Genomic DNA, 45,048 nt, shown 5'->3' with positions numbered 1-45,048 from the left:
GGCCTCACGTTGTCAAGCCCTTTTTTGAGCGGGATTTTCGTCCCGTCATCATTGCGGCTTGCCATCCCTCACACCGGGCACGTTCCTGCTTGAGAGCGTTGTACTCTTCCGCCCGATCATCACTGTCACATGACAGCAACGACCGTTCGTCGAAAACAACACGCGGGAATCATGAACCCGTGGAGAGCCACCTTACCGTGGCGCGAGAGCTGCATGCGCTTCTTGTTTGGCCGCCACTGGGACCTTCAAGAGCGAACCTGCGTTCGAGGCGTCGTTAGTATGCCACATCGACACGTCCTTGTCAAGTCCCTTTTCTGCCCCGTCATCTCGGGCTGTGGGCCTTGCCAGCCGTATTCCCTGCGGCGAAGCGTATTCTCGCACATCCCCTCGCTCTTGTCAAGAGGGAATTTCCAACAAACAAAAAACAGAGGGGAAGCCAGGCACAGCAGTTCCCCCCTATCACTCAGGCATTTGCCGTTGCGGGTCGCTGAATACGCTCTAGCAGCAGTTCTAAAAAGCGCTTCCCACCGCTTCTGAGGAGTCGTGGATTACGGGCAATCATTCCCATAAATAACCCGGCACTATAATCACAGTGCAGTGCCTGAGCTACCTGCGCGGGGGTCAGGCGTTTCAACATATCAAGCGCTCCATTCCACTGCTCATCGCTAAATGCCGCAATATGCTTATTCACCAGATATGAGATCTCCATATCACGACCAAAGCGGGCTCGCCACTGTCTATCAAAGCGGCTAAGGAACTCAGCTGAGTTATCACCGGCCTTGATAGCATCTCCAGCGACAGCGCCAGCCATCTGCCCAGAGTACATCGCGAAACGAATTCCTTCTCCAACCAGAGTTGACCCATGAGAGCCAGCATCACCAGCAAGCAAGAGCCCCGAACGCGAGAAACGCTCTACAGGTCGTTCAGCAGGGAACAGTCCCGTATGATACTCAATCGGACTGGCTCCCTTCAACTTCTCCTTCAGTTGTGGCATATTCCAGACATTGTTCAAATAAGGACGAGCATCCTCATCACTATCAGGATGAATCACACCAACGCCAAGCCGAACTCTTCCATTTCCTCTGGGGAAAGCCCATGCATAGCCCTGAGGGGCATAGATACTTCCCATAATTAAGTACACAGTGTCCTGAGGATAAGCCGGAGCGTACAAATCATACTCCGCACCAAAGCCATAGCGATGGAAGGCCGAGCCCATCTCGGTACGTACGCCAACATGACGCGAAAATCCACTTGCATCAATAACAACATCAGCATATAAGCTGCTTCGCGCGCTGACATGATTTTTATACGTAACGCCAACGATACGCTCGCCCTCGCTCAATACCTGATCCACTGTGTGACGTACCCGAATTTCGGCACCTGCTGCTATCGCTCTTGCCGCCAGATACTGGTATAATCCGCGGATATCAACCACACAGGCAAGCGCAGTATCATAATGGAAACTGACTTCACGGTCAGGAGAAACAAACACAACGTTGTGAATAGGGTGATAAAGATGCTCGGGAACAGAAAGCGCTTTCATGTCACTTATCCAGCTACCTCCGCTGGTATGAATGGGGTACCCTATTTCATTCTGACGCTCAAGGACAACAACTCGCGCCCCTTTAGATGCAGCGGCTTCTGCCGCAGTAAGGCCCGCTGGCCCTCCTCCAACGATCAACACGTTATACGCTTCAGACATGGAATTCCTTCTACTTTGAGAGTATGGAGAATGCAAATTTGCAAAACAAATAAAGAAACCGACCGGCCGGTGTCGGGAAAGAACAGGATCACAGATTTGGTTATTGAGCAACAATCATTACTCTATAACACCAACCATTCTGTTTGACATAGTATACACGGTGCAGTATTCCAGCGACAATATCAGAAAGCAAGGCCAAAATACCTTATCAACCGCCTGGTATCAGGAGATCATCCAGGATACGCAACTTTTTTCCTCCCTGACTCGTGTATTTCCAGAGGGATACAACATTTGAACCGAAGATGGACATTAGAATAGTTTCAAAAGAGAACATTCTTATTCGCTCTAGCCTGTGAGCAGCACAATTTTATACCAGGCTGAAAGGAGGGCTAGTATGTATACTCGCACTACAGTCGTTGGCGTGTTTACCGACCATACTCAGGCTGATTATGCTATTGAACAGCTTCAGAATGCAGGTTTCACCAACGAGCAGATAGGTTTCATCGCACGCAATCCAGAGACAGGAGATACAGTCACAGAGTCAGGAGCTGAGGCAAAGGCAACAGCAACAGCCGCAGGTGCAGTCGGCGGCGGCGTGGTCGGTGGCGTTGTTGGAGCAGGCATTGCCTTGCTTATCCCGGGAATTGGTCCGGCTATTGCAGGTGGTGTGCTGGCTGCAACACTTGGCGGTGTCGCAGTTGGAGCCGTGGCCGGTGGGCTAATCGGAGCTCTTACTAACATGGGCATCCCGGCGGATGAAGCCAGATACTACCAAGAAGAGATTGAAGCCGGTCGAACCCTTGTGACTGTAAAAGCCGGCGACCGCTATCAGGATGCGCTTACTATTCTGCGCCAGAACGGGGCCTATGTACGCACAGATAATGAGGTACAGCAAACCGATCAGAACGATGTCCAGTATACATCTGAAAATCAGGTACCGCCTTATCAGCGCCCAATGGATACCACTTCTACAGAACCAGGCCCGGTTGCTTATCCTGGCGGAACACCACTCGGCAGCCCCGGCTACACGCAGTATAATGAGCCAGCCCCAGAGAAGATGCAACCTGCTCATTACGAAGGTTATACACCCGAGAAGCAGGCACAAACAACCAACTATGAAGGCCACACACCTTCAGAAAAACAGGGACCAGCCGAAACCTATTCACACGATATTCCCCCGGTAACCGAGCGAAAAGAACACGAAATCAGTAAGCGTGATCTCACCGAGGAAGAACAATGGAGACGCTCTACAGAATCACCTTATGATCGACGCTAACAGCAAACAGGTGAGGAGTTACAAAAACTCCTCACCTCTCTTTTTTCTCTAACCCTCTATACATACTCAATCAATATCTTTCTATCATTCATCAAAGAATCACCCACTTTGAGCTTACGCAATAATCGCAGAAACGGTTCTCCAAACACTCATAACGCACCCTATTCGTTCGGCTTCTAGCGCCTCCATTTCCGAATTTCGATGCAAGAAAAAGAAGAGTAGAGTAGAGGATGCAAGAGAAAAGAGGCGCAATACACTATGGCAGCCTCTGAGAATAGAAATTTTGACGATAGAAGAAATTTATGCTATAATTAGAACACGATTTCAATATATCTCTCCGTACACTAACGTATTTTGACCTTCTTATTTCACCGTAATTCGTACGCTTTTTTAGTGAGTGCCACTACACAAGAGGTTAGTGTACAACATATGAGCATATTCCAGCTTACCCAAACAATTCAAATCGTCCCATCCCTGCCCGCACGCTCTGGGAAACGTCCATCACAGCCGGTCTTGCCAGGCATGGAGCCGGAGGCTGAGGTCTCACCTAAGGTGAGCAACCGTCAGATAGCTGAAGTGCTCTCAGGGATCGCAGACCTGCTTGAGAGTCAGGCAGGCAATCCTTATCGTATTCAGGCATATCGTAATGCGGCGCGAGGCATCCTGGACCTGGCAGAACCCGCAGCAGATATTCTGGCTCGTGGAGAGGCGCTTCCTATACCCGGACTTGGCGACCGCCTGCGTACCCGCATTCGGGAACTGGTGGAGAAAGGTGTGATGACCTTTCATAATGGCCTCTGTCTGCCTGCTTTGCCAACCGGTGTACGGGCCTTACTCAATGTCGAACATGTCGGCCCTTATACTGCCATCAGGTTGTATGAAGAACTGGGAATTGACTCTGTAGAGAAACTATGGTGGGCAGCGCAACAGCAGCGCATCCGCCAGCTCTCGGGCTTTGGCGCACGTAGCGAAGCTCGCCTGAAGGAAGCCGCACAGAAAGCATTAGGCGGTCCAAAAAAACAACAGTCCCTGAATGAGATCGCCTGAACATCACCTCTTACTCCCTCAGCCTGCTACAGTCAATTGTAGCAGGCTTCCTATTTGCTCTCTGAGAACCGAGAGTGTCTGCTTATGAGCGCATCACCAGACACGTTGTCGTTGCATGCGCATACAGTTTACCTGCAGCGTCTATTAGTTTTCCTTCAGCAGTCGCGATACGACCGCCAACATGAATCACCTTTCCCTCGGCATAGACTGTTCCGGTCTCGGCAGTCAAAGGGCGTAGATAGTTTATCTTCAATTCAATCGTCGTATACCAGACACCCAGGGGCAACTTCGAGTGAACGGCACACCCAACTGCCGAATCAAGCAGCGTCGCCGCCACTCCCCCATGAACTGTCCCAAGCGGGTTATAATGATATTCAGCAGGACGGCCGGTGAAAACAACGCGCCCCTCCTCCACTTCCACCAGTTCCATTCCAATCAAGCACGCAATGGGGGGTGGCGGCAAAGTCCCATGCTGAATCGCTTTCAAATACTCGAAGCCGCTCATGGCTTTTCCCTGCTCCATCAGCCGCATTGGATCTTCCCAGGCAAATGTACGTGTTCTTTCTATCCGCGTCTCTTTCTCCATTACGACAGACATTCCTTCTGCTGTTTCTCTTAAAAATCGCCTCGCTGAACCATATCAATAAATCGTTGTTCCAGCTCATATGTACGCTTTCCGGCTTTGCCAGAACCGATGACGAGATCATCAATCTGTACAACAGGCGTGATCTCTTTTGATGAGGATGATAGAAATGCCTCATCAATTTCGGGTAGTTCCGAAACGAGAATCGGTCGTTCTTCAATTGCGAAGCGTCCCTGAGCTAACTTCAATACAGTATCTCGTGTGATCCCAGATAATACCCCCTCACGAGGCGTAATCAGGGCATCTCCGCGAAAGATAAAAAAATTGCTGCGTGTTCCCTCCAGCACCTCGCCTTCTGCATTGACATATAGAGCGTCGGCCGCATTCTGGCGTGCAGCCGCTTTCAAAGCTCGTATTGCCTGCACATAATTTGACGTTTTCGCCTCCGGTAGCTCACGCCCTATCCGTGCTGTAATGACTTTGATTCCACGCTCAAAGCGCTCCATATCTCGCTCAGGCAATGGAGTTATTAACACAGCTAGAACTGGTTTCCCTGTCGGCAACACACCATCCTCGCTCTCACCGCCGGTTACAAGCACACGAATCGAGGCATGAGTATACGTGTTGCGCTCGATCACCTCATGAATGATAGCCGCAATCTCAGTCAGGGTATACGGTACTTCCAGATCAATCAAGGACGCCGAGTGAAACAGGCGCATCAGATGATCGTGTAGATGAAATGGGCGGCGGTTATAGGTTCTTAACCCTTCAAACACGCAATAGCTCCGCAATACAGCAACATCATTAATTGAAAGAGTTGCCTCATTGGGATGCACCCATTTTCCGCCAACATACCAAATAGCAGATGTATCCAGCATCTCGCAAGCACTCCTTCCAGGCGGTAATTAGAGCGTCTGGCCCTGTTGCAACCATGCGATAAACTCTTCCGGTACAGGCATGGTTGATAGACGACTCTGCCGCACCAGACTCCAATCATCAAAAAGATGCGACTCCTTGATTTCCCGCAAGGGAATCGGGCGAGTCAAATGACGAACAAAGCCAAGCTCAACCACCCAGCTTTTCGTATCGTTCGGGTCAGGGCGAGGCTCTGAAAGCACTTTTGCTACACCGACAATAGCCTCCTCCTTACCGCTATGATAGATCAGTACCTCATCACCTAGCTGCATAGCGCGAATCGCCTTTACTGCCTGCGGATTGCGCACGCCATCCCACGTCGTTCGCTTTTCTCGTTCCAGATCTAAAATAGAATACTCAGCTGGTTCCGTTTTTGCAAGGTAAAAAGCCATCCCACACCTCCTTCTACACGCAAAGTTACCAATCAGAGGATAAAAAAAATAGCAAATCCTCGTTAAATTTTTCAACTTTTTCCCCTCTGTTACCGTATATAAGATGTAGCCGTGAAGAAAATAGCATGGCTACACATTCAGCATACAACACTGGCGAGCGATCCGTAAACAAATCAGCTCACACCAGTAATCAGCCGAACGCTTTCTGCGCAGAGTAAGCAAACGGTCGTTTCCTATTGAGCATTCCGTATACGTCGAAATAGAAGTAAGGAGAGCTAACCATGACTCAGACAAACCCGAATTCCGACCCCAATATTGAGCAGAAGACCTATGGTGTTGAGGAATTACAGGTCGTTGGTGAGCAGCTTGTCACAAAAATCAAGGAACTTCTTCACGAAGGAAATGTCCGTCGCGTCATTATCAAGCAGGACGGTCACACACTGCTTGAGATCCCGCTGACTATCGGCGTTGCAGGCGTTCTGCTGGCACCGCAGCTTGCAGCTATCGGCGTTCTGGGCGCACTGCTGACTCGCTGTTCCATCGAGGTTATTCGCTCAGGCGAGAAAACCCCGGAGGAGCGTCGGATTGAAGAAATTCGTCAGGATGAGGTTCCTCCTACCCCTTAAAAAGCATACATGCGAAAAGAAAAGCGCTCTCGGAGAATATCGAGAGCGCTTTTCCTCGGTTCTGTTACAATTTGACGACGCTCAGGACGCGTCCATTTGCTACCTGCATCCCCCCCTGCATACGGGGCGCCGGCTCCAGATCCGCAATGCGTAAAGCGGTTACTTGATTACTACGGGCATTCTCCTCCCATGCCAGAAGCACATGATCCTGCTCATGTACCAGCATTGTTGAGAAAACGCGATCAGTCTCAAGCAACTCAGTGGTAACGACGCCAGCCGTCGCGCGTCCCCGTTGCGGGTACTCGCTGAGCGGCACCTTTTTGACAGTTCCCTGTACGGTGACAACCAGTATACTGAACTGATCTGGCTGTGCTTCTGCCTGGTCGGCATCCAGATGCGATGCACTGATCACAGTGCCGCCTTTCGCCAGCGAGATCGCAGCCACGCCCTGACCCACACGACCTTGTGAGCGGAAGGTGTCATCGCTGAAGCGCAACGTCTGCCCATAATCGGTTGAGACAAAATACTCACCACGTCCGCTTGAGAGCAACGCAGCTACGACTTTATCTCCCTCCGCGAGCTTCATATCCTGTACACCGTCCACATCTGCCGTCTTATACTCGCTCAGAGGTGACTTCTTAACCTTGCCATATTCGCTGAAGGTAACAAGATAGCGCTCCTCCTCATACGAACTGATCGGCAGAATGCTGACAATCTCCTCCCCCTCTTCCAACTCAAGCAGATTGGCGATTGGCTCACCTTTGCCCGAACGAGTCGAGGAAGGGATCAGATGGGACGCAAGCTGAAACACGCGTCCACTTGATGCGATGCAGAGCAGATATTCACCGGTTGCCGTCGCGATTACCTGCTGTAACTGCTCATCACTCCGAACTGGAGTATATACAGCAGGCTCACCTGGCTGCTTACTCTTTGGAGTATAGGTATCCGCCGGAAGCGCCTTCAGCAGGCCGCCACGAGTGTACACAACGGTCAGCGGCTCACGCTCATGCAGGCTTGGTACCCGGGTAATCGGCGTGTGAATTGTGGCTTCAGCATCAATGACCGTGCGACGCTCATCCCCAAAACGCTTGATCAACTGCTGCATCTCACGTTTTAACAACGAGAGCAAAGCCCGACGATCTGAAAGCAGGCGTTCACGCTCACGAATACGCTGCTGAAGCTCTTCCTGCTCTTTGAGATACTTACCGGTGTCGAGACGCGTAACCTGTGAAAGCGTCATCGAGGCGATCACATCCGATTGTCTGGGAGTCAACTGATACCGCTCCTCGATTGTCCGCCGCGCCGCGGCTCGATCCTCCGATTGCTGAAAGATGCGCACGATTTCTTCCGCATGGGTAGCACCAATCATCAGACCTTCAACCACATGCAAGCGCTCCTGAGCTTTGCGCAGCTCGAACTGTGTGCGCCGCGTCAGAACATCAATCTGATGCTCGTTCCAGTAGTTCAGCAGTTCCAGCATGCCAACTTGTTTTGGTTGACGAGCCTGCTGCATTGGAGTACCGAAGAGAAAGACCATCTGAAATGAAAGCGCTACCTGCAAATCGGTTTCACGATAAAGCTGAGTAAGCACCTGCGCCGGGTCTGCATCTTTGCGCAGTTCCAGCACAATACGCGTACCTTTCTCGGTATCGCTTTCGTCGCGCAAATCAGCCATCAGCCCTTCAAGCTTATGCGCATTGAACGCCTTGATAATCGAGGCTTTCACCTTATCGCGTCCAATCGGCGGGATCTGTGTCACTACCAGTGAGCGGCTGCGCGGTGTCTCCTCAAGCCGCACATCGGCCCGTACAATAATACGCCCCTTGCCGGTAGTAAAGTAATCCTTAATCCCCTGGATACCAATAATCTGGCCTCCCTGCGGGAAATCCGGGCCCTGAATATATGTCATCAGCTCTTCAACCGTCATCTCAGGTTTATCGAGCAGAGCAATACAGGCCCGCAACACCTCGGTCAGGTTATGGGGAGGAATATTGGTCGAGAGGCCAACCGCGATCCCACTCGACGGATTCACAATAGGTGGAATGCGCCCGGGCAAATAGTCCGGCTCCAGTACCTTCGGGTCCTGCTTATAGGTCGGATGCAGCGGGACCGTTTCACATTCCATATCGGCCATCAGCGCTTCAGCCAGAGGAGAAAGGCGCATCTCGGTATAGCGGTAGGCAGCAGCTGCGTCGCCGTCCTCACTCCCCATATTGCCCTGTCCCTCAATCAAGGGATAGCGCATCGAGAATGGCTGCGACATACGCACAGCAGCATCATACACAGAAGTATCACCATGAGGATGATAGTTACCAAGAATCAACCCAACTACCTCGGCACTCTTCACCGTTGAGCGATTTGAGAGATAGCCAGCCTCCCGCATCCCGCTGAGAATACGGCGATGAACGGGCTTAAGACCGTCACGAGCGTCGGGTAGCGCTCGATCGGTGACTACAGAGAGACCATATGTCGCAAAGGCATGCGACATAATGACCGAAAAATCTTCTTGAACAATCCCCGGTTCAATTGTGTTATCCGAGACACTAGCCATACACTACACATCCAGTTCTTTCACTTTACGAGAATGTTCGGCCAGGAAGACGCGTCTCCGCTCAGCATTTCGATCTTCCATCAACTCTGCGACCAGCTTGGAAGCCAGCACGCCATCTTCCATCGTCACGCGTTTCAACACCCGGCGAGCAGGATCAAACATTGTCTCACGTAGCTCTTTGGCGTTCATCTCGCCAAGTCCTTTAAAGCGCTTGAACTCCATATTCCGTGCGTCGGGATGCGTGCGCAAAAACTCCTCACGACTCTCATCGTTCAGCAGCCAGATGACTTTGCCTCTGTACTTGACCGAGTAGAGCGGAGGGCAAGCAATATAGACATGGCCGCGTTCGATCAGATCACTAAACTCCTGGTGAAACAGAGTTAACAACAGACATTGAATATGCAGGCCATCAACATCCGCATCGGTTGCAATAATCACGCGGTTAAACTTCAAGCGTGTGATATCAAATGTGTCACGCGTCCCAGTTCCCAGGACATTGATAATCGTGCGAATCTCATCATTTTCTACGATACTCTTCAGGTCGGCTTTCGCGACGTTCAGCGGCTTCCCCTTCAGCTTCAACACAGCCTGGAAGTCAGAAAAACGACCCTGACCGGCACTACCACCCGCCGAGTCACCTTCAACGATAAAGAGTTCGGCTCGTGATGGATCATTGGTATTACAGCGTAAAAACTTCTTGGACAGCGAGGTATCCATCATCTCGCCATTTTTCTTATTGCCAGCCCGCGCCAATTCTTCTACCAACAGCGCTTCATTGCGAGCCTTCTGCATCTGCTGTATCTTCTTGAGCCACTCTTTGCCCGGTCCCTGATGATGTTCAAACCACTCTTTCAACCCCTCGTCAACGACTGAACGAACGATACCTTCAACCGGCGCATTATTCAGACGATCTTTTGTCTGCCCCTGGAACTGAGGGTTGACCAGCTTCACCGAAATGACCGCGTTCAATCCTTGCTGGATCACTTCTGGCCTGAAACCGTCTTTTTCACGATTTTTGATGACACCAAACTTCAAGGCGTAATCATTGACCACTTTGGTTAAGGCCGCCTTAAAGCCCGTCTCATGTACACCGCCATCGCGGGTACGCACCGCATTCGCATAGCTGTAGAGCGCGATCTTATATCCAGATGTGGGCTGAAGCGCTACTTCGACCGAAACATCATCCTTCTCTTTTGCAATGCCGATAACATATTTAAACAGTGGATCGCTGGTTCCCTCCGACAGATCACGCACATAATCAGGCAGGCCCTCTCGTGAGTAGAAGACCTGTTGGACCTGCTCACCCGAAGCCTCATCCCAGGCATCCAGATGGAACGACACACCACGGTTCAAATATGCTGACGCCTTCAGACGACTGATAATCGCTTCCAGTGAATAGTAGGCATCTGGGTCAAAGACGGAACGATCGTACAGCCAGCGGAACTGTGTTCCGTGCAGCGATGGATCACAGGGCCCGATATGATGCGGCAACGCGGTACCTCGGCTAAAGGTCTGGGTAAACTGCTGCCCTTCTTGCCAGATTGTCAACTCCAGACGCTCCGAAAGGGCATTAATTACCGTTGTGCCAACACCATGCAGACCACCTGCTGTCTTGTACACGCCTTCAGAGAATTTCCCTCCAGAATGCGGTACAGTCAGGATCACCGTCGCAGCAGGAAGATATTCACCTTGATAAAGCATAGGATCGAACGGCAAGCCACGTCCCTCGTCTCGCACTGTCACCCAGCCATCACGATCGAGAGAAAGCCAGATATGTTTTCCATACCCGGCCACAGCCTCATCTACAGCGTTATCAAGGGCCTCCCAGATCAGGTGCAACAGCCCCGAAGTAGAGGTCGAGCCAATATACATACCCGGGCGATGGCGAATAGCCGCGATGCCCTCAAGTACCTGAATATCGGCAGACGTATAATTCGATCCTTTCTTCTCAGATCGGGAAGCTTTTGCCGTTTCAGATGAGGCTTCCCCATTCTGTTCGGTAGGACTTTGTGCCACTAAAAATGAAAACTGCTCCTGAGTCGCGCCTACCTCGTCTTGAGCAGGAGGGAGTGCTTTTGGGGAACGAGACATCAAACCCTATACCTCTCTTTATCATGCTTTTTGCCTAATCAGGATAACGTCTAATATCTGGAAAGTCAAGATAACCCGGCTTCTTTTTGGGTCATAAGTTCTATGCATTCCTTCTTCCCTGCCAGCGCAAAAATGGAATCTCAGTACTTTTCCTCGGCAAGTACAGACATGGTAGAAGGCCAAACGATAAAAAATGATGCTCCAGCAACACCATTGCTCTAACCGATAAAGATACCACTTATGATAAAGGATTGATACATAGAAACTCAATAGGCCTGCTAGACTGATGATCTATGTAAACCTCGTTTTCGCTCGGTATTGTATTTTTCTTTTTTCTCGATTATAATTATCCTGAATTGTTCTATACTTACTCATTTACCTATTCTTAACCTTACATCAGGGAGGATGGCAAAGGCTTATGCCTCGTCCGTCTAAGCACGTATCACCAGATACGCTAGGGGGTCGCATAAGAGCTGCGAGGGAACAATTGCAGCTATCTTTAGCAGAGGTCGCTGGCAATCAGTACAGTCCCAGTCTGATCTCACAAATCGAGCGAAACAGAATCGAGCCTTCAGTGGACAGCCTGCGGTATCTGGCCGAACGGTTACATCTCCCCCTTGAAGATCTACAATATCTTGCACAACAGAATAAAGAAACCGAGGATCAAGGCTCTCAACCTGACCAGCTCTTTGAAGAGACCCGAGCAAGGGCCGCGCTCCATCTGCAAAAGAAAGAAATCGCAGCCGCGATTCAATTATTAGAGCATCTCTACTTACCAGAGATCCCACCCCGGCAACGTTGGCGGCTCGCCGCGTTACGGGGGCAATGTTTCTTTGAACAGCGCAAATTTTTGCGGGCACAACAGGATTTTATCTACGCGCTCAGCATTTGTCCACCTGAACCAAAATTCCTACCTCAGGAGCAACGGCAGGATCTCATGCTACTCCACTTGCATCTCGCTGGCACCTGTCGCGAGCTTCAGCAACCTGAGGATGCCCTTGAACACTATCAGACCGCACTGCATATCATGGATCGTTCAACGCCTTCTGGCTATGTGGCTGAGGCCCATTGGGGAATGGCGCTCCTCGCTTCCTCGCAGGCTTTCCGTCTCCCTCGCACAGCAAGCGAAAGACACCAGAGCAAAGAGGCCTCCCTTCAGACCGCACTCAAACACGCAGAACAGGCCCGCTCTCTCTATTGCGCTATCAATGATCAACTCTCCGCGGCGGCTGTCACTCATCAGATCGCCCAGCTCGAATATGCACTTGGGCAGCATGAACATGCTCAAGCTCACCTTCAGGAGATCCTGCATACCTGGCTCTATACGCTAAAACAGCCTCCTGCCAGCACACGAGAGGGACAGCGACGCCAGAAAGAAGAGGCAAGCGTTGTCTCTGGCGCGGCCTGCTTGCTCGCAGATATCGCGCTGGAAGAAAAGCGCTTTGATGAGGCCCGCAAGTATGCAAATCTCGCGCTAGAAGCCGGACAACGCAGCTATAAACGGCGGCGTGCTGATGCCTACACGATACGAGGCCGCATTCTGGAGGCCATTGATCCCCATATGCCTGAAGTAGAAGAGGCATTTCGCAATGCTACCCGCGAGCTGGCAGACACTCAACGTATTTCCGCTCGCATTAGCGCCCATGTTCGCCTGGCCAGGCACTATCTGAAAATTGGCAAGATTCAGGAGAGTGAACACGAGCTAGAGCAGGCTCGCCTGCTTTCTGACCTTGTGAGCCACAGCGGAGATGATATCACAACCGATGAACTCTCTTCTGCGTAGTTTGTAGTGAAGTTGGAGTGAGATGGAGTACTCATTTTTGCTCTACCACCACAGGCGAGGAAACGTCATAAGGGGTAACACCAGATGAAACCAATCACAGGACAATACGAGTGCGAGCATCGTTCGGGTGTGGGACTGGACTACTTCACGTCACGCATCGATCGGTTAACCCTCTACCCGAACGGGCGCTTTCTGCTCACTGTTCAGGATCGCAGCCGCATCGCAAATGCCGCGCAATCATTCCTTCAGGGACAGCAGATCTCACATAGCGTACCAGAAACCAGATACGAAGGAAGCTATACACAGCAGGAAAAGCTTGTCTCGATGCAATTCGACAATGGACGCCAGGAACAGGCTCAACTTTCATGGAACGGGGAAGGGCTTCAGATCGGCAAAAACTACTTTCAGAAGGTCTCCGACTCAACCATGCTGCCGCCCACCCATCGTGTGCAGAAAGATATGAACGACATTGCCAAAGGCCTGAAAATCGCTGGCACGGTCGGCAGCTTCGCGCTGAAAGCGGCCAAAACGATTCAGAAGACGGTGCAAACCGTGCAGGAGAATCCAGTGCCACAGCAGCCCAATCAGCCGCCATCTCCGGCGCCAAACACATCACCCCAGACGCCACCGCCGACGCCACAAGCCAGGCCACAGGGTGCCATCTTTTGCGAGATGTGTGGGGCGCGTTGCCGCCCGGGCAAACGCTTCTGTAACCAATGCGGGGCTATGCTCTATTAGAGTGAGGGGATAACTCCTTCATCAAGATATTGTACGCCTCTATCACCCTTTGCATCTGACGAGGATCACCGCCTCGATCGGGATGATAGCGCATTGCCAGTTGTCGATATCGACGCTTAATCTGTTGCGGGGTCGCGTTCAGCGGCAGCCCGAGGACGCTAAGCGCCTGCTGTTTCAGGAGAAACGAGCGGGCGGGGTTGGCCTTACTCTGCCAGAACGAACGCACCCCGACTCGCACCACATCCCAGAGCAGGGATGCAAGCGAGGGCGAAGAACGTGCTCTCATACTATTATGCCTCGTCAGTGCGTTTTTTCTCCGATAGACAGAGACGATTGTATCCTTCAATTCCTCTGTTCTCTCCAATAATAATATATGTCTCTTTTTTATGCAATGAAACTGCATGAGAACCAGAGGCCGTGAAAGAAATAACCAATATATCTCTGCTCAGTACAATTGTATAGATACTCTCAAACAGGAAGAGCGACTGAGACAGAAACAATGCTCATCCATAGAGGGTTGCGGTTGTGACTCTTGCACCACCATGCACAGCGGATCGAAAGGAGAAAGAAGGGATGCAGAACGATGGGATCCAGAAACGAGAACACAAACAGGCCGACGCAAAAATTGTCAAACAAACTGAGAAAAAAACTCATGTCATCCAGGAATTTATTACCAAGTTTAACAATGACTGGTCGATGAATCTGGCAGGCCTACTGGCCTATAACCTGCTTATGTCAATGGTGCCCATCGCGATCGCGCTGCTGGCAATTCTGGGCTTTACGCTTGGCTCATTTACCAACCCCGCTGATATGCTCAAGCCAATCGAAACCATTTTCCCGGGCCTGGCAGGCAACCAGAACGCAATGACTATCGCGTTTCAGCAGGTCGAGCACCTGAGAAAAAGTGCATGGACGATAGCCATAATCGCTGTCATTCTGGCTATATGGAGTGGCTCGCGCCTCTTTGTGACCATCGAGGGCTGTTTGAATATCATCTATCGTTTGCGCCCACGCCCTTTTCTACAACAGAATCTGGTTTCTATCGCCATGCTTCTGCTTTTTATCGTGCTGGTTCCCATCATGATTATCGCTGCCAGCGCCCCAACGCTGATTCTCGGCCTGGTTGGCTCCAATCCAGCCTTACAGATGGTTCCCTTCCTGGGAGCAGTAGTCCATAACCCGCTCATTTCCTATCTGAGTAGCGTTCTAGGCGGTATTCTGGTTGGCTGTATCCTTTTCGGCGCCATCTACACGATTATGCCCAATCAGAAAATCAGCTTTCGGACCAGTTGGTGTGGGACGCTTGTTGCAGCCGTTGCACTCGAACTCTTCCTGCTGCTCTTCCCGCTCTACATTCAGCATTCAATGGGCAGCTACACAGGACAGGTAGGCTTTGCCGTTATTCTTCTGCTCTTCTTCTACTATTTCGCCATCATCTTAATAGTCGGCGCAGAGGTAAACGCTTTCTTCTTCGAGAAGCTCCGTCCGCTTCCAAACGATGTGGTTACGTTTATCAGTGCAATGGGCGGCATGCTCCACCTGAATACAACGCAACGCGAGCCCCATTATGTCGATAGTACTCCAACAGAACAGGCTCATACAGCATCTGTTGCGCAACAGCCGAACAAAGCAGAGCACCAGCCAGAGCAGCGTAAACAGAAACCCTCCAGAAAAACCGCTATCAATCCAACCCTGTTAGAAGTCATCATGGGAACCGCGCTGGCCTTTTTGCTCCAATGGCTCAACCTGCGACGCGAACAGAAAAAGAAACCCGCCAGATAGAGTACAGCCTGCAGCGCCTCTAGAGCTTTCTGGAGGCGCTTTTTGCAAGACAGGAAGGCCGCATCAGCGCGTGCGCAGGAAGATTGTATCAGGAAAAAGCGCTCATTACCTGTACCGGCATATTCCTTGACGTGCGTCATGAGGATCTGTTACACTTTCACTCAAACCAGTGAGATTCTCAAAAACCCCGAAACACAGCCATACAAGGGCAAAAGCTTTGCAATACCATTTCAACAGCGCTCTGTACCGGTTGTATCTCCAGACGAGGTCAGAATATGCCTGATAAGCGTCCTTTATCGACGAGTGGAGAGGAACACCATCAACTCCTCAATGCCCTGCGTGAAAGCGAACTGTTGAGAGAATTATCTGAACTGCTTGCCTCATCGCTGGACCCAACCCGAATCCTTCAGGTTCTGGTAAAACGGACGACGGAAGTATGTGAGGTGGAACGGTGCGCCGTCTGGCTCCTTGACGAAGCGCAGGGAGTCTTTCTTCCTTCAGCCTACCATTTCGCTACGCCTCAATTAAGAGGCAAAAAGCTACAAATAGCTGATTATATCTGGCACCGGAGCCGCCTTCCCTACAATGACCCCGTCGTACATCAGCTCTTCCACCAGGAGCACAAACACCTCTCGATTATTGACCTACGCAAAGCATCAAGCCAATTTATGCGTACCATCGCGGAGAAATTCTTTGTACACTCTGTATTGTTGGTAGCACTAATCCGTGAGGACCGTCCCGTTGGCGTCATGTCACTGGATAATCCCGGCAAAACGGTCACATTTTCTCCCGAACAGCAACAACTGGCTCAGGCCATCGGTCATCAGGCAGCCATTGCGATTCACAATGCCCGCCTCTATCAGGAAGCCCAGACCGAACGTATGCGAGCCGAACGACTGATCCAACGCGCTCAATCTATTTATAAAGTCGCCGCAGCCGTCAATTCAGGAGAAGCACTTGCAACGATTCTGGATATCGCGTCAGAGCAACTGGTGCAGGGTATGGGAGCAGAAAGTACCGTGATTGCGCTGCTGCATGCAGATCACCTTATCGTTACAGGAACCGGCGGCTCGATCGCACGGGCCTCGGATTTTCCCCTTTCCCCCGCACTTTCCCTGCTCCCAACCTGTGAACAGGCGGCAATAGAAGGCTCTCCGCGCTTCATCAGGACACACCAGGCCGAAGCAGAAGAGCGTGCTTGGTTTCAACTGCTTGGTTCGAGCGCTTGTATGATTGTGCCTCTGGTGGGAGAGAAACAGCAATCGGGACAGCAAAAAGACACCACCACTCACTGTCTGGGTATAGCCTTTATCAATTATCCCCGCGAAGCCCGTACTCCGACTTCTGGCTACTATGCCTTCGCGCTGGATATTGCAGCCCAGTGTGCCCTTGCAATCGAGAAAGCACGGATTCTGGCAGAGGCCCATCAGGCCGCCACCCTGGCAACCGAACGCGCCAACACCTTGAAAGCAACATTTGATGCGATGAGCGAAGGCATCCTTGTGCTTGACATGGATGGATTTGGCATTATGCACAATAGTATGGCCCGTCGCCTGCTCACGCTTCCACATAAGAAACCGATTCAAGCCGCTGAGATCACCCGGCTACAACGCGCCTATACTCTGCAAGGACAACCCATTCCGGCTGAAGATTTTCCGCTCTTGCGCGCCTTGCGAGGCGAACATATCCGGGGAGAGCGCTATATCAGCCGCCAGATGGACGACATAGACCGTATTATTGAAGTCAATGTTGCCCCGGTCTATGCGGATACGGCGACGCAAATGGGGATCGTCTGCGCCTTTCGTGATGTCACCGAGCAGGTTTATGCTGAACGGCGCGTGCGGCGTGCCCTGGATACGATCCTCCATGCCGCCGAGGCTATTTCCGGTCAGACCGACATTGAAGAGCTCCTTCATAGCTTGCTTGCCCGCACATTGATAGCGTTAAATTGCAATCGGGGCATGGTGCTGCGTTACAATGAGGACCAACAGGACTTTGTGCCCTTTATCGCCATCGGCTTTGAGGATGAACGAGGACTTTCCTGGCTGGAAGAACAAGCAAGTTGGCTCTATCCAGAGGGCGACCAGTACGCCGGCTTCCGCCAGCGCATTCTGGCCGGGAACGTGACTCTGATCAGCGGTGATCAATGCCCGGAACATCCCAACCCCTACTACGAAACCATGATCCTCGCCGCGCCCATCAAGCATAACAGCACGCTTCAAGGGCTTATTTTGCTTGATCGCTCCCTGCTCCTGCAAAAAGAGCAAGAGGGACAGTCAGGCTCAACGCGTCCACTCTCCAACCCGCTCTTCTCTTCCTGGGACCTCACGGTTGTGGAAGGGATTGCCCAGTTTGCCGGCCTTATTGTGGAACAGGCCCGCCTGCAACAGGAGGCCGAAACGGCGCGTCTGAACGAGGCCATTATGCGACAGGCAAACGAGCTCAAAGACGAGTTTCTCAGCATCACAGCCCATGAATTCCGCACGCCGCTGACCATTATTGTCGCCCATGTGCAGATGATGGCCCGCAACCTGAACAAACATCCCGATCTTAACAACACACTCAGTGCCAAGCTCCATGATAGTATTTCCATCGTTGATGATCAGGCCCATCAATTAACCAACATTGTGAATACCTTCCTCGAAGTCACTCGCCTGAATAAGGGTCAGATTATCATCAAAGAAGAAGAGATCAACCTGCCAGATATCATTCATCGGGCCGTCGAAGATCATGCGACAACCTCTCCCATCCATCAACTTCACTTTAACATGAAGGAAGGGGAATACCGCGTGAAAGGTGATAGCGCACGCCTCTCGCAGATTTTTGCCAACCTGCTCCAAAATGCGATAAAATATAGCCCGCAAGGGGGGCCGATTACAGTTACCCTCCAAAAGAGGCTGCATAATGGCAAACTAGTCGCAGAGGTACATGTGGAGGATAAGGGCGTTGGCATCCCTGTTGAGGCTCAATCTCGCCTTTTTGAGCGTTTTTACCGCGCCCCCAACATCTCACACAGCCAATCACGGGGCGTCGGCCTGGGCCTCTATCTGGTCGCGCAATTCCTCCATCTGCATGGGGGCACGATCCGCGTAGAAAGTAGTGGCATACCAGGTGAGGGAAGCTGCTTTATCATCACATTACCCCTGTTAGAAGGAACCTCATAAATATGTCTTCTTTACGTAGCTGGATTCTGGAGCGAGCTCGAAAAGCGCTTGAACAGGAGGAATGCCAGGATGCGTCACATGACTTTGACCATATAACGCGTGTACTGGCGCTGGCAGAAACAATTCAACAGCAAGAGGGGGGCAATCTGCCCATTATCTGGGCAGCCGTCGCTTTTCACGATATTGGGCAGGAGCGCGAACGCCGTCACGGAGGTGATCACGCCCTGATTGGTGCCGAGATGGCAGGCGATCTGCTCACACAGACACCGTTCCCACAGGATTCAATCCCGGCGGTACAACAGGCTATTCGCGAACATCGCATGACAGGCGGCAAGGTTCCCACACAGCTAGAGGGGCGTATTCTCTACGACGCGGATAAAATAGACTGTCTTGGCGCGATCGGTATCGGGCGGCTGTTTTGTATTACCGGGCGCTACAATCAGAAAGTCTACTCCGAGCTCCCCGCCGAGATCGAGACGCCAGTGGCACCACAAACGATCCGGCAACTGCGTCGCCGTCCTGACTACTCACCAAGCATCGAATTTGAGCTCCTCTTCGGGAATCTGCCGGAACGAATGACGACCAGCACGGGGAAATACCTGGCAAAGGAGCGCTATACCTACATGAAAGCCTTCTTCAAGAGATTGCGTGCAGAGGTGGTAGGTGAACTCTGATGAGTTCGCCTACCAGACGACGAAATTGAACGCTGTCCGCTTCGTTGTTGGAGCAGTAAGGTGAACCGTGAAGCCAACTTCTGGCTGAAGAGAGACATACTGCACAACAACCGGGCCGGGATCAGAGAGCAACGTTACCCACACGACGCTACTGCTTGTGACGGCTTGCAGATGAATCGAAACATCACGTTGCCCTTGTTCAAAGACACCCGAGCCATGTACGGGCTGCCGCTTCAGCTCCTCTTGCTTTTCCCGCAGCCTGATTGCTGGCAGGATTCGACTTTTATAGCGCTCAATCACCGGGATATGGGCGCTTGTGGCTTTCTTAGGCCCGGTCGAGAACGCCGCCGGAATATGAGCACTTGTCATCGCTTCAGCGGGCTGCTCGGGCCTTGGTGGCACAACACAGCGGATCCGCTTTAACGTCGGCATCTCCTGGGTCTTCTGTTGCGGAATAGTTTCCAGGCGAATCTTTGTATTTCGCCCAGCCAGGCGCTGCGGTCCTGTCCCAAACTGTGATGGCCCAATGGAGCCCATGGAACTGGGAATAGGCGTCGGCCAAACCGGTACAAACGGGCTCACAGCGGGCGTCTCCACCGTCTTGAACTTGCTCCATTGATCGTCTGGCGTCGCCATAAAATCCTGCTGAGGTAGTGAGCCAAGCGACGGCATTTCGGGTGCTGGCGAAATGATCCGAATCGGGCGTGTATCCTCCTGTTCCGTCTCTTCAAGGTCACTTGCGGTCACTCGCTCGCGTGGCTGTGCCGCAAAAGAAGATGAGATCTTCTTCATAAAGCGTGTAATGATATTCAGGTTACGAGGAGGCGAGGTAACAGGCTCCTTTGACTGCTTTTCCACAACGGGAAGCTGTGGCCGCGTAGGCACCTTCGTCCTGGCCGAAGCTCTGGTAGTAGTTGCACCTTTCGATGACGGAGCCGCACGAATAGCCCGATGTCGCAAACTGAAGCGGGGAGGAATGAGAGCGCGTGCGGAAGTACTTTCACCACCCCCCTCCGCATCCTGTACCTTCTCCCGTAGAGCCGCTTCAACCGAAGCCGAGAGATCATGCCTCTCTCTGGCCGTTCGAGCATACCACGTCTTTTGAAGCTGCTCTTCTGGCTCTCTATACACCGACATTTCAGCCCCCAAATTCTCACCTTTCCATCTACAAAAGATATATTTTGGAACATTTACAGGCAGTATAACACACCTCTTCTCAAGTTCAGGCATTGATAGCCATAATAGCACATGCCTCATCTCTCGCATGCAGCGCCGCTTGTATAGTTCAACGATTCTCTATACAAAAGCAGAGCAAGATACCTCTCTTCCTTTGAGAAACCAGGAGCTCTTGAGAGGCCGCTTCCCATTGTTCAGTTTTCTCTGGATAGAGCTATTTCAACGTCCCTGACACGATAAATAATTGTGTTTCCGGTCCTCTAAAAAGACAGTTATTCCTCTATTTCAGCGATTACCTTTTTCCCCCGGGTGTAAAACTGCGTACAACTAAAACAAAACAAACAGGTAGCTTGACAAGCGGAGCCTTCATTCAAAGACTGGATAGGAATTTCAGGAAAAAAGTATTTAACTTCTTGAAAGTCGGCGCCGAAACCGCTACAATAAAGCCTGATCCTAGTAGATCAGAAAGTCAATCCCGTCGGAAACGATGGGATACATAGGGCTTATAAAGCTAGACTTCGTAGATAGGAAGGATATTTCCGGGATGAAACTCAACGGTACACACAAGTTCCATGCACCTGTAGACAAGGTTTTTGACGCAATTCTCAATCCTCAGGTCCTTCAAGCAAGCATTCCAGGTTGCGAATCTATCGAATATTTAGATGGGAACCGGATCAAGGCGAACATCTCTACTCCGCTGCCCGGTCTGAAGGGACCCTATGGCATTGTGATTAACCTTGCCCGCGTTCAGAAACCCAACTACATTGAGCTTCAGGTCCAGCGCTCCGGGACTGGCGGTTCCGTCAATGCCGTAGCACAGATCCAGCTCACGCAGGAACCCGACGGAACTCTGCTGTCCTATGACGCAAATGCGGAACTGGCAGGTGCAGTCGCCGTTGCAAACAATCCTATCGGCCAGGGTATCGCGAAGAACACGCTTGGTACTATCTTCAAGAACCTGGAGAAGAACATTGGCTAGTTGCTCTATATGAGCAAAAAGGCCCGGTCCTGCATAGGTCTCTATGCGGGCCGGACCTTTTTTCTTGTCCCGGATATTGCTCAGGCTTCTCCGCTCTCAAGCTTCTGGCGCAAGCACTGAAAAAACTGTGAGGTTACTTTATCAGCAGTCCCCTTGATAAGCCTTGCCCCTACACTGGCAATCGTCCCGCTGATATTCACCTGAGCACTCCAGTCCATCTTTGTGTGAGTATCATCCAGCACACTCAGATTCATCTTGCCTGAAAGGTCAACCGCGCTGCCAGGAGCCTTACCACGCGCCTTGACAAGCATCACTTCGGGTTCCTGCATCTCGGGACGGGTTACGTCCATCGTGAATTTAGCTTTGACCGGGCCAACACCTACTGAAATCAGCGCTTTCCAGTGTTCCTCACCCAACACTTCCATACTCTGAAAGCCGGGAGCACAGGAGAACACATTATTGGCATCGAGCAAAAAAGACCACACCTTCTCGATAGGCGCTGCTATTGTTTGTGAGCCAGAAAATTCCATACGTCCCCTTTACAACCTTTCTCTCTATTCTGTAGAAAAAAGACTCAGCTTGACTGAGTGCTACCGCTGCTCAGTACAAAGAAATAACGACATATGTATCATATCACAAGGCGAATGCGTCCCCTCTCCATCGCACTCCTCAAGCTCACCCATTTCAACTCAACCAATTTTCCTGTATAGTAAAAGGGCAGCCGTTCACTGCAAAACGGAGTATCAATAAAAAGGAACATCTAAAACTATGAGTCATATCTACAGAAATACTGTTTTTCTTGTCCGACACGGCGAGAATCCCGCCAACATTACCAAAGAGTTTTCATCAATTCTGGTTGATTATTCATTGACCGACAAGGGCGTGCTCCAGGCCCACCAGACCGGCCTCTTCTTTCGGGATAAGCATATAGATGAAATTTATGCGTCTCCACTCAAGCGAGCCCGGGAGACCGCATCGATTATCGGCTATGAGCTCGGGCTTCCAATCACCGTTATGGAAGAGTTCCGCGAAATCGGTGTTGGTGATCTGGAACGCAGGCCTCCCACTGTCGAGAACTGGCGCATTCACGACCAGGTCTTGCAGGACTGGTACACCGGCAAGTTTGAGAGCCGCTTTCCCGAGGGCGAAAATCTCTTCATGGTCGCCGATCGCCTGCGGCGTGGCCTCAAGCAAATGACGCTTGGCAAGCAGAACAAACGCATCATTCTGGTGGGGCATGGCGGTCTCTTTATGGTCGCAGCGCTGGCAATCTGCCATCAGTCCCTGGGACAGGAACACCTTGCGGGCAACCATAACTGCTCGGTAACTGAGCTCGACCTTGAGACCACCGAGGAAGAGGTCTCAGGCACGCTGAGATGTTGGGCCGCTTATGGGCATCTCTCAGGGTTGGCCGCCCAGGTCATTTCAGGGTCATTCCAGTACGACGAATAGAGCAGCATCAAAAAGGAGAGCTACACCTTCTCCTCGGTGGCTCTCCTCTACTTCATATGCTAAAGCACGCGGCAGAACACAGATTTCAGATACCCCGTCTCAGGCATTGCCAGGCTGGTTGGATGATCAACGCCATGTGTATACACTTCCAGCATCTGCACACTACGCTGCAAACGCTGTGCTGAGAGCGAAACGGCACCAAGCAAATCATCCAGTCCGATCACGCCCGAACAGGAGCACGTCAACAGGACGCCACCGGGGCGTAAGACCTGCATACCCAGAGTATTCAGCCGCCGATATGCTTTGAGAGCCTGCGCACGAGCCCCCTGATTCTTGGCAAAAGCGGGCGGGTCAAGCACAACTACATCAAAAAGCTGACCCTCCGTCCGGGCCCGCTCCAAATAGTCGAACACATCCTCTGTATAGAAGTCATGCATGGCAGCATCAAGACCATTCAATGCAAAATTCTCGCGGGCCAGTTCAATAGCGGCAGCCGAGATATCTACGCTCACCGTTCTCGTTTCCTCTCCAGCCAGCGCCGCATAGACCGAAAAGCCCCCCGAGTAGCTAAAGCAGTTCAACACCCGTTTCCCTCGTGCATACTTCTGCAAGGCCTTGCGCTTATCACGTTGATCAAGGAAGAAACCGGTTTTCTGTCCCTGCCAGGGATCAATCAGAAATTGCACTCCGTTTTCTCGTATCTGCACCCGCTGCGGCACCTCACCGGCAGCGACAATAGGTGCCTCTACAGAGAGGCCTTCACGCCTGCGTGCCTGGCCCTCATTGCGCAACAGAATGCCCTTCACCTCTACCTCGGCCTGCAATGCCGCAATCACATCCGGTAAGAGCCGTTCCATGCCCAGGGTATGGGTCTGCGCAACCAGCACATCCGCATACCTGTCAACCACGAGGCCAGGCAAACCATCACCCTCCGAGTGAATCAGACGATAGGCATTGGTCTCCTGCGGCTCAAATACCTCACGCAATTGCAAAGCCTGCCGAATTCGTTGTCGCAAAAACGCTTGATCAATCGCCTCTTCAGGATGACGCGTCAAAATACGGATAGCAATATCTGTACGCGGATTATAGTATCCACGGGCGACAAACTGCCCCCGCGCTGATTTGACATCGACAAGAGCGCCCGGCTCCACCCAGTGAGGTGGCTGCTGCAAAGCGCCCGAAAAGATCCAGAGATGCCCACCAAGCAAGCTCTCATCACGATGCGGTTTTAAGCTCGCTGTGGGATAATGCGTGGCAGTCACAATCCTTAACTCTCTCTCATAGTATGATGCTCCCTATTATGCCATAACTTGCCAGGAGGAGAAAGAGCGCCACATCTTTTAACTCTCCATACGCCGAATATACGCCTCATATTCAAGGGGAAGCAGCCGGTTATACTCAGAGGAAAGCAGCGGAGAAGTAATGATAAAATCGGCGCTGGATCGATTACAGGCAACTGGAATGTTCCACACAACCGCGATCCGCAACAGCGCCTTTACATCGGGATCATGCGGTTGCGCTTCCAGCGGATCCCAGAAAAAGATCAGACAATCAATTGCTCGCTCCACAATACCAGCCCCTATCTGGAGGTCACCGCCGAGTGGGCCACTCTGGAAACTATGTACGGGTAAGTCGAGTTCTTTGGTCAGTAGCATGCCCGTCGTTCCGGTCGCGTACAGCGTATGCTGAGCCAGCGCGTCCCGATTGAATCGCGCCCACGAGATCAGATCGTCCTTCTTGTTATCATGTGCCACCAGGGCAATTTTCTTTTTCGGCCCGATTGGAAGCTGACTGTAACTATTCTCGTTCATCGCAATCACCTGCCTCTTCTTCAAATGGAAATAAAGTCTCGCGCCGTCCTCACAGTAAGCAATGGGACAGCACAGCCGTTGCAATTATATCACTTCCCTGGTTGGTTAGTCGTTTCGCCTGAAGCAAGCTCTAAAGAAGAAAAGCGCAGGAGAGGACACCTCCAAAAAAAAGAGAAAAGATGAAACCTGTAGAGCTTCACAGAGGTACAGGTCTCATCTTTCTTTTTTGTACATCATAATGAGTTGTCTATTTTACCGTTGCTGGTTGTTCAGATGAATCGCGGCAACGACCGGGCCAGCGTGATGTTCAGCCTGGCGCAGTTCAGCCTTACGAAGGTTAAGAGCACTATTGATAAGAGCGATATGCGTAAATGCCTGCGGATAATTGCCAAGAGCCACCTTATTCGAGGCATCGATTTCCTCGGAGAAGAGACCAAGCGGTCCGGCATATGACAGCAAGCGTTCAAACAGCGAACGCGCCTCATCAACCCGGCCTTGCATAGCCAGATTATCGACTAACCAGAACGTACAAATTGCGAAGGTGCCTTCGTGCCCTTCCAGACCATCATCTGAAAGGTAGCGATACACAAACCCATGCTCATCGGTCAGCTTTTCCATGATCCGGTCAACGGTCGAGCGCATGCGCGGATCATCTGGCGGAATAAAGCCTACGAGAGGCAGCAGCAGATTAGAAGCATCCAGGGCGGTATCACCATAGGACTGCGTGAAGGCTCCCAGTTCCGTATTATACCCGTTTGTCAGGATATCGGCCCGGATCTGATCTCGCACCATCATCCAACGGGACAGATCCGCTTCAAGATTCAATTGCTGTGCTGCACGAATACCCCGATCCAGCGCGACCCAGCACATCACCTTCGAGTAGACGTAGTGACGATAGCCGCCGCGAACCTCCCAGATACCATTGTCCGGCTCATGCCAGTGCTCGCACACATGCTCTACCAGAGCCCGCATCAGATCCCATAGGGGCCCCTGCAACGTCTCGCCATAGCGCTCAAAACCGCCCTGACGACGATAGAGGTGGATACAGTCCAGCACCTCGCCGAAAACATCCATCTGTTTCTGCTTGGCAGCTCCATTACCAATGCGCACAGGTCGGGAACCACAGTACCCGCTCAAGTGAGAGAGCTCCACTTCAGGGAGATCGCGTTCACCGCGAATGCCATACATGATCTGCAAGGCCTCGCCCTCCACAAAAGTCAGGTTGCGCAACCAGTGAGTAAAGGCACGCGCTTCATCAGTGAGGCCCAACACATTAAGAGCATAGAGAGTAAACGTCGCATCACGCAACCAGGTAAAACGATAGTCCCAGTTACGCAGGCCGCCGAGCTCTTCGGGTAAGGAAGTGGTAGGAGCAGCAACAATAGCACCTGTAGGGGCGTAGGTCATCAGCTTCAGCGCCAGTGCGCTGCGCTGCACCCACTCTTCATAGGGACCGCGATAATTACTGGACGCGACCCATTGCCGCCAGCAGTGCAGAGTACGAGCCAACTCGACATTAAAATTACGACGATGCAGTTCATCCTCAACCAGACGACGCGCCGCCTGAGCGCTGCGACCAACACCAAGCGCAAAAGCCAGACGCTCACCCTCGCTGAGGGTAACGTTGATCACCACTGAAGGATTGCGGTCTCCTTCTTCCTGTACCACCTTGATGGAATACGAAGGAAGCAACTGAGCGCCAACAACAGCAAGACCCAGATGCTGACCACCGCCAGAGATCACAACTCCCTTATTCTCTGAAGCGAGAGAAATGTCACTCGGCGAAGCAGCATAATTCGGGGTCGCCTTCAGTGTAACCTGAATGGGCATTTCCCCATGAGTACATTCAACAATCCGAACCAGACAATGGCAGGAACCATCCTCACGGGTCCAGGTATTGTTGTCCATGCCGCGATAGGGCCAGGCTTCCAACGTTTCGACCGGCATAAAATCGGTCAGAAGCATCTCACCGCTAATGCTTGTAAAACGAGTCTGTAAAACGTTGCTTCCACGCAAGTAGCGCTGGATGCCAGGAATAGTTGCATCCGCTGGCGCAACCTGGAAGAACCCACCCTGATCAGCGTCTAACAAACGACAGAAAATGGCCGGGCTATCAAAGTCCGGTAGACACCCCCAATCTACAGAACCGTCGGGAGCGATTAATAAGGCCGAATGACAATCGCCAATGACCCCGTATGCGTTAATTGGTAGATAAGTGCGATTGAATTCGTTCATCCCAACCATGTGCAGCAACACTTCCTATTTTGAACTGTTCGACGTTGAACTGTTCGCCAACATCCTTAGAGACGCCTTAACGAGTATTAAAGAACCCTTAGAAATTTTCAACAGGTGCCTTATATCAGGAAAGAACGCAGGACCAACGGGAATAGTAACAGGTTTTCCCATTTAATTTTTTGATAGTACTTTGATAATACCTTGAGGGCACCGCAGTGCCTGTAGCTCCGCATCCCGCGCTCTTTTTTTCTTCTTTAGCTCACAATCATGCCATCCCTTGAAGCGAAATAGCAATCCCATCACCTCTCCCCTCTTCTCAAGTGTCGACTGGCAATCAGATTCCTTTAGGGAAAAGGGCAAAAATCTTTGTTTTTTCTTTATGGTTCGTTACATACTTATAAGTAAAGAGTCCGTAGGTCATCCCGCATTCTGAAAAAGGGAGAAAACCAATGCGAACGATACAGCATATGCTGCGTCATCCAGCAGGCCGAATCGGCGTGACGCTTGGTCTTGCAATCGGCTTTATTGTGACTGTAACCGGGGGCACCAGCAAGGCGCTCCTCTTTGCCGGGCTTTGTCGCTATCTGGCCGGGCGTTTACCAAAGATGTAAGAGCACTTGAAAAGCAGAGGTAAGCTACCCTATCTCTATTCCTTACCTCTGCTTCTCTGTTTCCGAGTCTATTTCTTTACCAGTGAGCTCGCCTCTATCGCAAGACGAACCACCTGCGCCAGCCCTGTTCCAAGAGGAGAAATCGTGACCCACTCCTCTACTGTATGCGCTTTATGCCCCTGTGTGACCCCTACACAAACAGCAGGTATGCCATAGTTGATCGGAATATTAGCATCTGTACTTGAAGAAGTAAATCGGGGCTCCATACCGAGCCACCGTAAAGTACTAGCAGCCAGTTGCACTAATGGATCCGTTCTTTGCCTGCGGCCCGCCGGACGCTCGCCAAGTACGGTAATTTCTGTTTGCAGGCCATCCTTTGCAGTCCGCTTTACAATTGCCTGGACCTGATCAGCCAGCGCCTGCAAAGCTGCGGGATCAGTGGAGCGCATATCCAGCAAGGCCGAGGCCTCTGCCGCGATTGTATTGACAGACGTCCCCCCTTCTATAACTCCCACGTTATAGGTCGTTTTCGGTTCCTCGGGAATCTCAAGAGAGGTAATCCCCACGATCAGGTGAGCCAGACCATGAATGGCACTGGCCGTACCAAAAGCGCCATATGAATGGCCTCCCGGCCCTTTCACGGTAATGCGCCAGCGCTTTGAACCAACAGCCTCATGCACGACATAGCCCAGGCTTCCATCAATGACCAGCACTGCGCCCAATGTCTCCCGGAACCGATCGACGGCAGTTCGTGCACCACAGAGGTTGCCAAGCCCCTCTTCTCCCACGTCGGCCACAAATAACAGATCCCCCTCGGTTTCCAGCTTCAGCTCATCCAGCATATCCAGCGTTGCTAGCAGGGACGCTACGCTCAAGCTGTTATCGCCAATTCCGGGCCCTCGTAAGATATCACCTTCGCGTACCACATTCAGCGATGTCTCAGCCGGAAAGACGGTATCAAGATGTGCCAGCAGCATTACGATTGGGCCCGGGTGGCGCCCTTTACGCCGCACATACACATTTTGAAGCGCATCTATCTCCGGTTCATATCCGCGCTCACGAAAAAGGGAGGCCACAAACTCTGCACGTTTCCCTTCTGCTCCCGTTGGAGCGGGAATAGCACAGATCTGGATTCCGGTTTCAACAACCTGTTCCAGATAGGCCTGAGCCCGCGAACGGATATGTTCAAGTTGACTCTCAGTCAGGGACATGTTCCACTCCTTTCACATCGCCTGAACGGGCACTATGAAGCGGCTCTATTGATCTCTATCTCCCGAGCACTCTCCTCTTATTAACAATTACCCTACAGGCGATATTCCGTCTTCTCCCTTCTGATTATAAGCACTGACCGCACGCAAAGAAAGCCGTAGCATACCTCTTCAGATGCAAACAGCGGGAAGCAATAGAAACTTCTGAGTCGATACAACACCTACCCCTTGTATTCGTATATAAGCACAGAAGCCCTTCTCCCATTGCAAGAATCATTTCATCGCCAGGGAACATGGCGCTCAAAACATGATATAATAGGTACTCCTTGATTCTCCTTATTCTGCTTAATGGTCGCCACCATTGGCAAAAACGTTCTGCCGGGGGTTAGGATGTCTCTTGAAGGACAACTACTCGATCAGTACCGCATCGAATATCTTCTAGGTAGCGGGGGCATGGGAGATGTGTATCTTGCCCGAGATACGCTACTACAAAGAAATGTCGCCATCAAAGTAATCCAGATGGCAAAAACACTCGACCAGGATGAGCTACAGGAAGCAATTCGCCTGTTCAAGCGCGAGGCAACAGCGATCGCCGCTCTGGATCATCCGCACATCTTGCCACTCTACGCGTATGGAGAAAAACAGATCGGGAACCAGCGCGTTGTGTATCAGGTGATGCCCTATCGCAAAGAAGGCTCGCTCAGTAAATGGATAAAAGAGCGATATCGCGACGAAGTGCCTCCTCCCGAAGAGGTCGCCCGGCTGATTCAACAGGCCGCCGACGCGCTCTATCATGCCCATGAGCACCAGATTATTCATCAAGATGTCAAGCCTTCTAATTTCCTGCTCCGCATTCGGAACGAGGCCCCATCACAACCCGACCTGTTGCTGACCGATTTTGGGATTGCACGCCTGAACACAACCACCGTCAATGTCAGTCAGGTTGTTCGAGGAACACCCCATTTTATGGCTCCCGAACAATGGAAAAACCAGCCCGTTCCAGCGACCGATCAATATGCACTGGCAATTATTGCCTATGAAATGCTCACCGGACAGCCTATCTATCAGGGCTCGACCGAACAGTTGATGTATCAACATCTGACAACATCACCCATCCCACCCAGTCAGCTCAACCCCCGACTCTCCACAGATGTTGATACCGTCCTCTTGCACGCGCTCGCGAAAGCGCCAGAAGAGCGTTTTCGCACAATTACGGCGTTTGCCCGGGCATTGCAGCAAGCACTTGGTACGTCCTCACCCGAGCGTATTGTACCGCCTCCTCCTCCCGGACAATCCGACATCAGACATATGGCGAACTCCAATCCAACCCCCGAGCACCCGGTGACACCGGCAAAGCCATATCCAGTGACGCCAATCCACACAGCACCTACACCTTCAATTATGCCCACAACTAAAGCCGAACAGCCGTACTCGCCATTTCCTGCCCCATCATATCATTCACTGCCTCAAGGAAAACCGCGCCGCAATAACCTGCTAACCCTGCTGGTAGCGCTTAGCGTGGTCATCTTTCTTGGCAGCACTATCACAGCAGGGGCAATTCTCTGGCCGTCTTTTTTTCCTGCTTCGCCACCACATATAGACTCGCATGCAACGGCGACTGCACAGGCCAATGCTACAGCATCAGCCGTACCACCAGTAGTAGCGACTGCACAGGCTAATGCGACTGCGACCGCTATTACAGCAACCCAGGTTGCAGAGACGCAGAACGCGCAGCACCCCTATCCGAGCTACCTTCCCGGAAGTGGTACCTTGCGCTACTATGACCCACTCGTTAAACGCCTGTACTGGTACGATGGCGAAGAGAACAAGGAGTTCGGTGGAAAATGCTCCTATACCCGGAACTCACTCGATATCACACTGACAAAGCCAGATAAATCATACTACTGTGGAAGTACCTTTACCGAGAAAAACTTCGCGGTCGAGGTTAAGATGACCTTTGTCAAACCGGGCTGCGGAGGTATTGTCTTCCGCTACAATGAAGACCGGGAAGAAGGCTATTACTTCGCTCTCTGTACTGATCAATACTACGGGATCTACAAATATACTTCTCAATCTCAGGAAGGCACCAACCTGATCGGAAAGAACAAATTCAGTACCTTTATCAATGGCAGCTCTGGAGAGCAAAATGTGGTCTCAGTTGTCGCTCAAGGCGGAACGATTGTGCTGTTTGTGAACGGCAAACAGCTTGAAGCACTCAACGATACCAGCTTCTCAGAGGGCATTATTGGTATGACAGCCAGCACACAGACAAAACCTACAGAGATCGCCTTCCAGGATGCAAAAGTCTGGCAGGTATAAACAACGAGGTCAGTATGACGTTAGAGGGACAACAACTCGATCAATACAGGATACTCCGTTTCATCGGGCGAGGTGGCATGGGCACCGTCTACCTCGCCCGCGATACGGTCCTTGAACGCGATGTTGCTATCAAGGTCATTCATATGAATGAGGAGTTCTCTGAGGCAGAGCTTCAGGAAAACATTGAGCTCTTTAAAAGGGAAGCACGTACCATCGCAATGCTGGACCACCCGTTTATTCTGCCACTCTATGCCTTTGGCGAGAGTCAGCTAAAAGAACAGCAGAACATCATCTACCAGGTGATGCCCTATCGACAGGAGGGTGCGCTGAATATCTGGACGCGAGATCCCGAACGGCTGGCTCAACTGACACCACACGATATCAGCATGATGATCACACAGGCCGCCGAAGCGCTACAATATGCTCACGATCGCCAGATCATCCATCGAGATGTCAAACCCTCTAATTTTCTGCTCCGGGACAGGCCAGATCGTCCACATCTCCCTGATTTGCTGCTTGCCGATTTCGGGATTGCCCATCTGAATATGGTCACACGAAGCGAGAGCCGCGAAATCCGCGGAACACCGCTCTTTATGGCTCCCGAACAATGGCGCGGTCAGCCTGTCCCGGCCAGTGATCAGTATGCGCTTGCGATTATGGCCTATGAAATCCTGACGGGTCAGTATCCGTTCCGTGGCCCTGTCCCCGATATTATGTATCAGCATCTTGAGGAAACCCCACGTGTTCCGAGCGAGATTAAAAAGCAGCTTCCTTCTGAGGTTGATCAGGTCTTGCTTCGTGCCCTCGCCAAAGAGCCTGAGGACCGATACCCCTCCATACGCACTTTCAGCCAGGCACTCCAGCAAGCACTGGGAACCACGGAGCCGCCCGCCCATTCCATTTCCCTCAGTGGACCAGTACAAACCCGACCATCCACATCGCTCAAAGAACAAAGCGCTCCCACCCGGACCCCCCGAGGGATAGAGACACCTTCGCTCGTTCGCAAGCAAACCGATGCACTCTCAATCGAAGCGTTACCCACCCAAAGGCAGACGCCACCCGCCCAGAAACGAAAACTGCCACTACTCGTAGCCTGTGTAATCGTGCTTCTTCTTATCAGTCTTGGCAGTATTGGCCTGTACCAGACACTGGCACATCCCACAGCGTCAGAAACGGCCACCACGGCCCCGAAAACACAGAAACAGACTTCGGCCCCTACCACAACTCTGCCAGCTCTTCCCTATCCTTCCTATCTTCCCGGCATGGGGAAACTGCTGTTTATCGACCCACTCGACAAGCCGAATAAGTGGGAGAACGTCACCGCACCCAATCACAAGGGGGACTGCCAGTTTCGGAACGACGCCTATCATATCCGCAAGCTTGCGCCACACAGCAGACAATATTGCTCAGCCGATCTATCAACAACGAATTTCGCGCTTGAAGTCCAGATGACCATTGAAACGGGGGACTGTGGAGCCGTGATCTTTCGCCAGCAGAAGGCAACCTTGAATTATTATTATGTTCAGCTCTGTCAGAACAGCTTCGTGATCCTGCGTAAAAGCACAAATGACCAACCAACCATCAATCTCAGCGAAAAGGAGCTCCCTCCCACGACCAAAAACGAGCCCCATCACCCATACCTGATCGCGCTGGTGGTACGCGGTTCTACCTTCCAGCTTTTTGTGGATAAAAAGCGGATTACAGAGGGCAAAGATACCGCATTCCCTGAAGGCTCATTTGCACTGGCGGCAATCAGTCAGGATCATCTGACAGAGGTTTCTTTTCAGCAGTTCAGAGTCTGGAGTATTTAGGCCATAAAAAGAGGGTCTCAGTTCCTCACTGAAACCCTCTTGCTAAGCCTCTCAGGGCCGTAACCAGCGCGCGATATCCAGTGCATGATAGGTAATAATCATATCAGCGCCCGCGCGCCGCAAACCGGTCATGATCTCCATTACAATCTGCTTCTCGTCGATCCAGCCATTCTGTGCCGCTGCCTTGACCATTGAATATTCTCCACTCACGTTATAGGCGACCAGCGGCAGATCATAATTTTCTCGCACTCTCCGTATCACATCCATATAGGCGAGAGCGGGCTTCACCATGATCATATCAGCCCCCTCCGCAACGTCAAGCTCGACCTCACGAAGCGCCTCTCGCACATTGGCCGGGTCCATCTGGTACGACCGCCGATCCCCAAATTGGGGCGCGGACTCAGCCGCCTCACGAAATGGCCCGTAGAAACCTGAAGCATACTTCACGGAATAGGCCATGATTGGCAAACCGCTAAAGCCGTGCTCATCGAGTGCATGGCGAAGTGCCTCAACACGCCCATCCATCATATCTGACGGTGCAACGATATCCGCCCCGGCCTCCGCGTGCGACACAGCCATACGCGCCAACAGCACGAGTGACTCATCATTCTGAACCGTGCCATTCTTTACCACGCCGCAATGACCATGACTGGTATATTCACAGAGACAGACATCTGTAATCACCAGTAGCTCGGGCTGAATGGCCTTCAAACGCCGAATCGCCTGTTGAATAATGCCCTGTTCTGCGTAGGCCTCTGAGCCCACTTCATCCTTGTGCGCGGGAATCCCGAACAGCAAGACTGCCGGAATCCCGGCCTGTACAACCTGCTCCGCGACCGTATCCAGCGCCTCAACAGGCCACTGATTGACGCCGGGCATCGATTCGATAGGCAGTGGCTCTTTGATGCCTTCAGCCACAAACAGCGGATAGATCAACTGCTCGACGCTCAGGCGCGTCTCTCGCACCAGCGCGCGAAGCTTCTCATTCTGACGAGTTCGCCGCAAACGAACAGAAGGGAAAAGAGACATAACAGCGCCTCCTACGCCAGCTTACGCAGTACATGTTCGGCAGTTCGAGCTGCCTCTTCAAGCATCACATCTTCTTGCGCAAGCGAGATAAAACAAGCCTCAAATTGAGATGGTGGCAGATAGTAGCCAGCCGCCAACATCTCCCAGAAGTAGCGGCTAAAGCGGTCTGTATTCGCACGTTTGGCCGATGCATAATCGGTCACCGGTTCAGAGGTGAAATACAGGCAGAACATCGCGCCGATACGCACAACTTGCGCCTCCACACGCGTGTTACGCAAAGCACGTTCCAACCCCTCACCAAGCAACAGGCTTTTCCGTTCCAGCGCCTCATACTGTCCCGGCTTGCGCAGCTCTTTCAGGGTCGCAATACCAGCCGCCATAGCCAGCGGATTCCCGGAAAGGGTTCCAGCCTGATACATTGGCCCGATTGGCGCAACTACCTGCATAATATCCTTACGCCCGCCATATGCACCAACGGGCATCCCGCCGCCAATAATCTTACCAAAACAGGTCAGATCTGGACGAATACCGACCCGCTGCTGCATGCCACCGAGAGCAACCCGAAAACCAGTCATTACCTCGTCAAAAATGAGGAGCGCCCCATGCTGACTGGTCAGTTCACGCAACGTCTCAAGGAAGCCGGGTTGCGGCAAAACAAGACCCATATTGGCCGCGACCGGCTCAACAATCACCGCCGCAATTTCGGCAGGATAGAGCTTAAAGAGCTCCTTTACGGCCTCACTATCATTGTAAGGAACGGTCAGGGTATTGGCAGTGGTTTCAGCCGGAACTCCGGGGCTATCCGGCAACCCGAGCGTGGCTACGCCAGAACCGGCCTGTACCAGCAGCATATCAGCATGTCCATGATAGCAGCCGGTAAATTTCACAATCTTACTACGACCGGTAAAAGCGCGAGCGACCCGTAAAGCACTCATCGTTGCCTCGGTCCCGGAGTTGACAAAGCGAATCATCTCAACCGAGGGCACAAATTCCATTACCAGCTTCGCAAGCTCACTCTCCGCCTCGGTTGGAGCGCCAAAGCTAAACCCACGCTTGCTGGCCTCGATCACGGCTTGCAGCACCGAGGGATAGCCAAACCCGAGAATCATTGGCCCCCAGGATTGCACAAAATCGAGGTACCGGTTTCCATCCACATCATAGAGGTAGGGGCCCTCGGCATGGTCAATAAAAACGGGCTCACCCCCGACACCCCGGAACGCACGCACAGGACTGTTCACGCCTCCCGGCATGAGCTGCTGCGCCTCCTGAAAGAGCGCATGCGAGCGCGTGTGCTTCAACTCTTTTTCCATACGTACAGCCTCTTCTTCTCTCAGGCCCCGATTGCATCGAGAATCTCGGGGAGAGACTCATTGATGCACAGGAACATCGGCGTATCACGCAAGGTATACTGACTGGCCTCCGATTCGCGCATCTCCTGCACGAGATCCAGAAAGTCCGCGATACTATCCGACTCAAAGGCAACCACAAACTCCTGATCGTCAATGCCAAAGGAGTAGGTTGTGTTAATGGTAATATTCGGATACTTGACTCCCATCCGAATATGCTCATTCATCATGCGTTTGCGCTCCTCAAGCGAGAGCTTATACCAGGGGCGCGTTTTGATAAAGGGGTACACAAACAGGTATTTATCATCACGAGGCGTCACAACTAGCCGTGGATCATGCGAGCCCCGAACATGTTTCCCGACATAGACAGAACGCTTGGTCATTGCCAGAAACGCTTGCGCCTCATGCAGGTAGGGTCCCATCGGGCTGCGTCGAATCTGGCTACTCAACCAGCGCAGATCCTCTACATCATAGGTCGCAGTCCAGAGCATAAAATCACAGTCTGAACGAACGCCATACAGGCCATAGCTGCGAATCAGCGCTTTCTGACTATATTCTTCGTAAATGCGCAGCAACTCCTGTCGTCCTTGCTCGCGCACATCAGCGGGCAAGCGCAACCACTGCGGATCCAGTTTGTAGAAAGTAAAGCGGACAAGCTGCCGAGGCTGCTTCGCTTTGGGTTTCGCTGCCTCGGGAGCTGTCTCTGTATTGGTCATATCGTTATTTGATAGGGTTGTCTGCTCTGTCATTTTTTGCATCCTCATAATAGTGAAGTATTGCCTCGACCAGACCGGGTATCGTGAACTCCTGCGCCTCAATCGTCACATGCAGGCCAAGTTCACGCGCTGTCTGAGCCGTAATCGGTCCAATACATGCAATCGCGACTTGCGAGAGATCTGGCTGCTGTAATCCCTGGGCGGTACAGGTATTGAGCCAGTGTACAAAATTTCGGACGGTTGACGAACTGGTAAAGGTTAAAAGGTCAAGCTGCCGTGTTTGCAGCATCTGAAATACAGCCTGACTTTCCGCAGCATTTCCGGTTACAGGGACCGTAAAATAGGCCGCAACCACATCGACAATGGCGCCGGCCTCACGAAGCTCGGTGATCAATACCTCACGAGCCTCGGCAGCACGTGCCAGCAAAATGCGCTGCCCAGCGAGAGAGTGTCCCTTCCGTTGCGCATCCTCTCGGAGAGCCGCCGCTACCCCCTCGGCAATAAAGGTTGACGGAACAAGGTTCGCAGTCACGCCATAGGTCTGGAGCGCTGCCGCTGTTGCCGGACCGATAGTCGCGACCCGAGCTTTGATCCGAGTCGGATCGTATCCGCGGGAACGCAAGCGCTCCATACAGATCTTCACGCCATTCGCACTGGTGAAGATCACCCAATCATAGCGCTCATACAGCCCGAGGAGCGCCGTATCAAGCTCACTCCAATCATCAGGTGGTACAATCGTGATCGTTGGAAGCTCAATGGGAAAAGCGCCCAACGAGCGAAGTTGCTCGCACAATACCGACGCCTGTTCCCGCGTCCGCGTGACCAGAATACGCTTTCCTTCAATCTCAGCCATGCTACCTCTCCCTTTCCATTTGCACCTCGGCGATGATCTCGCCTGCACCCTGTTTCAGCGCCAGCTGAGCAACCTGAATGCCAAGTTGCTCAGCCCGCTCTATCGTAGATTGCGTTGTCCAGGGAAGCGCCGCCTGCACCGTGATCCGCTTGCGCCCATCCAGGCTGGTCACCAGACCAGAGAGTGTCATTTGCTCATTCTGGAGCAGCGCGTGCGCCGCCACGGGAAGATAACAACCTGCGCCCAAATGACGCATAAACATGCGCTCAGCGGTCGTCGTCGCCTGAACAGTCATATCCTGTAGCGGGCGAAGTATGTCACACCAGGCGGGTTCATCGCGAATTTCCAGGCCAAGTGCTCCCTGTCCCGGAGCCGGAACCAGCGTCTCGACCGGCAGATAGAGAAGCTTTTCAGCCAGGGCTTGATGGGCCTGCAAACGATGCAGCCCGGCAGAAGCCAGTAGAATCGCGTCATACGCGCCCGCCTCAAGCTTCCGCAGGCGCGTATCAACATTGCCCCGGAGCGGTACTATCTCAGCCTCAGGGCATAGATGCAGAATCTGAGCAGTACGCCGCAGACTACAGGTACCAATGCGCGGACGCTCTTTCCCTCCCTGCAATCGACCATCTTTCAAGGCAAAGGGTTCCCGTGAGATCAGAACATCGCGCACATCTTCACGCGGGCCCGTTACAACCACCCGCAAACCCTCCGGCTGCGCAGTCGGAAGATCCTTCAGGCTATGAACAGCGAGATCAATTTCACCCGCTCGCAGAGCACGTTCAATCTCGGTCACAAAAACACCATCGCCACCAATACGAGTCAGCGGTAAGTGCGTGACTTTATCACCCGTGGTATGAATCTGCTGTACCCTGATCTCAAGAGTGGGCCAATGGTGACGAAGCCGCTCGATGATCCAGTTGGTCTGTATCATTGCGAGCTTGCTTGCTCGCGTTCCTATTGTTATGCTTTTCATCTTCCTGTTCCAGAGCAAATAAATAGCGCATCGCTTCAGCGTAGACATGCCCCTGTCCATCAGCCGCAGCGTCCTTTAAACGACGAGTGGGCATATGCAAGAATTTATTCACCAGCCTATGCGTGAGTTCCTGGACAGCAGCAATCTCGCGCTCTGAAAGAGAGGGAAGCTGCCGTAAGGTGCGTTCCAGTTCCAGCCGCCGCACCTGATCGACCAGACCGCGCAGATCGCTGATAGTATCCACAACGCTGAGAGAGGCCAACCAGCGCTCAAATTGTTGCGTCTCTTCCGCCACAATCGCCTTGACATGCTCAACCTCTTGCAGGCGCAAGCGGATTCCTCGCTCGACCTCCATATGCAGGTCATCCAGATTATAGAGATACACATCAGGGAGCGAGGCAACATCAGGCTCTATATCTCTTGGGAGCGCGATATCAATCAACAAAAGAGAACGCCCGTTTCGCCGCTGCATTACCCGTTGCATGAGGTCCCGAGTAATCAAAGCGTGGGGAGCCCGAGTAGAGCTGATCACAACATCCGCTTCAACCAGCGCCTCTTCAAGCTCATCAAAAGAACGGTGCGAGGCATTCAGGGATTGGACAAGGTCAATAGCGCGCTCAAATGTGCGATTGACAATCACCAGGCGACGAGCGCCATTATCATACAGGTTACGAGCAGCTAATTCACTCATCTGACCCGAACCGACCAGCAGGACTGAAGCATCCGTCAAAGCGGGGAATAAATGACGCGCAAGTTGCACGGCCACATGACTGATCGAGGCAGCATTTCGGCTGATCCCCGTTTCACTACGAGCCCGCTTGCCCGTTGTAATGGCCGCACGAAAAAGAGCGGAGAGCACTGGCCCCGAAAATCCTCCCCCCTGAGCAACCTCAAGTGCATCCACTACTTGACCCTGAATCTGCGGCTCTCCCGGGACCAATGAATGCAGCCCACAGGTTACCGCAAAGAGATGAGAAGCCGCTTCTCTGCCTGTAAACACAAAGGCATGCGCTTCCAGTTCTTCCAGAGGCACCTGACGTTGTTCAGCAAGAATGCGCAACAGGGCAGGACGATCGCGCTCAGCATCGTCACTTACAGCATAAAGCTCAACCCGATTGCAGGTTGAGAGTAGCACACATTCTCGAAACACCTGACGCGCACTATGCAGTACCTGGGCAATCTGCCGAGACGAACAAGAGAGACGTTCCCGTAAAGAGATCGAGGCGGTAGTATGATCGACGCCGACTACAAGAATCTGCATTGAAACCTCGTAAATCTTATAAAAATTTCAATCGTCTATAGAGATTTTAGCGATTTTTTGCCATTCGTCAAGGTCCGAAGGCTGGAATACTATCAGGTAAAAACCGTATATTTTCTCCGGTGCCCTTCATTTCGGCATAAAACCCCTGACAAATCGCGAATTACAGAATCAAACGGCATAAACGTGAGCAGTATTCCCGCCAGAATATGCTCTCTTCAGGAAATACGTTTCCCCTTCTCTTTGTAGCAAAAAAGAAGTGAACAATTCAACATCTCTCATATTTATTGTACTGATCTCGAACGTGCCAAAAATGGCCCGGCTTGCGGGTCCTGTACTACCTGCTCGATTAAATGCCGATGCGAACGCAACAGTCCAGCCGGCAGCTCATCAGGAGCGAAAAAACGAGCTTCTAACACTTCGCGTGAATCAAGATGCAACTCACCGCCGACCAGCCGAGCGAGAAACGTCACCTCAACACGGAGCTTGTAGCCGCTCACCATCCTCAACAGGCGCTCCACGGCAATAGTGTAACCGGTCTCTTCCTTCAGTTCACGAATCAATGCCTCATCCAGTGCCTCACCTGCTTCCATATAGCCTCCGGGCAGTCCCCAGGAACCAGGCTTCCAGAAACGATGACGCAGCAGCAACACCTGCTCCTGCTCATTGAGAATCACGCCAGAAACACCTATCAGAAAAGTGGAATGCGTCAACCAGAGAAGATACCATTGAAGTGGACCAATTTTAAGCCGGCGCCAGAGTCGAACCAGTAGAGAGGTCATGGTTTCCTCCTTCACAAGAAGCAGCCCAGGAAGCCCACGACTTTCAAGCCGGGGAGGCATGGGCCTGCTGCAATGGCAGCTCAAGCAAGCCAAAGAGAGAACAGCAGATGCATCTTCTCAAACAATACAAATCTCTTCAAAATACTTGACACGCTCTTCTCAGCAGTACAATCAACCTATGCAGCAGAAGCCGATCGCGCATAAGCTGGCACACGCGTCAAAGGAGAATGCTTCTCGCCCGGTCCTGCCGAGCGAGAATGGAGCAGTTGTCACTTGTCCCTGATGTGCCGGACAAGGAAGCCAAAGCAGAGCACCTGCGACGGTTCTCTGAGCTGCAATGGAGTCCAGACACAAGCCCCTCCTCCAGGTGAGGTCATTGATCGATAAAAGCCCTGGCAATAAAAAAGGGAGCAGCCAGAAGCCATATTCTGCCTGATCCCTTGCTCATCCTACGATGATTGCGAAACCTGTTCAGCGGGTCTGGGTCGTCCGCCGATCTGTCTCCATGCGGCCTCAATACACTGTTTTAAGAGCAGCACATTAGTCAGTGGGCCAACACCTCCGGGAGTCGGCGTCACCGCACCAGCAACCTCGGCCACCGAAGCGAAATCTACGTCACCGACAATGCCTCCTTCGGGCAGCGCATTAATACCCACGTCGATGACGGTTGCTCCGGGTTTCACCATCTCTGCTGTTACCATATTTGGCCGACCCACAGCCGCAATCAGCACATCAGCCTCACGCGTGAGCTCAACCAGATTGGTCGTTCGCGAATGACAGACGGTAACAGTGGCGTTCTTCTGTAAGAGGAGCAACGAAAGCGGCTTACCCACAACATTACTGCGCCCAATGACCACAACACGCTTTCCCTGCAAGGGCGTTTTGGTGCGCTCAAGAATCTCCATCACCGCAGCAGCAGTAGAAGGCACAAAACTCGGGAAGCCCAGGAAGAGGTTTCCGGTATTCAAAGGGCTGATCCCATCGATGTCCTTTTCTGCTGCGAGCGTCTCCGCAACCATCTTCTGTGAGAGATGAGCGGGCAAGGGCATCTGTACAATCACACCATGCACCGTGACATCCTGATTCAAGCGCACCAGTGCCGCGTGTAATTCATCCGCTGAAATATCGGCGGGCAACAATTCCAGGCGGGCCTCAACCCCGAGATCCTTTGCAATGCGCAAAATAGCCTTACTGTAGACACCGGAAGCGGGGTCACCTTCTACACGCACAATCACCAGTCCCGGAGCCCGTCCCTTGACCTCTACAAAACGCTGCACATCCTCTCGTAACTCGGCCCGGATTTCCTTCCCCAAAGCGCGTCCATCAATTGTTGTTGCAGTCATCTAACTATGCTCTCTCCCCTATTACTTTCAATACCTGTTGATTGCCTGTTGCAATCCGTTCCAGTGCATGTTGAAGCCGGTCCGACAATTGATGCACCAGAGTCGCATCTTTCAATGAGTCCAGATTGATTTTCACCATGTAGGAACCCCCGGTTCCTGCACAGCTTGCCAGAGCGGCAGCGGTCGCGACATCGCTTAAGACATTCTTATTGCCAATCTCGGCAATGCGTAAACAATACAACATCAGGGTTGCGGCGCTTTCAACCACATCAAGGGGAACCTGTGCAGCCTCAGCGAGCCGCTCCTGAATAGCCCGAGAGCGAGCGGCCTTTTCCTCGGCAGTCTCTTTCGGGAGTTTAAAGCTGGCAGAAAGATGACCATACGCCTCAATATCTGCCTGTATCAGATTTTGAAAGCGAGAGCGCAGCGCCTCTGCCTGCTGAATAAGCGCTTCTATCTCTTGCTGAACATCCAGATATGCTTTTTTTCCAAGCGTCAAACGGGCGACCATACAGACCAATCCGGCTCCCATTGCTCCATTTAACGCCGCCGTAGAACCGCCGCCCGGCGTCGGCTGACCGGACGCCAGATCGTCAAGGTACGTATGTAAAGGTTTATCCAGGTACATTCACTCTACTTCCTGAAATCAGAATCAAAAAGAACACAAGCCCGGGAAACCAGCTCCCAGAGGAATATTCTAGCACTGCATCAAAGTGCACGTCGAGCTCCGCCGGATGACTGAAACAGGTGCTTCCCTTATGCCTGCAAGATCGTATCCTGAGGCTCGACACTTCCGACGTGAGCGCATTCGGCATAGAGCGGGCACGAAGAGCACTTTGGCCGCTGGGCATGACAAATCGTGCGACCATGCTGGATCAGATCAACATGAAAGGTATGCGCCCATTCAGGCGGCAACACTTTTAAGAAAATAAGGTGTGCCTGATTGGCGCTTACCTTTGGCCCAATAAAGCCGAGCCGTCGTGTCAGGCGATGTAGATGCGTGTCCACCGGCATCAGAGGCAATCCCAGATTAAACAGCATAACACAGGCTGCTGTTTTAGGGCCAACCCCGGGAATTTTCTGCAAATACCGCCAGGCATCCTCATACGGTTGCTGTAACAGCTCATCCCGCAGAAACACAGACAGCGGCTTCGTTCCCCCTTTTGCCTCCTGCCATTCCCCGATTGTATGCAGGGCATTTTGAATGCGAGGCGCTTTCACATTCGCCAGGCCACCACATCGTATTGCGTCAGCAACCTCATAGGTTGGAGCGTCACGCACCTGTTCCCAGGTCGGAAACTTCTCGACCAGTTGGCGATAGGCACGCCCTGAATTGATATCCGAGGTATGCTGTGAAAGAATCGTGCCGATTAGCCCTCCTAACGGATCCATATCGGGTCGCCAGGGCGGTTCACCGTAGGTGGCAAGTAGAATGTCATACACACGCTCTAAATGCAGCCAGGCCGTCTCTTTTACGTCCATTGCTACCCTTTCTGCGTGACCGGCGTTGCAAGCACGGTATCGTAGAACATCAATTCATATTCATGACTGAGGCGTACAGCTCGTACCACTTCACGCCGCTCCTCTGGCGTCTTGAAACGACCGAGCAGGACATCATCAATCGGCGTGACCTGCTTCCCGATCTCATCATGCACCGTAAAGAATGCGACATCATCCGCCGTCAAACCATAGTGGCGCATCAAAGCAGGACCAATTCGAGCACAAATCTGGACAAAGATATCCTCACTCGCGCTCACCGCCGCTAGCTTCTCAGCGGCTGAGCCATAGGCAAGCATCCAGTAGAAGAAATTGGTCAATGCCATACAGCCAGCCAGAGGCTCAACCTGCTCAAAATCCTTGCGCGTGAGCCCGATTGCTTCGCCAAACCGCAGCAACAGGGTATAACCACCAACTTTAGGCAGAAGCTTCTGAATCAACATCTCCTGAAGCTCTAAATCGGGGGCTGAGGCAATCGCCAGCGCATCGAGACGATAGGCCTCCCGCACAAGCCACCAATCTTGAAGCGCGAAAAGCCGCAGCCGCTCTACGTCAAGCGTGCCATCCTCTATCTGTTGCCAGAGGGGATGGAAAAGCAAACGACGCCGTAACTGCTGAATATCCTCCGTGACAAACGTATCCGCAAAACCCACGTTCTCTATTTCACTCCTTTCACACCACTGGAAACGCCACAAGTAGCGTGGATTGTCTGGTCTCTTTTTCTCAAAACAGGGCTTCACAATCCCTGAGTATCATTGTATGCCACAGAAGCGGTTTCCTGTCATCCCTTTAGCCTGATAGGACTGCATATGGAGAGAAAAAAGGAAGAGGTACACCTTACACCGCCCTTCCACCTGGCAAGCGCATCGACAGGAATAGATGCCTCCTGTCGATACACTTATTGACGGATACAATGGCTCCAACAGCGGAACCAAAACTCCTGTCTATCCGACATTCGTTCATTGCTCCCTCTACTAATGAGAGACCGCCGCCGAACCAAAGAGCACAAGAGCAAAAATACCACCGATCACCAGCGCTATAAGAAGACGGATCAGTAAGCCGGTAGCAGAAAAAGATCGCCTGCGCGAAGCCAGATTGTTTGGTGGAGTTGGCTTTCCTTGCGTTGCCACAGTTTCCCTCCAATAGATGCGAATGATTCTCTATTTCAGTACAACAATGCTTCCTCTTTACAAAGGGAGAAACGCCGGGCATTCTCCCTCAAGAGATATATACCGGGTCTGTGATTGTAAAACGCATTGGCACAGGCACTCATAACGAAGCGCTACTTTTTGGCCGTCTTCTTCTGACATTCGTCACATTCGCACATCGACCGCAACTTCTCGTAGGTAAAGATCCCTGTGCGGTGCCCATCAGCCCAAACCGGAGTCAGCCCATAGCGTCCCACTGGCTCCAGATTAACCAGCGTAGTCTCTTCCTCACTCAAACTCTGGCGACTCTGAAGCATTCCCGGCTGTCCACCCTCACCGGCACACCAGGCGCATGGACAGGCCCAGCGCAACTTCTCCCAGCTATGGATACTTTCATGCTCATCACTCCATGTCAGGATCAACGAGCGGTGTTCCTCGTCAAGCAGAAAAGAGGTCGGGACAGGATGATCGTACTGCATCATATATTCTTTATCCCTTCGCGGATTTTTCAACGTATACCAATAGTACCGAAAAGGGATTCCCCATTCGGTATTTCAGACAGGTTTATTATAATATGGTTTTAGTTTTTTCGCATCGTATGCCCGCTTTATCCAATCAATTCGGTACGCTGGTTTGCCTGCACATTGTTGACCGCCGACCAGAAAGAGAGAAGGTCTGAAAGCATGTTGAGCGCCAGTGCTCTGTTGCTCATGAAGAGGAGGGAAAACACACAGGAGAGCGCCAGATGGAGGCCATCGTGAGACAGGAATCCTGAAAAACTGGCAGCGAGATGATATACAGAATAATGACACAGAATGATATACTATTTTCCAACGTCGCCCCGTAACCCATCTCTCTTTCACGAGGGCGGTAGCCAGAACAGCTCAATAACCAATATGAAGAACTAGCACAAAATGACAGAAATCCTGAAGAAAGTACATCCTTTAGTAAGCAAAAATGGAGCGATAGCATGGAAATGGTGATAGTTGGGGGAATCGTTCTCGTAGTGAACCTTGTGGTTCTTGCCGCTGCATACAAGCTCTTCCAACGGACAGCGGATAATATTCAGGCACAACAGCAAAGTTGGAAAAATGCACAAGAGGCTCGTATCCAGCAATGGCAGGAAAAGCATCAGCAGCTTTTTGCAGAGCTTGAGCGAACCGTCCTGACGCGTACA

41 protein-coding genes (1 of these 41 only partly in view) are annotated in these 45,048 nt (G+C 52.1%); 14 read left to right on the top strand and 27 right to left on the bottom strand.

What is annotated here, in order from left to right; all coding sequences use genetic code 11:
* Positions 1-192: 192 nt before the first annotated feature.
* Together EI42_RS33235 and EI42_RS13135 are read right to left on the bottom strand one after the other, a co-directional pair.
* Positions 193-381 (bottom strand): hypothetical protein, encoded by a 189-nt coding sequence (locus EI42_RS33235; RefSeq protein ID WP_111322642.1) that lies wholly within the window; start codon positions 379-381, stop codon positions 193-195.
* Positions 382-463: 82 nt separating this feature from the next.
* The gene (locus EI42_RS13135) at positions 464-1,702 is read right to left on the bottom strand and encodes an NAD(P)/FAD-dependent oxidoreductase (RefSeq protein WP_111322640.1); all 1,239 of its coding nucleotides are present in this window, start codon (positions 1,700-1,702) and stop codon (positions 464-466) included.
* Positions 1,703-2,096: 394 nt separating this feature from the next.
* Here EI42_RS13135 and EI42_RS13130 point away from each other — a divergent pair, with 394 nt between their 5' ends.
* Together EI42_RS13130 and EI42_RS13125 are read left to right on the top strand one after the other, a co-directional pair.
* Entirely contained in the window at positions 2,097-2,978 is an 882-nt protein-coding gene (locus EI42_RS13130) for a general stress protein (RefSeq protein WP_111322638.1), read from the top strand.
* 429 nt (positions 2,979-3,407) lie between these two features.
* Positions 3,408-4,025 (top strand): helix-hairpin-helix domain-containing protein, encoded by a 618-nt coding sequence (locus EI42_RS13125; protein WP_111322636.1) that lies wholly within the window; start codon positions 3,408-3,410, stop codon positions 4,023-4,025.
* Between the two features lie 82 nt (positions 4,026-4,107).
* Here EI42_RS13125 and EI42_RS13120 read toward each other — a convergent pair whose 3' ends face one another.
* From EI42_RS13120 to EI42_RS13110, 3 genes are read right to left on the bottom strand one after another with little or no spacing between them, the layout of a single operon-like run.
* Positions 4,108-4,611, bottom strand: a complete 504-nt coding sequence (locus EI42_RS13120) for a PaaI family thioesterase (RefSeq protein WP_111322634.1) — start codon at positions 4,609-4,611, stop codon at positions 4,108-4,110.
* Positions 4,612-4,640: 29 nt separating this feature from the next.
* Positions 4,641-5,486 carry an aminotransferase class IV gene (locus EI42_RS13115; RefSeq protein ID WP_111322632.1) on the bottom strand — a complete coding sequence of 282 codons (846 nt, stop codon included), beginning with the start codon at positions 5,484-5,486 and terminating at the stop codon, positions 4,641-4,643.
* Between the two features lie 27 nt (positions 5,487-5,513).
* A complete protein-coding gene (locus EI42_RS13110) occupies positions 5,514-5,915 on the bottom strand; it encodes an EVE domain-containing protein (protein ID WP_111322587.1) in 402 nt (133 codons plus the stop codon).
* Positions 5,916-6,196: 281 nt separating this feature from the next.
* Between EI42_RS13110 and EI42_RS13105 the strand changes: the two genes are divergently transcribed.
* The gene (locus EI42_RS13105) at positions 6,197-6,541 is read left to right on the top strand and encodes a DUF4342 domain-containing protein (RefSeq protein WP_174843923.1); all 345 of its coding nucleotides are present in this window, start codon (positions 6,197-6,199) and stop codon (positions 6,539-6,541) included.
* 64 nt (positions 6,542-6,605) lie between these two features.
* Here EI42_RS13105 and EI42_RS13100 read toward each other — a convergent pair whose 3' ends face one another.
* Together EI42_RS13100 and EI42_RS13095 are read right to left on the bottom strand one after the other, a co-directional pair.
* A complete protein-coding gene (locus EI42_RS13100) occupies positions 6,606-9,092 on the bottom strand; it encodes a DNA gyrase/topoisomerase IV subunit A (protein ID WP_111322585.1) in 2,487 nt (828 codons plus the stop codon).
* A gap of 3 nt (positions 9,093-9,095) precedes the next feature.
* On the bottom strand, positions 9,096-11,183 hold the full coding sequence (locus tag EI42_RS13095) for a DNA gyrase/topoisomerase IV subunit B (protein WP_111322583.1): 2,088 nt from the start codon (positions 11,181-11,183) through the stop codon (positions 9,096-9,098).
* A gap of 418 nt (positions 11,184-11,601) precedes the next feature.
* On the opposite strand from EI42_RS13095, the gene EI42_RS13090 reads away from it, so the two are divergent.
* Both EI42_RS13090 and EI42_RS13085 read left to right on the top strand, forming a co-directional pair.
* Entirely contained in the window at positions 11,602-12,966 is a 1,365-nt protein-coding gene (locus EI42_RS13090) for a helix-turn-helix domain-containing protein (RefSeq protein WP_111322581.1), read from the top strand.
* Between the two features lie 84 nt (positions 12,967-13,050).
* On the top strand, positions 13,051-13,704 hold the full coding sequence (locus EI42_RS13085; protein WP_111322579.1) for a zinc ribbon domain-containing protein: 654 nt from the start codon (positions 13,051-13,053) through the stop codon (positions 13,702-13,704).
* Here the strand turns inward: EI42_RS13085 and EI42_RS13080 are convergent.
* Complete coding sequence (locus EI42_RS13080) at positions 13,691-13,990, bottom strand: J domain-containing protein (RefSeq protein ID WP_170142591.1); 300 nt, start codon at positions 13,988-13,990, stop codon at positions 13,691-13,693. The genes EI42_RS13085 and EI42_RS13080 overlap by 14 nt on opposite strands.
* Positions 13,991-14,277: 287 nt before the next feature.
* On the opposite strand from EI42_RS13080, the gene EI42_RS13075 reads away from it, so the two are divergent.
* The 3 genes from EI42_RS13075 (at position 14,278) to EI42_RS13065 (ending at position 19,324) form a co-directional block, all read left to right on the top strand.
* Complete coding sequence (locus EI42_RS13075) at positions 14,278-15,486, top strand: YihY/virulence factor BrkB family protein (protein WP_111322575.1); 1,209 nt, start codon at positions 14,278-14,280, stop codon at positions 15,484-15,486.
* 275 nt (positions 15,487-15,761) lie between these two features.
* Positions 15,762-18,650 (top strand): sensor histidine kinase, encoded by a 2,889-nt coding sequence (locus EI42_RS13070; RefSeq protein ID WP_111322573.1) that lies wholly within the window; start codon positions 15,762-15,764, stop codon positions 18,648-18,650.
* A gap of 2 nt (positions 18,651-18,652) precedes the next feature.
* Complete coding sequence (locus EI42_RS13065) at positions 18,653-19,324, top strand: HD domain-containing protein (protein ID WP_111322571.1); 672 nt, start codon at positions 18,653-18,655, stop codon at positions 19,322-19,324.
* A 9-nt stretch (positions 19,325-19,333) separates the two neighbouring features.
* On the opposite strand, the gene EI42_RS13060 is transcribed toward EI42_RS13065, so the two are convergent.
* On the bottom strand, positions 19,334-20,461 hold the full coding sequence (locus tag EI42_RS13060; RefSeq protein WP_111322570.1) for a hypothetical protein: 1,128 nt from the start codon (positions 20,459-20,461) through the stop codon (positions 19,334-19,336).
* A 583-nt stretch (positions 20,462-21,044) separates the two neighbouring features.
* Here EI42_RS13060 and EI42_RS13055 point away from each other — a divergent pair.
* Complete coding sequence (locus EI42_RS13055; protein ID WP_170142590.1) at positions 21,045-21,479, top strand: SRPBCC family protein; 435 nt, start codon at positions 21,045-21,047, stop codon at positions 21,477-21,479.
* A gap of 80 nt (positions 21,480-21,559) precedes the next feature.
* Here the strand turns inward: EI42_RS13055 and EI42_RS13050 are convergent, their stop codons facing one another.
* Entirely contained in the window at positions 21,560-22,009 is a 450-nt protein-coding gene (locus EI42_RS13050) for an SRPBCC family protein (protein ID WP_111322566.1), read from the bottom strand.
* 238 nt (positions 22,010-22,247) lie between these two features.
* On the opposite strand from EI42_RS13050, the gene EI42_RS13045 reads away from it, so the two are divergent.
* Positions 22,248-22,931 carry a histidine phosphatase family protein gene (locus EI42_RS13045; protein ID WP_111322564.1) on the top strand — a complete coding sequence of 228 codons (684 nt, stop codon included), beginning with the start codon at positions 22,248-22,250 and terminating at the stop codon, positions 22,929-22,931.
* A 59-nt stretch (positions 22,932-22,990) separates the two neighbouring features.
* On the opposite strand, the gene EI42_RS13040 is transcribed toward EI42_RS13045, so the two are convergent.
* The 3 genes from EI42_RS13040 to EI42_RS13030 form a co-directional block, all read right to left on the bottom strand.
* Complete coding sequence (locus tag EI42_RS13040) at positions 22,991-24,193, bottom strand: class I SAM-dependent rRNA methyltransferase (RefSeq protein ID WP_111322562.1); 1,203 nt, start codon at positions 24,191-24,193, stop codon at positions 22,991-22,993.
* Positions 24,194-24,271: 78 nt separating this feature from the next.
* Complete coding sequence (locus EI42_RS13035; protein WP_111322671.1) at positions 24,272-24,742, bottom strand: methylglyoxal synthase; 471 nt, start codon at positions 24,740-24,742, stop codon at positions 24,272-24,274.
* A gap of 252 nt (positions 24,743-24,994) precedes the next feature.
* Complete coding sequence (locus EI42_RS13030) at positions 24,995-26,977, bottom strand: glycoside hydrolase family 15 protein (protein ID WP_249033461.1); 1,983 nt, start codon at positions 26,975-26,977, stop codon at positions 24,995-24,997.
* A gap of 449 nt (positions 26,978-27,426) precedes the next feature.
* Between EI42_RS13030 and EI42_RS32505 the strand changes: the two genes are divergently transcribed.
* On the top strand, positions 27,427-27,588 hold the full coding sequence (locus EI42_RS32505; RefSeq protein ID WP_170142589.1) for a hypothetical protein: 162 nt from the start codon (positions 27,427-27,429) through the stop codon (positions 27,586-27,588).
* Positions 27,589-27,656: 68 nt separating this feature from the next.
* On the opposite strand, the gene EI42_RS13025 is transcribed toward EI42_RS32505, so the two are convergent.
* Complete coding sequence (locus tag EI42_RS13025) at positions 27,657-28,799, bottom strand: M20/M25/M40 family metallo-hydrolase (protein WP_111322558.1); 1,143 nt, start codon at positions 28,797-28,799, stop codon at positions 27,657-27,659.
* A 387-nt stretch (positions 28,800-29,186) separates the two neighbouring features.
* Here EI42_RS13025 and EI42_RS13020 point away from each other — a divergent pair, with 387 nt between their 5' ends.
* On the top strand, positions 29,187-31,115 hold the full coding sequence (locus tag EI42_RS13020) for a serine/threonine protein kinase (protein ID WP_170142588.1): 1,929 nt from the start codon (positions 29,187-29,189) through the stop codon (positions 31,113-31,115).
* Between the two features lie 14 nt (positions 31,116-31,129).
* Positions 31,130-32,926, top strand: coding sequence for a serine/threonine protein kinase (locus tag EI42_RS13015; protein WP_111322554.1), 1,797 nt, complete (start codon positions 31,130-31,132; stop codon positions 32,924-32,926).
* A 51-nt stretch (positions 32,927-32,977) separates the two neighbouring features.
* Here the strand turns inward: EI42_RS13015 and hemB are convergent, their stop codons facing one another.
* The 13 genes from hemB to EI42_RS12950 form a co-directional block, all read right to left on the bottom strand.
* Complete coding sequence (gene hemB / locus EI42_RS13010) at positions 32,978-33,955, bottom strand: porphobilinogen synthase (RefSeq protein WP_111322552.1); 978 nt, start codon at positions 33,953-33,955, stop codon at positions 32,978-32,980.
* 11 nt (positions 33,956-33,966) lie between these two features.
* Entirely contained in the window at positions 33,967-35,265 is a 1,299-nt protein-coding gene (hemL, locus tag EI42_RS13005; protein WP_174843921.1) for a glutamate-1-semialdehyde 2,1-aminomutase, read from the bottom strand.
* 20 nt (positions 35,266-35,285) lie between these two features.
* Entirely contained in the window at positions 35,286-36,050 is a 765-nt protein-coding gene (locus EI42_RS13000) for a chlorite dismutase family protein (protein WP_111322550.1), read from the bottom strand.
* On the bottom strand, positions 36,022-36,870 hold the full coding sequence (locus EI42_RS12995; RefSeq protein ID WP_111322548.1) for a uroporphyrinogen-III synthase: 849 nt from the start codon (positions 36,868-36,870) through the stop codon (positions 36,022-36,024). The genes EI42_RS13000 and EI42_RS12995 overlap by 29 nt, the downstream gene beginning before the upstream one ends.
* Position 36,871: 1 nt before the next feature.
* Positions 36,872-37,801, bottom strand: coding sequence for a hydroxymethylbilane synthase (gene hemC, locus EI42_RS12990; protein ID WP_170142587.1), 930 nt, complete (start codon positions 37,799-37,801; stop codon positions 36,872-36,874).
* Positions 37,746-39,104: a glutamyl-tRNA reductase gene (hemA, locus tag EI42_RS12985; protein ID WP_111322544.1), complete on the bottom strand. Its 1,359-nt coding sequence runs from the start codon at positions 39,102-39,104 to the stop codon at positions 37,746-37,748. Before hemA ends, hemC begins: the two co-directional genes overlap by 56 nt.
* Positions 39,105-39,385: 281 nt before the next feature.
* Entirely contained in the window at positions 39,386-39,883 is a 498-nt protein-coding gene (locus EI42_RS12980; protein ID WP_111322667.1) for an NUDIX domain-containing protein, read from the bottom strand.
* A 449-nt stretch (positions 39,884-40,332) separates the two neighbouring features.
* Complete coding sequence (locus EI42_RS12970) at positions 40,333-41,226, bottom strand: bifunctional 5,10-methylenetetrahydrofolate dehydrogenase/5,10-methenyltetrahydrofolate cyclohydrolase (RefSeq protein ID WP_111322540.1); 894 nt, start codon at positions 41,224-41,226, stop codon at positions 40,333-40,335.
* Positions 41,227-41,230: 4 nt separating this feature from the next.
* On the bottom strand, positions 41,231-41,854 hold the full coding sequence (locus tag EI42_RS12965) for a cyclodeaminase/cyclohydrolase family protein (protein WP_111322538.1): 624 nt from the start codon (positions 41,852-41,854) through the stop codon (positions 41,231-41,233).
* A gap of 128 nt (positions 41,855-41,982) precedes the next feature.
* The gene (locus EI42_RS12960) at positions 41,983-42,708 is read right to left on the bottom strand and encodes an endonuclease III domain-containing protein (protein ID WP_111322536.1); all 726 of its coding nucleotides are present in this window, start codon (positions 42,706-42,708) and stop codon (positions 41,983-41,985) included.
* 2 nt (positions 42,709-42,710) lie between these two features.
* A complete protein-coding gene (locus EI42_RS12955) occupies positions 42,711-43,376 on the bottom strand; it encodes an iron-containing redox enzyme family protein (RefSeq protein WP_170142586.1) in 666 nt (221 codons plus the stop codon).
* Between the two features lie 321 nt (positions 43,377-43,697).
* Positions 43,698-43,853, bottom strand: coding sequence for a hypothetical protein (locus EI42_RS32500; protein ID WP_170142585.1), 156 nt, complete (start codon positions 43,851-43,853; stop codon positions 43,698-43,700).
* Positions 43,854-44,005: 152 nt separating this feature from the next.
* Positions 44,006-44,353 (bottom strand): gamma-butyrobetaine hydroxylase family protein, encoded by a 348-nt coding sequence (locus EI42_RS12950; protein ID WP_111322532.1) that lies wholly within the window; start codon positions 44,351-44,353, stop codon positions 44,006-44,008.
* Between the two features lie 488 nt (positions 44,354-44,841).
* Between EI42_RS12950 and EI42_RS12945 the strand changes: the two genes are divergently transcribed.
* Positions 44,842-45,048, top strand: partial view of a pentapeptide repeat-containing protein gene (locus tag EI42_RS12945; protein ID WP_174843919.1) — the beginning only. Its footprint extends 1,158 nt past the window's final position; the window shows 207 of its 1,365 coding nt (coding positions 1-207); the start codon lies at positions 44,842-44,844; its stop codon lies beyond the right edge, outside the window.

The sequence above is a fragment of the Thermosporothrix hazakensis genome (genome assembly GCF_003253565.1).
Lineage (GTDB): Bacteria > Chloroflexota > Ktedonobacteria > Ktedonobacterales > Ktedonobacteraceae > Thermosporothrix > Thermosporothrix hazakensis.
Note: the sequence above shows the minus strand (reverse complement) of the source record. Positions and strands in the feature narration are given on the sequence as shown.

Bases quoted from the DNA above. Each gene is read 5' to 3' on its own strand.
- EI42_RS13135 (WP_111322640.1), bottom strand. From the start codon at position 1,702: ATGTCTGAAGCGTATAACGTGTTGATCGTTGGAGGAGGGCCAGCGGGC.
- EI42_RS13130 (WP_111322638.1), top strand. From the start codon at position 2,097: ATGTATACTCGCACTACAGTCGTTGGCGTGTTTACCGACCATACTCAG.
- EI42_RS13125 (WP_111322636.1), top strand. From the start codon at position 3,408: ATGAGCATATTCCAGCTTACCCAAACAATTCAAATCGTCCCATCCCTG.
- EI42_RS13120 (WP_111322634.1), bottom strand. From the start codon at position 4,611: ATGGAGAAAGAGACGCGGATAGAAAGAACACGTACATTTGCCTGGGAA.
- EI42_RS13115 (WP_111322632.1), bottom strand. From the start codon at position 5,486: ATGCTGGATACATCTGCTATTTGGTATGTTGGCGGAAAATGGGTGCAT.
- EI42_RS13110 (WP_111322587.1), bottom strand. From the start codon at position 5,915: ATGGCTTTTTACCTTGCAAAAACGGAACCAGCTGAGTATTCTATTTTA.
- EI42_RS13105 (WP_174843923.1), top strand. From the start codon at position 6,197: ATGACTCAGACAAACCCGAATTCCGACCCCAATATTGAGCAGAAGACC.
- EI42_RS13100 (WP_111322585.1), bottom strand. From the start codon at position 9,092: ATGGCTAGTGTCTCGGATAACACAATTGAACCGGGGATTGTTCAAGAA.
- EI42_RS13095 (WP_111322583.1), bottom strand. From the start codon at position 11,183: ATGTCTCGTTCCCCAAAAGCACTCCCTCCTGCTCAAGACGAGGTAGGC.
- EI42_RS13090 (WP_111322581.1), top strand. From the start codon at position 11,602: ATGCCTCGTCCGTCTAAGCACGTATCACCAGATACGCTAGGGGGTCGC.
- EI42_RS13085 (WP_111322579.1), top strand. From the start codon at position 13,051: ATGAAACCAATCACAGGACAATACGAGTGCGAGCATCGTTCGGGTGTG.
- EI42_RS13080 (WP_170142591.1), bottom strand. From the start codon at position 13,990: ATGAGAGCACGTTCTTCGCCCTCGCTTGCATCCCTGCTCTGGGATGTG.
- EI42_RS13075 (WP_111322575.1), top strand. From the start codon at position 14,278: ATGCAGAACGATGGGATCCAGAAACGAGAACACAAACAGGCCGACGCA.
- EI42_RS13070 (WP_111322573.1), top strand. From the start codon at position 15,762: ATGCCTGATAAGCGTCCTTTATCGACGAGTGGAGAGGAACACCATCAA.
- EI42_RS13065 (WP_111322571.1), top strand. From the start codon at position 18,653: ATGTCTTCTTTACGTAGCTGGATTCTGGAGCGAGCTCGAAAAGCGCTT.
- EI42_RS13060 (WP_111322570.1), bottom strand. From the start codon at position 20,461: ATGTCGGTGTATAGAGAGCCAGAAGAGCAGCTTCAAAAGACGTGGTAT.
- EI42_RS13055 (WP_170142590.1), top strand. From the start codon at position 21,045: ATGAAACTCAACGGTACACACAAGTTCCATGCACCTGTAGACAAGGTT.
- EI42_RS13050 (WP_111322566.1), bottom strand. From the start codon at position 22,009: ATGGAATTTTCTGGCTCACAAACAATAGCAGCGCCTATCGAGAAGGTG.
- EI42_RS13045 (WP_111322564.1), top strand. From the start codon at position 22,248: ATGAGTCATATCTACAGAAATACTGTTTTTCTTGTCCGACACGGCGAG.
- EI42_RS13035 (WP_111322671.1), bottom strand. From the start codon at position 24,742: ATGAACGAGAATAGTTACAGTCAGCTTCCAATCGGGCCGAAAAAGAAA.
- EI42_RS13030 (WP_249033461.1), bottom strand. From the start codon at position 26,977: ATGAACGAATTCAATCGCACTTATCTACCAATTAACGCATACGGGGTC.
- EI42_RS32505 (WP_170142589.1), top strand. From the start codon at position 27,427: ATGCGAACGATACAGCATATGCTGCGTCATCCAGCAGGCCGAATCGGC.
- EI42_RS13025 (WP_111322558.1), bottom strand. From the start codon at position 28,799: ATGTCCCTGACTGAGAGTCAACTTGAACATATCCGTTCGCGGGCTCAG.
- EI42_RS13020 (WP_170142588.1), top strand. From the start codon at position 29,187: ATGTCTCTTGAAGGACAACTACTCGATCAGTACCGCATCGAATATCTT.
- EI42_RS13015 (WP_111322554.1), top strand. From the start codon at position 31,130: ATGACGTTAGAGGGACAACAACTCGATCAATACAGGATACTCCGTTTC.
- hemB (WP_111322552.1), bottom strand. From the start codon at position 33,955: ATGTCTCTTTTCCCTTCTGTTCGTTTGCGGCGAACTCGTCAGAATGAG.
- hemL (WP_174843921.1), bottom strand. From the start codon at position 35,265: ATGGAAAAAGAGTTGAAGCACACGCGCTCGCATGCGCTCTTTCAGGAG.
- EI42_RS13000 (WP_111322550.1), bottom strand. From the start codon at position 36,050: ATGACAGAGCAGACAACCCTATCAAATAACGATATGACCAATACAGAG.
- EI42_RS12995 (WP_111322548.1), bottom strand. From the start codon at position 36,870: ATGGCTGAGATTGAAGGAAAGCGTATTCTGGTCACGCGGACGCGGGAA.
- hemC (WP_170142587.1), bottom strand. From the start codon at position 37,801: ATGATACAGACCAACTGGATCATCGAGCGGCTTCGTCACCATTGGCCC.
- hemA (WP_111322544.1), bottom strand. From the start codon at position 39,104: ATGCAGATTCTTGTAGTCGGCGTCGATCATACTACCGCCTCGATCTCT.
- EI42_RS12980 (WP_111322667.1), bottom strand. From the start codon at position 39,883: ATGACCTCTCTACTGGTTCGACTCTGGCGCCGGCTTAAAATTGGTCCA.
- EI42_RS12970 (WP_111322540.1), bottom strand. From the start codon at position 41,226: ATGACTGCAACAACAATTGATGGACGCGCTTTGGGGAAGGAAATCCGG.
- EI42_RS12965 (WP_111322538.1), bottom strand. From the start codon at position 41,854: ATGTACCTGGATAAACCTTTACATACGTACCTTGACGATCTGGCGTCC.
- EI42_RS12960 (WP_111322536.1), bottom strand. From the start codon at position 42,708: ATGGACGTAAAAGAGACGGCCTGGCTGCATTTAGAGCGTGTGTATGAC.
- EI42_RS12950 (WP_111322532.1), bottom strand. From the start codon at position 44,353: ATGATGCAGTACGATCATCCTGTCCCGACCTCTTTTCTGCTTGACGAG.